This is a genomic window from Sporacetigenium sp. TC11, assembly GCF_058146105.1.
The window spans coordinates 173,015-230,685 of record NZ_JBYVNY010000004.1; the positions used below are offsets into that span (position 1 = coordinate 173,015).

Annotated in this window: 57 protein-coding genes, 1 tRNA gene and 1 riboswitch (2 of these 59 running past the window's edge); of the genes, 12 read left to right on the forward strand and 46 right to left on the reverse strand. The window is 28.6% G+C overall.

Features of this window, described 5'->3' with window-relative positions:
• The 11 genes from trxB to queG all read right to left on the reverse strand — a co-directional run.
• Positions 1-449 carry the 5' end (the start) of a thioredoxin-disulfide reductase gene (trxB, locus tag ACUSRV_RS08620; protein WP_490141601.1) on the reverse strand. It extends 499 nt beyond the left edge of the window, so 449 of the gene's 948 nt are visible here — the first part of the coding sequence; it begins with the start codon at positions 447-449; its stop codon lies beyond the left edge, outside the window.
• Between the two features lie 20 nt (positions 450-469).
• Positions 470-844, reverse strand: coding sequence for a GrdX family protein (locus ACUSRV_RS08625; RefSeq protein WP_490141535.1), 375 nt, complete (start codon positions 842-844; stop codon positions 470-472).
• A 94-nt stretch (positions 845-938) separates the two neighbouring features.
• A riboswitch (glycine riboswitch) is annotated at positions 939-1,040 on the reverse strand.
• A 293-nt stretch (positions 1,041-1,333) separates the two neighbouring features.
• Positions 1,334-2,176, reverse strand: a complete 843-nt coding sequence (locus ACUSRV_RS08630; RefSeq protein WP_490141536.1) for a DegV family protein — start codon at positions 2,174-2,176, stop codon at positions 1,334-1,336.
• A 57-nt stretch (positions 2,177-2,233) separates the two neighbouring features.
• On the reverse strand, positions 2,234-2,704 hold the full coding sequence (gene trmL / locus ACUSRV_RS08635; protein ID WP_490141537.1) for a tRNA (uridine(34)/cytosine(34)/5-carboxymethylaminomethyluridine(34)-2'-O)-methyltransferase TrmL: 471 nt from the start codon (positions 2,702-2,704) through the stop codon (positions 2,234-2,236).
• An 11-nt stretch (positions 2,705-2,715) separates the two neighbouring features.
• Entirely contained in the window at positions 2,716-3,858 is a 1,143-nt protein-coding gene (locus tag ACUSRV_RS08640) for a DUF362 domain-containing protein (protein ID WP_490141538.1), read from the reverse strand.
• A 9-nt stretch (positions 3,859-3,867) separates the two neighbouring features.
• Positions 3,868-4,689 carry a Cof-type HAD-IIB family hydrolase gene (locus ACUSRV_RS08645; RefSeq protein ID WP_490141539.1) on the reverse strand — a complete coding sequence of 274 codons (822 nt, stop codon included), beginning with the start codon at positions 4,687-4,689 and terminating at the stop codon, positions 3,868-3,870.
• 116 nt (positions 4,690-4,805) lie between these two features.
• A complete protein-coding gene (locus ACUSRV_RS08650) occupies positions 4,806-6,119 on the reverse strand; it encodes a VanW family protein (protein WP_490141540.1) in 1,314 nt (437 codons plus the stop codon).
• Complete coding sequence (gene nth, locus ACUSRV_RS08655) at positions 6,116-6,751, reverse strand: endonuclease III (protein ID WP_490141541.1); 636 nt, start codon at positions 6,749-6,751, stop codon at positions 6,116-6,118. Before nth ends, ACUSRV_RS08650 begins: the two co-directional genes overlap by 4 nt.
• An 11-nt stretch (positions 6,752-6,762) precedes the next feature.
• On the reverse strand, positions 6,763-7,044 hold the full coding sequence (locus tag ACUSRV_RS08660) for a DUF503 domain-containing protein (protein WP_490141542.1): 282 nt from the start codon (positions 7,042-7,044) through the stop codon (positions 6,763-6,765).
• 121 nt (positions 7,045-7,165) lie between these two features.
• Positions 7,166-9,388, reverse strand: a complete 2,223-nt coding sequence (locus ACUSRV_RS08665; protein WP_490141543.1) for a Lon protease family protein — start codon at positions 9,386-9,388, stop codon at positions 7,166-7,168.
• A 125-nt stretch (positions 9,389-9,513) separates the two neighbouring features.
• The gene (gene queG / locus ACUSRV_RS08670; RefSeq protein ID WP_490141544.1) at positions 9,514-10,419 is read right to left on the reverse strand and encodes a tRNA epoxyqueuosine(34) reductase QueG; all 906 of its coding nucleotides are present in this window, start codon (positions 10,417-10,419) and stop codon (positions 9,514-9,516) included.
• Positions 10,420-10,483: 64 nt separating this feature from the next.
• Between queG and ACUSRV_RS08675 the strand changes: the two genes are divergently transcribed.
• Entirely contained in the window at positions 10,484-10,891 is a 408-nt protein-coding gene (locus ACUSRV_RS08675; RefSeq protein ID WP_490141545.1) for a RusA family crossover junction endodeoxyribonuclease, read from the forward strand.
• 70 nt (positions 10,892-10,961) lie between these two features.
• Here ACUSRV_RS08675 and ACUSRV_RS08680 read toward each other — a convergent pair whose 3' ends face one another.
• The 10 genes from ACUSRV_RS08680 to ACUSRV_RS08725 all read right to left on the reverse strand — a co-directional run bounded on the left by ACUSRV_RS08680 (position 10,962) and on the right by ACUSRV_RS08725 (position 20,115).
• Positions 10,962-11,954 carry an aldo/keto reductase gene (locus ACUSRV_RS08680; RefSeq protein ID WP_490141546.1) on the reverse strand — a complete coding sequence of 331 codons (993 nt, stop codon included), beginning with the start codon at positions 11,952-11,954 and terminating at the stop codon, positions 10,962-10,964.
• A 50-nt stretch (positions 11,955-12,004) separates the two neighbouring features.
• Positions 12,005-12,838, reverse strand: a complete 834-nt coding sequence (locus ACUSRV_RS08685; RefSeq protein ID WP_490141547.1) for a deoxyribonuclease IV — start codon at positions 12,836-12,838, stop codon at positions 12,005-12,007.
• 91 nt (positions 12,839-12,929) lie between these two features.
• Positions 12,930-13,481 (reverse strand): ArsR/SmtB family transcription factor, encoded by a 552-nt coding sequence (locus tag ACUSRV_RS08690; protein WP_490141548.1) that lies wholly within the window; start codon positions 13,479-13,481, stop codon positions 12,930-12,932.
• Positions 13,482-13,562: 81 nt separating this feature from the next.
• Positions 13,563-14,480, reverse strand: coding sequence for a glutaminase A (glsA, locus tag ACUSRV_RS08695; protein WP_490141549.1), 918 nt, complete (start codon positions 14,478-14,480; stop codon positions 13,563-13,565).
• A 116-nt stretch (positions 14,481-14,596) separates the two neighbouring features.
• Positions 14,597-16,252, reverse strand: coding sequence for a uridine kinase family protein (locus ACUSRV_RS08700; RefSeq protein WP_490141550.1), 1,656 nt, complete (start codon positions 16,250-16,252; stop codon positions 14,597-14,599).
• 99 nt (positions 16,253-16,351) lie between these two features.
• Positions 16,352-17,116, reverse strand: a complete 765-nt coding sequence (locus ACUSRV_RS08705; protein WP_490141551.1) for a sugar phosphate isomerase/epimerase family protein — start codon at positions 17,114-17,116, stop codon at positions 16,352-16,354.
• A gap of 11 nt (positions 17,117-17,127) precedes the next feature.
• Positions 17,128-17,661: a signal peptidase I gene (gene lepB / locus ACUSRV_RS08710; protein ID WP_490141552.1), complete on the reverse strand. Its 534-nt coding sequence runs from the start codon at positions 17,659-17,661 to the stop codon at positions 17,128-17,130.
• Complete coding sequence (locus tag ACUSRV_RS08715) at positions 17,654-18,481, reverse strand: hypothetical protein (protein ID WP_490141553.1); 828 nt, start codon at positions 18,479-18,481, stop codon at positions 17,654-17,656. The genes lepB and ACUSRV_RS08715 overlap by 8 nt, the downstream gene beginning before the upstream one ends.
• A gap of 143 nt (positions 18,482-18,624) precedes the next feature.
• The gene (locus ACUSRV_RS08720) at positions 18,625-19,383 is read right to left on the reverse strand and encodes an inositol monophosphatase family protein (RefSeq protein WP_490141554.1); all 759 of its coding nucleotides are present in this window, start codon (positions 19,381-19,383) and stop codon (positions 18,625-18,627) included.
• 12 nt (positions 19,384-19,395) lie between these two features.
• On the reverse strand, positions 19,396-20,115 hold the full coding sequence (locus ACUSRV_RS08725; RefSeq protein WP_490141555.1) for a PrsW family intramembrane metalloprotease: 720 nt from the start codon (positions 20,113-20,115) through the stop codon (positions 19,396-19,398).
• A 123-nt stretch (positions 20,116-20,238) separates the two neighbouring features.
• On the opposite strand from ACUSRV_RS08725, the gene sleC reads away from it, so the two are divergent.
• Together sleC and ACUSRV_RS08735 are read left to right on the forward strand one after the other, a co-directional pair.
• Entirely contained in the window at positions 20,239-21,510 is a 1,272-nt protein-coding gene (gene sleC, locus ACUSRV_RS08730; protein ID WP_490141556.1) for a spore cortex-lytic germination protein SleC, read from the forward strand.
• A 94-nt stretch (positions 21,511-21,604) separates the two neighbouring features.
• Positions 21,605-22,036, forward strand: a complete 432-nt coding sequence (locus ACUSRV_RS08735) for a DUF3783 domain-containing protein (protein WP_490141557.1) — start codon at positions 21,605-21,607, stop codon at positions 22,034-22,036.
• A 50-nt stretch (positions 22,037-22,086) separates the two neighbouring features.
• Here the strand turns inward: ACUSRV_RS08735 and ACUSRV_RS08740 are convergent, their stop codons facing one another.
• The 7 genes from ACUSRV_RS08740 to ACUSRV_RS08770 all read right to left on the reverse strand — a co-directional run bounded on the left by ACUSRV_RS08740 (position 22,087) and on the right by ACUSRV_RS08770 (position 31,098).
• On the reverse strand, positions 22,087-23,463 hold the full coding sequence (locus ACUSRV_RS08740; protein ID WP_490141558.1) for a DUF3298 and DUF4163 domain-containing protein: 1,377 nt from the start codon (positions 23,461-23,463) through the stop codon (positions 22,087-22,089).
• Positions 23,464-23,525: 62 nt separating this feature from the next.
• Positions 23,526-24,251: a DUF3298 and DUF4163 domain-containing protein gene (locus ACUSRV_RS08745; protein ID WP_490141559.1), complete on the reverse strand. Its 726-nt coding sequence runs from the start codon at positions 24,249-24,251 to the stop codon at positions 23,526-23,528.
• Positions 24,252-24,351: 100 nt separating this feature from the next.
• On the reverse strand, positions 24,352-25,542 hold the full coding sequence (locus tag ACUSRV_RS08750; protein ID WP_490141560.1) for an MFS transporter: 1,191 nt from the start codon (positions 25,540-25,542) through the stop codon (positions 24,352-24,354).
• A 164-nt stretch (positions 25,543-25,706) separates the two neighbouring features.
• Complete coding sequence (aroD, locus tag ACUSRV_RS08755; protein WP_490141561.1) at positions 25,707-26,468, reverse strand: type I 3-dehydroquinate dehydratase; 762 nt, start codon at positions 26,466-26,468, stop codon at positions 25,707-25,709.
• 28 nt (positions 26,469-26,496) lie between these two features.
• On the reverse strand, positions 26,497-27,753 hold the full coding sequence (locus ACUSRV_RS08760) for an MFS transporter (protein WP_490141562.1): 1,257 nt from the start codon (positions 27,751-27,753) through the stop codon (positions 26,497-26,499).
• Positions 27,754-27,781: 28 nt separating this feature from the next.
• On the reverse strand, positions 27,782-28,654 hold the full coding sequence (locus ACUSRV_RS08765) for a shikimate dehydrogenase (protein WP_490141563.1): 873 nt from the start codon (positions 28,652-28,654) through the stop codon (positions 27,782-27,784).
• Positions 28,655-29,076: 422 nt separating this feature from the next.
• Positions 29,077-31,098: an oxidoreductase gene (locus ACUSRV_RS08770; RefSeq protein ID WP_490141564.1), complete on the reverse strand. Its 2,022-nt coding sequence runs from the start codon at positions 31,096-31,098 to the stop codon at positions 29,077-29,079.
• A 264-nt stretch (positions 31,099-31,362) separates the two neighbouring features.
• Here ACUSRV_RS08770 and ACUSRV_RS08775 point away from each other — a divergent pair, with 264 nt between their 5' ends.
• A complete protein-coding gene (locus ACUSRV_RS08775) occupies positions 31,363-32,259 on the forward strand; it encodes a LysR family transcriptional regulator (protein ID WP_490141565.1) in 897 nt (298 codons plus the stop codon).
• Positions 32,260-32,350: 91 nt separating this feature from the next.
• Here ACUSRV_RS08775 and ACUSRV_RS08780 read toward each other — a convergent pair whose 3' ends face one another.
• The gene (locus ACUSRV_RS08780) at positions 32,351-32,830 is read right to left on the reverse strand and encodes a DUF6530 family protein (RefSeq protein ID WP_490141566.1); all 480 of its coding nucleotides are present in this window, start codon (positions 32,828-32,830) and stop codon (positions 32,351-32,353) included.
• Between the two features lie 406 nt (positions 32,831-33,236).
• Positions 33,237-33,821: a hypothetical protein gene (locus ACUSRV_RS08785; RefSeq protein WP_490141567.1), complete on the reverse strand. Its 585-nt coding sequence runs from the start codon at positions 33,819-33,821 to the stop codon at positions 33,237-33,239.
• 214 nt (positions 33,822-34,035) lie between these two features.
• Between ACUSRV_RS08785 and ACUSRV_RS08790 the strand changes: the two genes are divergently transcribed.
• Together ACUSRV_RS08790 and aroE are read left to right on the forward strand one after the other, a co-directional pair.
• Positions 34,036-34,617 carry a hypothetical protein gene (locus ACUSRV_RS08790; protein WP_490141568.1) on the forward strand — a complete coding sequence of 194 codons (582 nt, stop codon included), beginning with the start codon at positions 34,036-34,038 and terminating at the stop codon, positions 34,615-34,617.
• Positions 34,618-34,811: 194 nt separating this feature from the next.
• Entirely contained in the window at positions 34,812-35,681 is an 870-nt protein-coding gene (aroE, locus tag ACUSRV_RS08795; RefSeq protein ID WP_490141569.1) for a shikimate dehydrogenase, read from the forward strand.
• 125 nt (positions 35,682-35,806) lie between these two features.
• Here aroE and sstT read toward each other — a convergent pair whose 3' ends face one another.
• The 7 genes from sstT to ACUSRV_RS08830 all read right to left on the reverse strand — a co-directional run bounded on the left by sstT (position 35,807) and on the right by ACUSRV_RS08830 (position 43,876).
• Positions 35,807-37,042 (reverse strand): serine/threonine transporter SstT, encoded by a 1,236-nt coding sequence (gene sstT, locus ACUSRV_RS08800; protein WP_490141570.1) that lies wholly within the window; start codon positions 37,040-37,042, stop codon positions 35,807-35,809.
• 413 nt (positions 37,043-37,455) lie between these two features.
• On the reverse strand, positions 37,456-37,647 hold the full coding sequence (locus tag ACUSRV_RS08805; protein ID WP_490141571.1) for a YwbE family protein: 192 nt from the start codon (positions 37,645-37,647) through the stop codon (positions 37,456-37,458).
• 167 nt (positions 37,648-37,814) lie between these two features.
• Positions 37,815-40,358 (reverse strand): peptidoglycan-binding protein, encoded by a 2,544-nt coding sequence (locus ACUSRV_RS08810; RefSeq protein WP_490141572.1) that lies wholly within the window; start codon positions 40,356-40,358, stop codon positions 37,815-37,817.
• 314 nt (positions 40,359-40,672) lie between these two features.
• The gene (gene rlmD / locus ACUSRV_RS08815) at positions 40,673-42,028 is read right to left on the reverse strand and encodes a 23S rRNA (uracil(1939)-C(5))-methyltransferase RlmD (RefSeq protein ID WP_490141573.1); all 1,356 of its coding nucleotides are present in this window, start codon (positions 42,026-42,028) and stop codon (positions 40,673-40,675) included.
• Between the two features lie 2 nt (positions 42,029-42,030).
• Positions 42,031-42,780: a phosphatase gene (locus ACUSRV_RS08820; protein WP_490141574.1), complete on the reverse strand. Its 750-nt coding sequence runs from the start codon at positions 42,778-42,780 to the stop codon at positions 42,031-42,033.
• Positions 42,781-42,793: 13 nt separating this feature from the next.
• Complete coding sequence (locus tag ACUSRV_RS08825; RefSeq protein ID WP_490141575.1) at positions 42,794-43,516, reverse strand: pseudouridine synthase; 723 nt, start codon at positions 43,514-43,516, stop codon at positions 42,794-42,796.
• Positions 43,517-43,546: 30 nt separating this feature from the next.
• Positions 43,547-43,876, reverse strand: a complete 330-nt coding sequence (locus tag ACUSRV_RS08830) for a DUF1904 domain-containing protein (RefSeq protein ID WP_490141576.1) — start codon at positions 43,874-43,876, stop codon at positions 43,547-43,549.
• Positions 43,877-44,063: 187 nt separating this feature from the next.
• Here ACUSRV_RS08830 and fba point away from each other — a divergent pair, with 187 nt between their 5' ends.
• Positions 44,064-44,990, forward strand: a complete 927-nt coding sequence (gene fba, locus ACUSRV_RS08835) for a class II fructose-1,6-bisphosphate aldolase (protein WP_490141577.1) — start codon at positions 44,064-44,066, stop codon at positions 44,988-44,990.
• Between the two features lie 38 nt (positions 44,991-45,028).
• Here fba and ACUSRV_RS08840 read toward each other — a convergent pair whose 3' ends face one another.
• The 7 genes from ACUSRV_RS08840 to ACUSRV_RS08870 all read right to left on the reverse strand — a co-directional run bounded on the left by ACUSRV_RS08840 (position 45,029) and on the right by ACUSRV_RS08870 (position 51,369).
• Positions 45,029-45,514: a hypothetical protein gene (locus ACUSRV_RS08840; RefSeq protein WP_490141578.1), complete on the reverse strand. Its 486-nt coding sequence runs from the start codon at positions 45,512-45,514 to the stop codon at positions 45,029-45,031.
• A gap of 22 nt (positions 45,515-45,536) precedes the next feature.
• Positions 45,537-46,100: a 5' nucleotidase, NT5C type gene (locus ACUSRV_RS08845; RefSeq protein WP_490141579.1), complete on the reverse strand. Its 564-nt coding sequence runs from the start codon at positions 46,098-46,100 to the stop codon at positions 45,537-45,539.
• A 133-nt stretch (positions 46,101-46,233) separates the two neighbouring features.
• Positions 46,234-47,031, reverse strand: coding sequence for a hypothetical protein (locus tag ACUSRV_RS08850; protein ID WP_490141580.1), 798 nt, complete (start codon positions 47,029-47,031; stop codon positions 46,234-46,236).
• A 14-nt stretch (positions 47,032-47,045) separates the two neighbouring features.
• The gene (locus ACUSRV_RS08855) at positions 47,046-48,761 is read right to left on the reverse strand and encodes an ABC transporter ATP-binding protein (RefSeq protein WP_490141581.1); all 1,716 of its coding nucleotides are present in this window, start codon (positions 48,759-48,761) and stop codon (positions 47,046-47,048) included.
• Between the two features lie 52 nt (positions 48,762-48,813).
• The gene (locus ACUSRV_RS08860) at positions 48,814-49,506 is read right to left on the reverse strand and encodes a metallophosphoesterase (protein WP_490141582.1); all 693 of its coding nucleotides are present in this window, start codon (positions 49,504-49,506) and stop codon (positions 48,814-48,816) included.
• Between the two features lie 97 nt (positions 49,507-49,603).
• Positions 49,604-50,401, reverse strand: coding sequence for a GTP pyrophosphokinase (locus tag ACUSRV_RS08865; protein WP_490141583.1), 798 nt, complete (start codon positions 50,399-50,401; stop codon positions 49,604-49,606).
• Between the two features lie 239 nt (positions 50,402-50,640).
• A complete protein-coding gene (locus ACUSRV_RS08870) occupies positions 50,641-51,369 on the reverse strand; it encodes a YkgJ family cysteine cluster protein (protein ID WP_490141584.1) in 729 nt (242 codons plus the stop codon).
• Between the two features lie 87 nt (positions 51,370-51,456).
• Here ACUSRV_RS08870 and ACUSRV_RS08875 point away from each other — a divergent pair, with 87 nt between their 5' ends.
• Together ACUSRV_RS08875 and ACUSRV_RS08880 are read left to right on the forward strand one after the other, a co-directional pair.
• Positions 51,457-51,702 carry a hypothetical protein gene (locus tag ACUSRV_RS08875; RefSeq protein ID WP_490141585.1) on the forward strand — a complete coding sequence of 82 codons (246 nt, stop codon included), beginning with the start codon at positions 51,457-51,459 and terminating at the stop codon, positions 51,700-51,702.
• 182 nt (positions 51,703-51,884) lie between these two features.
• Positions 51,885-51,958 (forward strand) — tRNA-Cys (locus tag ACUSRV_RS08880).
• Between the two features lie 49 nt (positions 51,959-52,007).
• Here the strand turns inward: ACUSRV_RS08880 and mnmL are convergent.
• Positions 52,008-52,955: a tRNA modification radical SAM protein MnmL/YtqA gene (mnmL, locus tag ACUSRV_RS08885; RefSeq protein ID WP_490141586.1), complete on the reverse strand. Its 948-nt coding sequence runs from the start codon at positions 52,953-52,955 to the stop codon at positions 52,008-52,010.
• A 207-nt stretch (positions 52,956-53,162) separates the two neighbouring features.
• Here mnmL and ACUSRV_RS08890 point away from each other — a divergent pair, with 207 nt between their 5' ends.
• Both ACUSRV_RS08890 and cdr read left to right on the forward strand, forming a co-directional pair.
• Positions 53,163-53,453, forward strand: a complete 291-nt coding sequence (locus ACUSRV_RS08890) for an ArsR/SmtB family transcription factor (RefSeq protein ID WP_490141587.1) — start codon at positions 53,163-53,165, stop codon at positions 53,451-53,453.
• A gap of 127 nt (positions 53,454-53,580) precedes the next feature.
• The gene (cdr, locus tag ACUSRV_RS08895) at positions 53,581-56,088 is read left to right on the forward strand and encodes a CoA-disulfide reductase (RefSeq protein WP_490141588.1); all 2,508 of its coding nucleotides are present in this window, start codon (positions 53,581-53,583) and stop codon (positions 56,086-56,088) included.
• 239 nt (positions 56,089-56,327) lie between these two features.
• Here the strand turns inward: cdr and ACUSRV_RS08900 are convergent, their stop codons facing one another.
• Entirely contained in the window at positions 56,328-56,924 is a 597-nt protein-coding gene (locus ACUSRV_RS08900; protein WP_490141589.1) for a DUF4230 domain-containing protein, read from the reverse strand.
• 69 nt (positions 56,925-56,993) lie between these two features.
• Here ACUSRV_RS08900 and ACUSRV_RS08905 point away from each other — a divergent pair, with 69 nt between their 5' ends.
• Positions 56,994-57,671, forward strand: partial view of a putative manganese-dependent inorganic diphosphatase gene (locus tag ACUSRV_RS08905; RefSeq protein ID WP_490141590.1) — the beginning only. The gene runs 921 nt beyond the window's last position; only the first 678 of its 1,599 coding nucleotides appear in the window; its start codon is at positions 56,994-56,996; the stop codon falls past the right edge of the window.

Here is a 57,671-nt window from a genome sequence, read left to right on the forward strand (position 1 = left end):
ATAGCAAACACTTCAAAGTCCGTGAAGAAGTCTCCATCACAAGTAGCACAATATGATACTCCCTTACCTGTTAACTCTTTTTCGCCTGGAGCTCCTAATTTTCTTGGACTAGCACCAGTAGCTATTAGTATAGCCTTAGCTTTGTATTCCCCTTTTTCACCTTTTAAAACTTTTATGTCTGATTCTAGGTCTGTGTCTAGTATAGTGTCTTTTACCATATCTGCACCAAATTCTCTACATTGTTCAACCATTCTAGCTATTAAACTTGGCCCTGTAGCATTTGGTATAGATCCAGGGTAGTTTGCAACTTCTTCAGTTGTAACTATTTGACCACCATTTTTGTCTTTCTCTATTATTAGCGTCTTCATTTTAGCTCTTGCTCCATAAAGACCTGCTGATAAACCAGCGGGACCTGCACCTATGATTATTAAATCATATACATTTTCCATATCCATAATACCCCTCCTTTTTATATTACATACTCTATTCTTTCTATTGTATTTTTGAATATATCAAGGTCAACTACCTGGAAGTCTTCTATTATATTTAAAGGCCATTTTGGTGTATCAAAATTTCCTCTAAATTTTGTAGCTGTATTTAAGGCTTCTTCTATCAACATTACAGAATTCATATCTAATTTTTTGTCATATTTTAATATTATAGTTCTATATGGAGTTTCATTTGGTTTAACACTTCCATAAAGCGGATGAGATAGTAATCTATATCCAGAGTGTATATAATCTCTACATTTTTTAAGTATACCAATATAATCTTCATCTAAAAATTCAATGTTTTTATTTAAATTACTATCTCTAACAAGAGGATTGTTTGTTAATATCAGCAATTATAACACTTCACTTTCTCTTAAGTTGTTTTTTGTAATAAAAAACAGGGAAAACAAATACCCCAATTTGTTTTCCCTGTTGATTCCAGGGTTCTGTCCAGATATAGTCTTTTTGCCTGAAAATTTCACTTAATTTCTTGGGAGGAATTAAGTTTGTCCCTTCGGCGGCCTATTGGCTCTCTTCTATATCCTTCTTTCAGACTCTTTATACTTTTCTAAATTTTCTATACCATTATTATACATTCTAGGAAAACGTTATTCAATCCTTTTTTGTTAATTTTTTATTAATTTTTACAATCTAAAGGCTACATTTCATTTTATTATAATTAGTTAACATTTATGACTTAATTTAATTATTTTTCATGTACTAAATATACTTTCTACTTCTATATAAGATATCCTTCTAAAATATTATGACATGTTTTTACATAAAAACACCCTTATAATTATAGGTTATAAGGGTTGATTGTTATAAATTTAGTTTTTTTGTTACTTCATGTAGAATATTCCCATTACTCCAGGGCCTGCGTGAGTTCCTATAGATGTTCCTACATCTAATATAACTATATCTTTCGGATTTATCTCTTTTTGTATCATTTCTTTTAATTTTATCAATTCGTCTTTATTATCTCCATGACCAATGCCTATTGTTTTATCACTGAGGTTTGTTCCACCTCTTTCTTTAACTAACTCAACCATTTTGGATATGACATTCTTTTTTCCCCTAACCTGGGCTATATTTGTAACTAATCCATCTCTTACTTCTAGTATAGGTTTTATGTTAAGCATAGTTCCTATTGCAGCCTTAGTAGAAGATATTCTTCCACCTTTTTGTAGATATTCAAGTGTATCTACGGAAAATATTACATCCATTTTATCTTTCATTATTTGTAGTTGGTTTAATATATCTTCTATATTTTTACCTTCCTTAGCCATTTTAGCAGCTTGAACAACTTGCATACCAGCTCCATAAGAAAAGTTCATAGTATCAAAAGTATATATATCTCCATCTATATCGTTTTTAGCCATAATCCCAGACTGATAAGTTCCAGATGCTGCAGATGATCCTCCAACATATAAGATTGTTTTTCCATCTTTTATGTGTTTATCAAATACCTCTTTAAACTGTATATATGTAGCTTGAGAAGTTTTAGGTACAACTTTTTCAGTTCTAAGTTTTGTATAAAATTCATTTATAGATATATCTATCCCATCTCTGTATTCTTTTCCGTCGATTATAATTGTTAGAGGAACGATATCTATATCATATTCTTCTATTAAAGTTTTCGGTATGTCTGATAGACTATCACATACAACTTTTATATTACTCATTATACAATCTCCCTCTATATATTAAATATATATTCACCACTTAATAATTTTATCCTGTTATCTCATACTAGGATAATCTAGTTGCCTTAATGCTTCATATACTACTATAGCTACTGAGTTAGATAAATTTAGTGATCTTGCTCTCTCTATGTTTAACATAGGTATTCTTATACAGGTATCTAAATTTGCATTTATTAAATCTTCAGGAAGTCCCTTTGTTTCTTTTCCAAATACTAAGAAACAATTATCCTCATACTCCACATCTGAATGAGCTTGTTTTACCTTAGTAGTTCCATAGAAAAACTTGCTATTTGGATTTTTTTGTCTTAATTCATCAAAACTATCATAGTATTGTATGTCTACTAAGTCTAAGTAATCTAAACCAGATCTTTTTAAATATTTATCATCCATAGAAAATCCCAATGGTCTAACTAAATGCAGTTTTGATTTAGTAGCTGCACAAGTTCTTATTATATTCCCCGTATTTTGAGGTATTTCAGGTTCTACAAGCACTATATTTAAAGCCATATTATTCCTCCTTATTTTATGTATCTAAATACAAAAGGTCTTTTTATATCAATTGCTTTTTTAGGACAAAGTTCATGACAACAATAACATCTTATGCACGAATTTAAATTTATATCGGGTCCTTTATCATTCATATCTATAGTTTTGGCAGGACAAACTCTTGCACATTCTCCACATTTAACACAATCCTTATATCTTATGGCAGGTTTTGGAGTAAAAAATAGTGTCACATATTGTTCAAGTATTTTAGGAATTTTACCTTTAAAAAAGTTTATATTTCTATTTTTAGGAATTTTATAATCTTTTATTATTTTATCTTCGAGTTTCTCACCAACTATAATTATATCAGAGAAATCTTCTTTTAAAAGTTTTCTTTCTAAACTTCTTTGTACGGTAGGAACAGTTCTTGGATCCAAATTTATTATTTTACATCCAACTACATCTAAAGCATATGGATTAGACGAACCTATAAGCAACCCTACTTTTCTAGGTATTCCAGCTGACGGCCCTTCGCCTTCCATACCTATTATTCCATCCATTATTGTTAATGTAGGTTTTACATATTCGCATATATCTACCAATGCATCAGTAAAATCCTTTAGATCTGGCATTTTAAAGTGATATTCAGCCTTTGCCATTCCAGGTATTACTCCAAATAAGTTTTTGACTCCGCCAGTGTAGGTAGCCATGACATGTGTTTTAAGTTTACAAAGAGATATAACATGATCTACATCTTCTACAGGTTTTATTACAGTTAGGTATTTTAGTATTTTACCTTCTTTATTTTCAACCTTTGCTTCAGATATATCGTAATTTAACTTAATATTTAATTCGTTTGCTATTTCCTCAATTCCACAAGCTTTATATATTCCATTTAGAATCCTTTCTGTATAAGGCCCTCCAGGACTATCTCCTACTATAACTTCACAATCCAACTTTAAAAGTTCTTCTGCTAACGCTTTTAAAACTAATGGATGTGTAGTCGTAGCTTCTTCAGGTCTTTTTTTCATTAAAAGATTCAATTTTATTAAAACTTTACTTCCTCTTTTTATGTATTTTTCAAGGCCTCCTATATCTTCAATCATTTTATTAAATGAAGTTTTAATATCTTCATATATATAATCACTACATTCTCTTATGGAAACTGTCTTCATTTTATCCCCCTATATATTTAATAATTTATTCAAAGCCCTTGCTACTCCGCTTTCTGTATTTTTATCAGTAATATAGTTTGCCTTTTCTTTTACTAAATTCTCTGCATTTCCCATAGCTACACCCATACCAGCATATTCTATCATACCCAAATCATTATAGTTATCACCAAAAGTTATTATTTCTTCTCTCTTTATTCCTAAAAATTCTGCAAGTCTTTTAACTGCATGTCCTTTGTTTACACCTTTATTCATTATTTCTATATTAGTGTGCCAAGAGCTGCATATTTCTATATTATCAATATGTTTTAGTTCCTCTTTTATTTCTTGCAATAAAGCCATATTTTCATCTTCTATAATTATAACCTTTAATATATCTTTGTCTTTTATAACTTCTTTTATATTGTTATCTATAATTATATTTATTTTCATATCTTCTGACGCAGATTGATTAAACTTATAATATCTTAAAGAAGAGTGAGTTAATTCCTTACAAAACAATGAATCAGCAGTATAAAACTGATAAAACAAATCATACTTATCCAATATATCTATTATTTTTGTGCAAGTATTATATTCTATCTTATCTTCATATATAACATGTCCTGTATGTTCTTCTTTTATAATTGCTCCATTACAAGCTATTATTGGAGTATCTATTCCGAGAAGTTTTGCATAATTTCTAGCTGATGTATATATTCTTCCAGTAGCTATAGCTACTTTTATACCTTTATCTATGGCCTTTTTTAAAGCTTCTTTATTTTCTTCACTTATTTCGTGATGATCGCTAAGTAAAGTTCCATCCATATCTGTAACTATTAATTTATAATCCATATAATACCACCTCATGTTTTCTATACATTTAAATTTCTATTTTAATATAAAATCAAATAAAAAACAATTAATCTCCTATCCTCAAATTTAGAAATAGGAGATTAATTTCTTTAATTTTATTTACCTTTTAGTATTATTTTATCTTTAGGTGGATAATAACTTTCTCCAATAAGCTCTTTTTTAGTTATTTTTCCATTTTCATTATAAATTCTATAAGTGTTTATTCTATATCCTAATCTTCCCTTTTCTTTTATTACTTCTTCTCCTTTAGGAATATTTTCATCAGTTTCAAATACTACTTTGTTAGGTATAGTTTTGGTAATATCCGTAATTATTCTAATATCCATTTTATCATTTAAATTTCCATATATAGTGGATATAACTTTATTTTTTTCTACTATATTTTCTACATACACTGGATGAGTATAATTATTTTTAAACTTTAAATCTATCCTGCCATATACTAAAGTAGCATCTCTTCCTTTTTCAATATAAGCACTAGGTATTGAATGATTTCTAACTTGTGTTATTTGTAATCCTGAATATAATACAGAATTATATAGTGTAGATGATACTTGACAAACTCCACCTGCTATACCATCCTCTAATTCTCCATTTATTATAATGGGAGCTTCCTTAAATCCTTGTTTTTTGCCTCTTTTTCCTGTCAAATTATTAAATGAAAATTCTTCTCCAGGATTTAAAAGTATTCCATTTACCTTGTATGTTCCTAATTTTATATTATAAGATCTACCTTCTACTTTATTATTAAATTTAGTTTCAAATCTGCCTAAAACTGTATTTATTTGAGATAGATAATTGCTAGTTATATTCGGCTTTATTGTATCTACAGGAATTATTATATCTTCATAACTTCTAGAATTTAAGTTATTGACTATTACTTTTTCTAAATCATTTGATTTTATCTCTGTTCCATCAATATGTGGGGTTATATTTATAGCTCCATTTCTAGTTTTTAGTTTTGCATTTACTGAATCTTTATTTATATTTTGTTTTAAATTATCTATATAATTCTTTAATTTATCTTCATCATATTTACTAGTTAAATTTATTACTTCCTTTGACTTTCTATTTAAATCCCAAATCTTCTTTATATTAGCTACATAACTATTATCTCTACCTATGTTATATGCTTTTTCTATATTTTTTTGTATTTCATAGTTATAATTTATATCTTTTGAGTTAAATGTAAATGCCTTATTTTCATATATCAAATTTATTTGTCTATTTTCATTATAATTATCTAATTTTTGTAAAGCCTCATCTTTAGTTAGTCCGCCAACATTTATATTTTCTATATATACATTTTTATATATTTTATCAGTACTGTTATAGCCATAACTATATATATTAAAACTGGATAATAGTATACCAATTGTAAAAACTACTATAATTATTGACTTTTTCATGAAGATCCAGCTCCTTTTTTATAGTAATTGCAATATTCTTTTATAGGACATATACTACACTCTGGATTTCTAGCTTTACATATTTTTCTCCCATGAAATATAAATAAATGATGTGTCCTAGACCACCTGTTTTTAGGTATAGATTTCATAAGTTCAAATTCAGTTTTTTCAGGATTTGTTGTTTTTACAATACCTACTCTATTTGTAACTCTAAATACATGGGTATCTACAGCTATAGCATCTTGACCAAAAGCATTACTTAAAACCACATTAGCTGTTTTTCTTCCTACTCCAGCAAGTTTGGTAAGTTCCTCCATAGTATTAGGAACTTTTCCATTATATTTTTCTAATATAGCTTTAGCCGTGCTTATTATTTTTTGTGATTTACTTTTATATAAGCCACAACTTCTTATCATATTTTCTAATTCTTCTATATCTATATTCGCAAAATCTTTAGGTGTATTGTATTTTTTAAAAAGCTCATTTGTAATCTTATTTACCCTAACATCTGTGCATTGAGCTGATAAAATTGTAGCTATTAATAGTTCAAATGGTGTTTTATAGTTTAATTCGCACTCTGCGTTTGGATAAGTTTCTTCTAATATATCTAGTATATTATTTATATTTTTCATAAGTTTTCCCCCTATAAAGTTTCTCTTACAACATCTATTATTTCAATCCTACTATCATTGTCTATAAAATCTATTATTTTATCTATAGTTTCATTAACTAATTTAGAAGAATTAGACAAAGTACATAATCCTATTATACTTTTTTGCCATTTATCATGCTCTCCTATCTCACAAATAGATATATTAAACCTATTTTTAAGTCTTTCTATTATACTTTTTATAACATGCCTTTTTTCTTTTAGAGAATTTGCATTATATATGATTAGTTCAATTTCGCAGCTTCCTATTATCATATTTATCCTCCAAACGCTTTTGTAAAACATTTTATATTTATAGTATTTAACATAGCCATATAATTTATTTACTTCAAAAAAAGAAAAAATAGCTCATAAGAGCTATTTTTACAAATTTTAATTAAGATTTAGTCATTTCATGGTATTTAACTAATTTTTCTATAACTAATTCCTTTATTTCATTAAATGATTTTCCAGTTAATATTTCTACAGCTTCTTCTATTCTATCTATTGGATATATGTGGAATTTACCACTATCTATAGCTTCTTGAACTTCATCTATTAATACTAAGTTTTGTAAGTTATTTTTTGGAAGTATTACTCCTTGATCTCCAGTTAATCCATTTCGCTTACAAATAGAATAAAATCCTTCTATTTTTTCTGTTACTCCACCGACTACTTGAATATCTCCTTTTTGATTTATAGACCCTGTAGCTGCTATATTTTGTTTTATAGGAACTCCACTTAACGATGAAAGTAGGGCATATAATTCTGCACCTGATGCGCTATCTCCATCTACACCTCCATAATTTTGTTCAAAGCATATATGAGAAGTTAAAGATATAGGGCATTTTTCAGAGAAATTTTCTGATATATATCCTTCAAGTATTAATACTCCTTTGCTGTGTATAGGACCACTCATATCAACTTCTCTTTCAATATTTATTATGCCTGAACTACCAGGACTTGTAGTAACACTTATTACTGATGGTCTACCAAATGAATATTCTCCCATATTTAAAACTGATAATCCGTTTATAACTCCTACCCTTTCACCTTGAGTTGATAATAATATAAACCCTTTTTTAAATGACTCATCTATTCTCTTTTCCCATTTATTAAGTCTATTCCATCTTTCATATATAGCTTCTTTTACATCTTCTTTATCTACAAATTCTCCTTTTCTAATACTTGCAAATGCATTAGCTTCTACTATTATTTCAACTATTTTATTGAATTTTGTAGATAGTTTATTATTATCCCCTAATATTCTAGAACTATATTTTAATAGAGATTCAACAGCATCATATGTGAAGTGTTTTAAATTGTTTTTATTACAATATGACGCTACGAACATTGCTACTCCTAACTTATTATCATCAGTTTTATTCATATCGCTTTCAAAATCTACAAGTATTTTAAAATACTTATTAAATTCACTATCATATCTATAAAGAGAATTATATAGATAGCCATTTCCAATTAGTATAACCTTCATGTCAATAGGTATAGCTTCAGGCTTTACTCCAGTTAGTGTATCTATTGTTATTTTTTTTGATTGAATAGTTCTTTTTAACATATCCCAAGATATAGGATATCTTAAAATTTGATCTGCATATAAAACTAAATACCCTCCATTAGCTTTGTGTACTGCTCCTGGTATTATCTTAGTAAAATCTGTTTTTAGAGATCCATTATATGTGTCATACTCTACCTTGCCAAATAAGTTACTTGGGCTAGGATTTATTTCTACTATTACTGGTGCCGAAGAGCTACTTCTATCTGCTCCATTATCTACAAATAAATTTACTTTATATCTTGTGAAATGGTTTTTATCATATTTATCTTTTAAGTCTTCTTCATCCATATAAAATAAGTATATATACTCTAATACATCATCTCTTAAATAATTTATATATTCCTTAACTCTTGGATCTTCTCCATATTTATTCATCATAGTTTCTATGTGAGGGTCTACTATATACGTCCCTATTTGCTCTTCTAAATCTAATATGGCTTCTTTAGCTTCTTCTTCTAAATCTTTTACTTTATATACTAATTGTATAGATATGTTTTCTAATTCTCTCTTTACTTTATAAAACTCTTCACTTGTAGTATCTATGTCTTCATCTATTGGAGTAAACACCATACCTATTTTACTATTTTTAAGTTTAAACCCTTTTTCTTCTCCATACTTTTTAATTTGCTGAATTAAAGATTCTTTTTCTATTTCATATTCATCTATTATCTGATTTTTTCCTATTTCAAATTCTTCACTTTCAAATGCTGCTCTCAGTTCATCTAACAATGTTTCAATTAATTTTTCCATATCTTTTGTAAATACTTTACCCATACCTTTTTCAAAAGATAAGGCTATAGGTTCTCTTGGACTTTCAAAATTATGCACATAACACCAATCTTTATGATCTTGTTTATCTTCTGCATATTGGTTTAATACACCTAAAGCATAAGTAGTTTTGCCAGTTCCTGATTCTCCAGCTAAGTATATATTATAAGCAGGGTCTTCTATTTTTAAGCCAAATTCCATAGCCTTTGTAGCTTCCTTTTGACCTAATATACCTTCTAATGAAGTTAATTCAGCAGTAGTATTATATTTTTTCATAATATCCCCTCCTTTTTATGATTTATACATACTATGTATGAGGGCATGTCAATGTTAGTAAAAATTTTAAAAATTCACTTTGTTCATGTTATAGGTAGGAAATTTAAAAAAGTCTTCTAATTATATTAATCAGAAGACTTTTTTATAAAATCCATATTTCTAATTATTATTTTTTTCCCTCTCCAGCTAAAAGATCTATCTCCATATTTTCTTTTAAATTCTTTATTTGATATATCCTTTAATTCATTGTAATCTAAATTATATATCAAATTTTCTTTAAACTCGGTTATGTTAGTAATTTTTTTATTCTTATTATGAGGACATACATCTTGACATATATCACATCCAAATACTTTTTCATTATTCTTTAATATATTTATTTCTTCTTCTAGTAAATCTTCTTTTTTTTGAGTTAAAAAGGATATACACCTTTTGGGATTTATTTCAAAATTTCCTAATATTGCGTTTCCTGGGCACATCTTCACACATTTACCGCATTTTATACAAGTTTCATCTAATGGTTTATCATATTCATAGAAATTATGATTACTTATTATATATCCTATGAAAATATAAGATCCGTACTCATCATTTATTATATTATTATTCACTCCAAAATAACCTATTCCAGATAAATAAGCGAGATATCTATCTACCAAAGGACCTGTATCTGTATAGTACATATACTCAAATCCATCTACCTTATTTTCTACAAACTTACATATACTTTCTAGTTTATCTTTTACTACTACATGATAATCCTTTCCATATGTATATTTAGATATATTAGATCTTTCCATGTCTAACGAATAATATGGAAATAAACATACAATAATTGAATTTGCATTGTCCATAGTAATCCTTGGATCTACCCTTTTTTCTATATTTTCTTCTTCAAAACCTGTATAGTATCCATTTCTAATTCTTTCTTTTAAAATCTCCCTTAGTTCATCAAATGGTTCTGCTTTTATTACTCCAACATAATCTATACCTATAGATTTACAATAATCTTTTATTTTATACTTGTCCATAATTTGCCCTTTCTTTAATTTATTTTTAGGTCTATAATATTTAAGGTACAAGGATGGTGATAGTATGGTTAAGATAATAGTACCTGGAAGACCTATTAGTAAGTCAAATTTTAAGCTACACAATATTCATGGTCAATCGTGGATGCCTATGAAAGGTAAACATTCAAAATATATAGCTTATGAAAATATGATAGCCGGGTATATAAATCAGCAATATCAAGGGCCACAAATTGAAGAAAATCTTATAACTATCTTGAAGTTATATTTTCCAAACAAGAAAATGGGGGATTTACATAATTATCCTAAAAGTATATGCGATGGCATAGAAAAAAGCGGAATAATTGTAAATGATAAACAACTAAAACCTGTTTTATTATTTGACTATATAGATAAAGATAACCCTAGAGTTGAAATAGAACTTTACCCAATTTCTAAATACAGTGTTAATTACCAAATTGTTGAAAATAAATAAAAATTCGCGTTGCTCAAGCTTATCAGTTGAACATAATAAAAACAGGGGTATCCCCCTGTTTTTATTATGTTTATTTATCTAAAACTTTAGACACGTCTTTTAACATTTCTCTTATAGGAAGTTGGTATGGACATTTAGTTTCACAGAATCCACATTCTTCACAGTCCTTAGCCTTTTTATCTAATCCTGAATATCTTTCATTAGCCCAATCATGTAGATTATATCTAGTGTAATATCCTTCTATTAAGAAGTTCATAGGTATGTTTATACCTACAGGGCAAGGCATACAATATTCACATCTCCTACAAAATCTATTTCCCAAAGAATCCCTTATTTCATCTATTTTTCTTAGATCTTCATCATTTAAATTTAAATCTTCAAGAACTGATACATTATCCAAAACCTGTTCTACGCTATCCATGCCAGGTATAGCTACATTTATATAATCTTTAGATAAAATATATTTAATAGCTAGTTTCCCATCTCTTATAGCTCCACCAGCTAAAGGCTTCATTACTATTATACCTATATTTTTTTCATGGGCTTTTTTAAAAGTTTCATCAGCCTGATTCTCCACTATATTATATGGAAATTGTATCGTCTCAAATTTATCACTTTCTATTGCTTTTTCTATAACGTCTAAACTATGGCTAGTTATACCTATATGCTTTATTTTTCCGGATTCCTTAGCTTCTAATAAAGCTCTATATGCTCCTTCAAATATATTATCCCACTCTTCTAATTTCAAATTATGTATTTGATATAAATCTATATAATCTCTTTTTAAATTATTTAAGCTAATTTCTATATCAGATTTCATACCATCATATGTTCTGGTCATACTTTTAGTCGCTATTATCCAATTATTTTTATCATTTTTTATTGCATTTCCTATATATTCTTCACTTATAGTATAACCTCTGGCTGTATCTATAAAATTTATATTATTTTTTCTTAATTCATCTATTACCTCATTAGTATCTTCTTGAGATATTCTTTGAATAGGTATACCGCCAAACCCAACTCTACTTATTTTTAAATTTGTATTACCTAAATTTTTCATAAATTCTCCCCCTGTTATTTATTTACAATATAATTATACAATAAAATATATTATTTACAAACTATCTCCCTTAACATCTTAATTTCTTTAGCATGTCCAGCATCATCATAAGGAGTTTCTAGATAAAAGGGTAGATGATTTAGTTTAGGATGGGTCATAAGTCCAATTAACGCATCAAAACCTATTTGACCTTCACCTATTCCAGCATGTCTATCTTTATTATTTCCAAAAGGCATCATACTATCATTAAAATGAATAGCTTTTAATCTATCTAATCCTATTATATTATTAAATTCATCTAATACACCATCTAAGTTGTTTACTATATCGTATCCTGCTGAAAAAATATGGCATGTATCAAAACATATTCCTATTCTATCTTTATGTTCTACTTTATCTATTATTTTGCCTAGTTGTTCAAATTCAAATCCTATTTCAGTTCCTTTTCCAGCCATGGTTTCTAGTAGTATAGTTGTTTTTTCATTTCCTGTTATAGCTTCATTAAGAGCAAAGGCTATTCTTTCTATTCCAAAATCTATTCCTCCTCCCACATGGCTACCTGGATGAAAACACATATATTCTACACCTATTGAGTCCATTCTCTGTATATCTTCTTTAAATACTCTTCTTGCAAATTCATAAACTTCATCCTTTGCTCCACCTAGATTCATTGTGTATGGAGCGTGTGCAAGTAATGGTCCAAAGTTTTCTTCTTTTCTTATTTGTTGAAACTTTTCTATGTCTTTTTCGTTAAATTCTTTGACACTTCCACCTCTTGGGTTCCTAGTAAAAAATTGAAATGTATTTGCTCCTATATCTACAGCGGTTTGAGCAGCCTTTGAGAATCCTTTAGATATTGATATATGCGGGCCTATAACTAACATAATAATTACCTCCTTGAAAAAATGGGACCTTACTCAAAGTATTATATATTAATTATACCCAAAAAAATAAGTATCAACAGTTTGTCGATACCTAATCTTTTGGTAATACCAGCATTGATATGTCATATTTACACTCATATTCCCCGTTAAAATCATATCTATTCTTTATTACCTCTGCTATTTTTTCATTTATAGCTCCCATAATTTCATTAGCTTCTTTTTGAGTTAAACTTATATTATTAAAGTGATTTATATTATTCTGGTCTACAACGTTATTCTCTATTGCATTATAAAAATCATAACTTATTTTTTCAAACAAAGATATGTATTCTTGATTTTTATTTATATCTTCTTCTAATTCAAAACTCAGTATATTCTTTCCAATTACTATTCGCTTTGCTGTTGGTAAATAATATTTTTCAATTATGCCTGACTTTATTTTTTGGCTTACTAAGTCTAATATCCCTGCCTTATGCAAAGTCTTAATATGATAATTAATTTTGGCATGAGGCTCTTTTAATATTTCTGATAGTTGTTTTGCCGATAGCGGTTCCTTATCAAATGACTCTAATATATCGATCCTATAAGGATGCGATATTGCCTTTATCCCCTCTAATTCCCTTAATACCAAGACATCTTTCATGTCCCCACCCCTAATAAAAAATTATATACATTAATCTTATTATATAACAAATTAAAGGTAATTGTCAAAAAATTCTATATTTTAGAAAATATTTAGTTTTAACTCCTTTGATAGATCTTGCAATACTTTAGTTCCAGCTATACTATTTCCCTTTTTATCAAGGGCTGGTCCAAATACCCCTATACCCATTTTTGTTGGAACTGATGCCATTATTCCACCGCCTACCCCTGACTTTGCAGGTACCCCAACTTCTATAGCAAATTCTCCTGATGCATCATACATACCACAGGTAACCATAAATGTTTTTATTATTCTAGAAGTTTCTTCATCTATAATTCTTTCTCCCGTTGTTATATCAACTCCATTAGAAGCTAAATTTACAGCTATTCTAGCCAAATCTACAACGTCTATCTCTATAGAGCACTGCTTAAAGTACAAATCCAATATTGCTTCTACATCCCCTTCTATTATTCCATCGTTCTTCAGAAAGTATGCCATAGCCCTATTTCTATCTCCAGTTAGTTTCTCAGATTTGTACACATCATAATTTATCCTTAAGTTAGTATTTTTAGATAACTTTCTAAAGAAACTCATCATCCTTTGTTCTTTTTCTTCTATACTTTTTCCTTTAATAAGAGATGTTGCAACTATAGCTCCAGCATTTATCATTGGGTTAGATGGCTTTTTAGTATAATTTGTCTCTAGTTTTGTTATAGAATTAAAAGGATCTCCGCTAGGCTCCATTCCTACCTTCGAAAAAACATATTCTTTGTCATTGTCCATTATAGCTAATGCTAACACTATAGGTTTTGATATGCTTTGAATAGTAAATTTTTTATCACAATTTCCTGATATATATACATTATTATTCATATCTATTATACAAGCCCCAAGATCTTCTCTATTAGCATTTTTGAGTTCCGGTATGTAAGTTGCAACTTGTCCGTAATTTGTATATTTTTTATTTCTATTTATTATATCCTTTAATATAACTTCCATAATTATTACCTCCTGAAACTAAATTCTATTTAGTAATTATATACCAAATAAAATATAAAAGTCCTGATATTTTGTCAATATCCAGGACTTTATATTTATTAATATATTCTATATCATCAATGTACTATCCTACTTCCACCTATAAATTCTCTTATTATAGATGTTGGTGGTATGTCGTGCTCATCTTCTAAGCTTACAAAGTACTGTAGAAACTTTAATAACCTATTTGCTTCTCTATATTCCCTAGAATCTACTTCTATTTCTTTCAAGATAGGTTCTGCATATTTTTTAAGAACAGATAATTCATATAATGAGGCTGAATTAAACATAATATCTGCTTCTTCTTGAAAAGGAAATATATTTTTTTCTTCTCCTCGCCTTACAGATGGCCATTGGACTATAGTCCTTTGAGCACTATACCCTCTGAAATTATAATCTCTAACTATTCTTCTAAGTAACCTTAGATCTGTAGTTGGTATTCTATTGTGATCATCTAAATTAATTTGTGTTAATACACTTATATATATTTTGAACTTATTTTCATCAGGTATTGACTGAGTAAGAAGTGGATTTAAACCATGTATCCCTTCTAATATTATAGGTTGTTTTTCATTTACCTTTAGCTTTCTCCCATTATATTCTCTATTTCCTGTTTTAAAGTTAAATGTAGGCAACTCAACCTCTTCACCATTTAATAATTTTTCCAAATCCGCATTAAATAAATCTATATCTATTGCATATATAGATTCAAAGTCGTAGTTTCCTTCATCATCCTTAGGTGTAGATTCTCTATCTACAAAATAGTCATCTAGCGATATTGGTATAGGATGTAGGTTATTAACCTTTAGTTGGACCGATAATCTATGGGCAAAACTAGTTTTTCCAGATGATGATGGAGCAGCTATTAATATTATCCTTTTATTTTCATCGCTAGCTATAATGTCAGCTATTTGAGATATCTTTTTTTCATGTAGAGCTTCTACTGTTCTTATTAACTCTGGATAGTTTTCTTTTAATATGACTTCATTTAGTGCCGTAACTTTGTCTATGTTCATTAGCTTAGACCAGTTTTCGGCTTCTCTGTATACACTTGCAAGCTTTGGTTGAGGTTCAAAGTCTCTAACCTTCGTTGGGTTATATTTTTGAGGTCCCATTATAACTACACCAGGTCTATAATATTGAAGTCTAAATACATTTAGGTATCCTGTAGAAGGAACCATATAACCATAGAAATAACTTTTTAACCAACCACACTCATATATTTTAACACTATCATCTTGCTTATATTTCATAAGTTCAGATTTTGCACATCTTCCAAAATTATTAAATATATCTATAGCTTCTTCTTTGGACACTATTTCCCTTTTTATAGGTTCGTTATTGTATATTATTTCTCTCATTCTATTTTCTATTTTATCTATATCTTCTTCATTTATATCTCTTTCATATTTTATTTCACAATATAATCCATGTGATAATGAATGTTCTATAGTTACATTACATCCTTTTAATATTTCTTCGCAAGCTCTTATAAATACAAAGGACAACCCCCTAAAATAAACTCTCATTCCATCTTCACTAGATGTATCTATAAACTCTATATTACAATCTTTATCTATAGTTTCATTTAATTCCCTTAGTTTATTGTCTACAACCCCTAATGTAATAATGCCCTTATACTCATCCTTGCAAGTTTTACTTATATCCTCTAGTGTAATTCCTTTAGGATATTCTATTACCTTATTATTTATATTAACTTTTATGTTTTCCATTATAACACCCCTTAAATTATATCCTATTGTATTAATTTATATGAAAAAAAAAGAGGTATATACCTCTTTTATATTCTTACCATATTAAATTATTTCTAATTATAATCTTATCATATTTTTTATTAAGTCTCTGCTCTCGCTTACATATTTGTCCTTAACTTCTAATACAATATACTTAATTCCTTTTATATTAATTATATTAGATACCTCATCTATATCTAATATCCCATAGTTTAATCCTATATGTAAATCATTTAAACCATCATTATCACTTAAGTGTATTAGTTTTATTTTATTATATAGATTTCTTGTATATATATCTTTATCTATAAGGTTGTGACCAGTATCATAACAAAAACCTAATTTATCTATATTATTTAACCTATTAAATATATACTCAAAATCATACGAGCAATTGCCTACATTACTAAAATCTCCAACTTTTGAGTATGTATTTTCTATATATATATCTACTTCTTCAGATTTTGAACATATTTTTTTAAAAAAGTCTACAGAATTTTTTAGATATTTAGGTCTATTAGATAAAAGTCTATTAGTCATAACATATCCTAAATGTACGTTAAAATATTTAACGTTTAGTTTGTTGGCATAGTCAAGATTATTATATACAAAATCTACCCATGCATTTCTTATATACTCTATATTTTCACATGTATTTAATTCCATTGGCAAATGTATACCTATGCTTATATCATGTTTTTTTATTTCATTTATATAATCATATAAAATTTCATATTCATCTAAGTTGTCTATACCTAATTCTATATGGTTAAGTCCTTCATTTTTACACATGTATATTTTATCTTTTAGTTCAAAGCTTAAAGAAGATATTCCTAATCTCAATTAAATCACCTTTATTCTACTGATCCTATTTTATTAAATGGATATAATCTCAATACAACCTTGCCCATTATATCATCTATAGAAATTAACCCTACTAGAGGGTCTCTACTATCCATACTATTTTCTCTGTTGTCTCCCATAACAAATATATCTCCATCGGGGATCACTATATCTATATCTCCTGCAGTGTATACTTCTTTGCTTATATAAGATTCTGCTTGAAGTTTATCATTTATATATACTGCATCGTCTTTTATAACAACATGATCTCCTTCAGTAGCTATAACTCTTTTAACTAAATCTTTGCCCTTTCCATTTTCTTGAATTAAATGAGACTTGAATACTATTATATCCCCTCTATTAGGGATATCATTGTTGTAAGCCATTCTACTAATAATTAAATAGTCATTTTCTTCTAAAGTTGGATACATAGAATATCCTCTTACTAATGTAGGTCTTATAAATGTTGTTATTATAAATGCTATTACAAGAGCTACTGCTATTGTTTTTATCCATTCTAGAATTTCTTTACCTACTTTACTCATCAACTACTTCATCTCCTTCATACCTTAAATATTTACCGATAAGCTCTATTATAATATCATTTATTACATCATATTTGTTAGTTTTTATTTCTAAATCTAAAAGTTCACAAATTTTTATAAAGTCCTGTACTACTTCCATAGGCTCTCCGTATATTTGCTCTATATCTTCTTTACTAACTCCTCTAAATCCATGTCCAACAGGACACTCATTTCTAAGATGTATTAACTTTTCAAGCTTATCAGTGTTAAGCATTTCAAGAACCTTTTCCATTCTTTTTGTTTTTCTAACATGCTTATTAACATAATTCGTAACACCATGGATTAAATTACCATTGTATATATTATACTTCTTTTTTAGAGTATTGAGTATACTTCTCTTTGATACCATATTTCCATGCATAGATATTCTGTCTTTTTTATTATCATGTTGACTCTTAACAAATATATATTTAAACAAAGCTTCCTTTAATCTATATAATCTACCTAAAAAATCTATATATTCTTCATTTATTATTTGAATCTTTATGTTTTGTATTATCTCTGAAAGTATAGCTTCTGGCTCTCCATCTATTAATTTTGCTAAATTATTTTTTAGGGCTTTGATTTCTTTTCTATTTAAAACTGGATTACTCAACTTATCTATTTTTTTTATAGCTGTTTTAAAATCAAAATTAACAGCATATTTACATGAACTTATAAAATTATATAAATCTCCATTATCTATACCTACTTCTGATAATATTTCTAATACTCCATCGTAATTATACCTTTTTAAAAATTTAGCTATTACGAATTCTTGTTTTTTATTTATACTGCCCATATAATCCTCCCAAATTTTTAATCAATAGTTAGTCTTATTATTTTAATTATTTACTTATTTGTATATATTACTACATGTAAATTTTATTAGTTTAAAAAAATAAGTGCTGTTAACCAGCACTACTCTAAAGATTTTTATATATTTTACAATTTGGTTAATTTATTTATTATATCATTGTGTAAGTTAGCATTAGAGTAGATATTATTATTTCCTAAGTAAGTTATTTTTCCACCACATTCTCTCAATAATAATTCCCCTGCTAATACATCCCAAGGACTACAAAATGCATAAAATAATGCATCTGTTTTTCCACTTGCTAAAAAACATAAATCTACACTTGCAGCTCCAAAACATCTAGTTCTCATTGTGTTTTCAGAAAGCCTATTTATTATATTTAACATCTCTATATTATCTTGTTTCTTCATCTCATCATCTTTCCCTATATTAAAGTCTCCTATTGATATTAAAGCTTTCTGTAAATCTGATGTATTAGAGACATTTATTTTTATATCATTTAAATAAGCTCCTTTGCTTTTTTCACAATAATAAAGTTCATTTAACATAGGTAAATATATAACTCCAAGTATAGTCTCATCGTTATGTAATAGTGATAATATTATTCCAAATAATGGTATTCCCTTAGCATAATTTATAGTTCCGTCTAAAGGATCTAGTATCCATTTGTACTCTGAATTTTTATCTATAAGACCTTTTTCCTCAGATAATATGCTATGACTTGGAAATCTCCTTTCTATTTCTTTAATTACTATCTCCTCGCATTTGTAATCAACTTCAGTTACTAAATCTTTATATCCTTTTATATCTACTCTTATATTTTTCATGAAATTTTCTTTAAGATATTTCCCTCCTAGTAAAGCGATTTCTTTTGCATTGTTAATCATATAAACTCCCCCTTATTTCAAGTCCTTTCTACGGTACTTTCTAATATATTGATATTTAGAATCCCTAGTATATTCATCCAATTTATCTAAATTTATCTTCCATAAGTATAACACATAAATTATAAATACTATCATAGCCCAGCTTAAGTTACTCATAAGTATAAAGTCAAATAAACCATGTAACAAAATAGGAACATAAAGGGATTTACTTAAGTAGCTCTTACGCCTTACACTATCGTCATTACAATATTTATATAAAGATAGATAATATCCCATGGTAACTCCAAACAACATATGAGCAGGTACAGATATTAAAGCCCTATTAATTCCAATTTGAAAAGCTTCTATGCTCGTATTTAAAAATACATATAATATATTTTCTATAGTGGCAAATCCAAGAGCTGAAAAAACACAATATACTATACCGTCTAGCTTTTCGTTAAAATATTTACTAGAAAAAGCAGATTTTAATACTACTAATCTTTTAAAATACTCCTCTGTAAATCCAGCAATTATAAATGATATATAAGCAACTGATAATAATCCATTAAATATATTAAAATATGTTAATATGTTTTCTACTATTAAGGTTGGGATAGTACATAAACAACCAAATATAAATACCTTAAATAAAAGATAAAGAGGTTCTTTATCATACTTATCTTTTAAATATATCCATAATCCAAATGCTATTCCTGGTGCTATTGATAGTAATAATAATTCTAATTTCATTTTTATCTTCCTCTCTAGATAATATCTAATTATATTATTCCCAAATTACTTAACAATTTGTACACCATTTTCATAATATATAATAGTTAGTTAAAAACATATTAAGAAAGGATGTTGTAAAATATGCCAGATGGACTATTAACCGTATTTGTAGTTGATAGCAGCACCAATAGACCCATTCAAGATGCAACAGTTAACGTATATACTATACCAAGTGAATCATCGGCCTCCACTACAGCTTATCAGAATTTAAAAACTGATATATCAGGTCAGGTCATTGGATTAAATTTACCTGCACCAGATGTAGAGTATTCGCTTACTCCTGGTTCAACTGTAAGACCATATAGTGAATATGTAGTAGAAGTTATAAAAGATGGCTATGAAACTATTGTTATAAATGGAACACAAATATTTGCTACAGTTGAAGCAAGGCAACCTATTGAATTAGTACCAAAACAAAGAAGTCCACTACTTTATTCTCGTCAAAATGAAATAGTATTTACTATAGGAGATATTACGTTATGGGGAAATTATCCACCTAAAATACCTGAAGATGATTTAAAACCGCTTCCTCCCCCAACAGGATTTGTTGTTTTAGATAATCCTGTAGTTCCTGAGTTTATAGTTGTACATGATGGTCTACCTGAGGATAAGTCCGCTCAAAACTACTGGATAACATACAAAGATTATATAAAAAATGTAGCCTCATCTGAAATATACTCTACTTGGCCAACACAAACTATATATGCAAATGTCCTAGCAATAGTATCATTTACTTTAAATAGGGTATTTACAGAATGGTACAGAAATCAAGGATATAACTATACTATAACTTCAACTACAGCATATGATCATAAATTTATCAATAAAAGAAATATATTTAATACAATAAGTGTAGCCGTTGATGAAATATTTAATACCTTTATAAAAAGACCTCCAACTGCTAGACAGCCTCTCTTAGCACAATATTGTGATGGTGAAAAATCTCAGTGTCCAGGTCAAATGACGCAATGGGGAAGTAAAGAATTAGGGGCACAAGGTAAAACTTATGAACAAATTATTAAAAATTTTTATGGAAATGACCTAGTATTTGCACAGGCTCCTATAGTTACCGGTGTGCCAGTTTCTTACCCTGGCCAATCTCTTCAATCTGGATCCACTGGTAGCGATGTACGAACTATACAAAACCAACTAAATGCTATATCTAATGGCTACCCTGCGCTACCAAAAGTTAGAGAAAGTGGAACCTTTGATGCTGCAACCGAAGCATCTGTAAAAGAATTTCAACGCATATTTGGATTGCCTCAATCAGGAGTAGTTGATTTTAAAACATGGTATGAAATATCACGTGTTTATACAGCAGTTACAAAAATAGCAGAATTAAGATATAGATAAATTAAATGGGGTATTATTCAATTGGTGGAATAATATCCTATTTTTGTTTAATATATTTATATGTTGGATATTAATATTATGAGGAGATGATAAAATGAGTTTTCAAAAAATAGATACAGAAAATAATAAGAGAAATTACGATATTCATAAGATACTTATATATGGATATAGTCAAGAAGATAGAAAAATTTTAGGTGATTTTTTACAAAGATCAAATGAAGATGATTATATGATAGTAGAAAAATTTTTATTAGATAATACAGTTGAAGATCTCTTAGGTATTGAATGGACTAAAAAAACTATAGATTATGAGTCTAACAGTACTTATCCTGATGTTAAATTTATGTTGCTTTGTGGATTTTCTCAAAAAGAAATTCATGACTTTTTAGATAAATTTAAACAATATAAAATACAAAGACCTCTTATGGCTACATTAACTCCAACAAATAAAAATTGGCAATTAAAAGACTTAATAAAAGATGTTTATAAAGAACATATGATAATGAGTAAAAAACTCAAAAAATAAAATTCCCGTTGCTCAAGTTTATCAGTTGAATATTATAAAAGTATAAAGAGTTACTTTAATAGTAACTCTTTATACTTTTCATTTAATACGTCTTTCAACTCTTTTAGTGGTATCTCAAATTTAGGTATCCCAGCAGCATAAGGTGCTATTTCATATAATTCAAAATATATAACTAAATTGTTATCCTGAAGGTAAAACTGCTGATTATCCTTTATCCCTTTAAAATCATATATAGGAGTACTTTCTCCATATTCTTTTATTTTTTCGTCTATTTGTTTATTTATTTTTTCGTTTATTATACTTTTATAGTCTATATTTTTCTTAAACAAGTCTTTTAACTCTATTAATTTCCCATCTGATAAATCTATATTATAGGTAATATCATTATTGTATCCGTGAGCTCCTCCACTGTACTGATAGTAAATTGTATATATGCTAATTATATTGTTTTCGTTTTCTTTTACATCAAAAGTTACATTTGCTATAAAAGGATTTATTCCTACTCCTTTGGCATCACTGTAATATTGAGAAGCTTCTTGTTTTACTTTTTCATAAAAGCCCAAAACTTCTTTTCTTAACATCTTATTAATATTGTTTTGTATAGTCTTATTATTAATATTTATTATAGGTATATTTAATATACTATTTATATAAGGCTCTTCTCTTATTATGTTTTCATAATCTATACTTGCACTTATAGGATTCGTTTTTACTTTAGTTATTTTATTTTTAAATATACTATATGGTATTTTAAATTCATAATCTAACTTTTCGTAACTATCCTTATAAGGATTGAAATATACTCCAATTCCATCATCTAATAAATAGTATCCCGTTTCCGAATTTATCATTATTTTGTTTATACTATAAGGTAGATTATTTTTATTTATATAATCAACTATATAATCCCTTATGGTGTTTTTATAATCTGGATTATCTTTTAATAACTCTCCAATTGATATAATTTGACCTGTATTTAAATCAAATACATAGCTATCTTTTATAAAGTAATAATTATCTTTATTTAAAAATATTTTTTTGGTTATTACTATGTTTAATATGTTTTTATCTTCAAATGGTATATAGTAATTTATTTCCACATTCTTTTTATATTTTTCGTTAAGAATCTTTGAGTTTTGAATTTCAGTATTAATAAATTCATTAAATTCTCTATCTATAAGAAGATTTATATTCTGTTGTATATTGGTATCTTTATAATGTATTATAGGCATTTTTCCAGTTATATTTATACTATCTTCTTTCTTTTTTATACTTTGTTCTTTTATTTTTATTGATTTTAGACCTTGTTCCAAAAATGCCTGGGGTATTTGTTTTTTATCTACATTATAATTAAAATCATTTATATACAATATAGTAAACATTAAGATACTTACACACATGACAGATCCGAATTTCCATGTTTTCATTTATCAACCCTCCTAAATATTATTGTTATACAAGTATTCTTAGGAGTTTTTGTAAATTTATTTTAGTTTATTATATATTCATCCTTGAAATTTTCTCCAAATGAACTTACAGGAATTTCAAACCTAGGGTTACCTACACCATTTTGAGCTATTTCCCCAGGTCTAAAATATATAATTAATTTATTTTCCTTTAAGTAATATATTTGATTACTATCTATAGCTTCAAAATTTTTATACAAATTGCTTTCTTTCTTTTTATTAATCGTCTTTTTTATTTCATCACTTATTACTTTTTCATAATTATAATTATTTACAAATAAATCTTTTAAATCTAGTACTTTTCCAGTTCTTAAATCTATATTATAAGCTATGTCATTATGATATTGTATAGAATTATCATCGTATTTATTGTACATAGTATATACACTTAGTATATTTTTATTATTTCTCATTACTTCATAATCTATATCCACTACATAATTATTGTAATCCTCATTATTATTTTTTGCATCTTCATAAAATTTTATAGCTTGAGTTTCAAATATTTCACTTATGTATTTAGATTTGTCATCATTTTTTTCATATTTTATAACGGGTATATTCATATTGGCAACTACATTATTTTCTTTTTCATTTACTGTTTTTTTATTTATAACTACATTTTCTACGTTGTCATATTTTTGTATAGCTTGTGTTTTAAAGTTTTGATTACCATTATCACCTAATACTCCTACACCTAATACTCCACCTACCATTACAGTCATAATTGCATATATAAATTTATTCATATAAATTATTATCCTCCTTATATTTATTGACTGTAATATTTTTACACTTAAACTTACATTATATGCAAAAAAGATTGTTGATTTTAATCAACAATCTTTTTTAGTAGTTCACTCTATCGTATCTTAGTTTTGCAAAACTAGCAGCTATAATCCCAATTATATATATAATTATTAGAAAATAAAAAGCATTTAAAACTCCGTAATATCTTACAATTAAACCCATAAATCCTGGAATAACTGCAGCTGCTAACCCACTTGCTGTAGAAACTAAAGCCATTGTTGCTCCTTTATTTTTCCAGAAAAGCTCACCCATTGTTGTTTGAGCCATTTGCAATACTCCTGCTGTTGATACTCCTATTAGAAAAAATCCTATTGTTGCAACTGTTGGTATTCTTACAAATAATATTAATAGTAATGCAAATAACCCTATTGTGGGATAAACTAATGTAACTAATACAGGTTTTATTGTTTTTTGTAAAAGTTTCGCTAATATAAAAACAGAAAAAATAGCTCCTATACTATAATAGGATATAAATTTCAATGAACTTATTTGATCCATTCCTAATATTTGTTGTGCATAAGTAGGCGTCCATGTTTGGAATGCCATATATACAGCATTAGAAGTAAAGCCTATTATTATAAGTGCTATGCCTTCTTTCTTAAATATAGGTTCTTCCCTAAATTTTTTCTTATATAGTTCTGTATCGTTATTTTTATCGTTTATTTCTTTTATATCTGGAAATTTGCTATAGATTAAGAATAAACCATTTAATACCATTAAAATAGCTATTACAAAAAATGTATATCCATAAAACATATCTCTACCTATAAAAAACGCTATAATAAATGGCAGAATTGAAGCACCCATTGATACAAATGCCTTTATTATAACAGTTGCTGTTCCAGGGTTTTTGGGAAAACATTCAACTAAAGAAGGATAACTTGTAGCATCCATTATAGCATGAGCTACACCTGCAAATGCCGAAAATATCATAGCTAATTGATAATTTGGTGAAAACGGTATTCCGATTAAAAAAACTGACATTATAATTGGCGCTAAACATAAAAATTTCTTTCTTCCGAATTTATCTGATAATCTTCCTACAATATATATTGTTATTGAACGCACTAGACCTTCCATAGAAATTAGAAAACTTATCCCAGCTGCGTCTGTTTGAAGTTGCTTTGTTAAAAATGTCATATGAGATGCAAGTAAAATAATAATCATACCTAACATGCAATAACTTATATATATACCCAAAGCTGTTTTAAAATAAGCATTTTTAAACATGATTTTTCTCCCTTATCCTTTGTCCTTTTATTAACAATATATACTCTCATTATATATTTATAAAAGTAACACATCAAATATATTTTTTTATTAAATTCATAAAAATAATCTATGAATTTAATAAAAAAATCGCAAATAAACTTAGTCTATTTGCGGTATAAATTTTAAATATTATTGTGTAATAATTCAATAGTTTTGCGTAAATCAACTACAGAAATCTGCCCAGGAGCAGAAGCTTTTTTTGCCGCACCAAATGTTAGTGCAGATCCAAATAATTCACCTGCTAATCTACTTATAACCCCTTTACCTGCCATAGACATTGTTATAATAGGACGATTAGCATACTCTTCTTTCATTATTCTTGTTGCATCTAAAAGAGTAATAACATCCGCAGCACTATTAGGCATCACTGCAATTTTTGGAATATCTGCTCCTAAATCTTGCATTTTTCTTAAACGATATATAATATCGTCTTTAGATGGAGTCTTATCAAAGTCATGATTTGAAGCAACAACCTTTACTCCTACATCATGTGCACCTTCAATTATATCTTTTACAATTTCATCTCCTGTAAACGCTTCAACGTCTACCATATCAACCAATCCTGTAGATGCTACAGCTTTATTTAATTCTGCATATGCCTTAGGATTTATTTCTCTTTCTCCGCCTTCTTTTGAGGTACGGAAAGTAAATAATAATGGAGTATTGTTTAAAGCAGGAACTAAATCCTTCAAAACATCTTTAACTTTTTCTATATCTTCTACATCCTCAAACCAATCTACACGCCATTCTACAACATCCACATTTATATTTGCAAGGTTCAATGCTTCTTCTATTATTTCTTTTTTGTTTTTCGCTACAATAGGTACGCATATTTTTGGTATCCCATCTCCTATTACTACATTTTTTATTTTTACAATATTCATGTTGACCTCCTTAAATGATTGAAGAAATTTATTTCAATACTAGTTCAGCATTATTCTCTTTGTTCATAGCCTTAGAGTAGCTCATGTTAACATACAATGCAAGCACTACCCCAATAAATGTAATTCCTATGTTGAGTAACATAACATATTGAGGCCCATTTACACCATATGCTTTAGTAATAGCACTTGCTGATGATAAGACAGCATAATTTGCAATACTTGATGCCATCATAATTACGCTAGTAATTGTTCCTTTGATTGTAGGGAACATATCATTAATTGTAGCCACTGCCATTTGTAATACTCCTCCTGCTGCTGAATATCCAATTACAAAGCCACCAATAATAACAATAGTAGGAGTCTTAACAAAATAAACAATTGTCAACATAATCATAGCTATTAGAGGATAAACAAATAAGATTCTAACAGGCTTTACAGTTTTCTTTACTAATACTGCTGTAATAAGAACAGCAGTAATTGCACCCATAGAATAATAAGATTGAACTTTACTTGGATCACTTAGTCCTGCTAATTTAGCAAATTCCTGATTACAATTTAGCCATAGCTGGAAAGTTGCAGTACAAGTAAATCCAACTATAATCAGTGCAGCGCTTGTAGGTGTAAATTTTATTGATTTAAGTTTTTTAAGTAATGATTCTTCTTTTTCTCCCGTGCTGCTAACAGCCTCATTTTTAGGCATTGGCATAACTGCGACAAGAATACCTATTATGACAAACAATACAGGCATTACAAAGAACAATGTTTTATAAGACATATTATTTGCTGCTATATATCCAATCATCATAGGTAGTGTAAGTTGACCTATTGATATTGCTAACTTTGTTAGAATACTTGCAAGACCAGTAGATTCAACTAATATTTCCATACATGCAGGTATAACTCCGGTATCAATAAATGAGTTTGCGATTCCTCCCATTAATGCACATAAATAAGCGATATTCGCATTTGGAGAAAGGGCAATACCTACAAAGAAAATAATGTAAGATGAAATACCTATTAAAGCAGAAAATCTTCGTCCCATTTTATCTGAAAGTGGGCCAGAAAAAGGCAGAGCAATTAATCGTCCTAATCCCAATGCAGCTATGACCATTAAAACAGAACTCACATCGTAGGTCCCATCAGTTAATAATTTTGCACCCCATTGTTCTGCAAACTGCCCTTTATATTGTGCCAAAATAGAAACTCCGATACCATGAATAAAAAAGTTTAAATAGAGTACAAGTGCCGTTGGGTAGTATTTTTTGTAATTAATTTTATTCTCCATTTTTTATTCTCCCTCTCAATATAAGTTATTAATACTTAATGTCTAAAACTTCTTTGATATGTCCAATTGGCATAGGTTTTCCTGTCCACATTTCAAATGCAGCAGCTCCTTGGAACAACATCATTCCCAATCCATTCACTGTTTTACATCCAATCTCTTTTGCCATCTTAAGCATAGCCGTCTCTTTTGGAGAATAAACAACATCGCTTACAATTAAGTCAGAACGGAAAAAAGATTTATCAGGAATATAAGTTTGTCCCTCAAAAGGTTTCATTCCCATTCCAGTTGCATTGGTAAATAAATAACTACTTTCGATTTCTCTTTTTAATGAATCTAAATCTGCTAAATCATATAATGTAGCTCTACATTTTGTTTTTTCGTTAATATCTTTTACAGTTTTTTCTGCTCTTTCCCAGAATTCATCTTTTATATTGAATATAGATATCTCAGCTACACCATCTAATGCCGCTTGAATTTCAATAGCAGTTGCAGCACCCCCTGCTCCAACGATTGTCATTTTCTTTCCTATTACATCAATGTCTGCATCTTTTAATGCTGCCATATAACCCATCCCATCTGTTATATGTCCAGTTAAAACACCATTGTCATTTACAATTGTATTTACTGCTCCACATAGTTCAGCTGCAGGTGATAATTTATCTAAATACTTATGAACAACTGTCTTATTTGGCATGGATACATTGCTACCTCTAACCTTCATTGCTCTAAAACCTTTTATAGTATCTTCTAATGTACTATTGTCAACTTCAAATGCCAAATACGCATAATCTAATCCTAATTTCGCAAATGCTTCATTGTGCATTTTAGGTGAACTTGAATGTCTAATAGGGTATGCAATTAATCCAATAAGCTCTGTGTGTCCTGTAATACGTTCTGCCATAATAAATCTCTCCTTTTTAAATAAACTCTATAATTTCAATTTTAAAAGCATAATTTTTGTAAAGTTAATTACTTAACAATTCAGCTTATACTTTTATTATATAGGCAAATTTTATATTAATCCAATTGATTTTACATGGCTAATTAATAGATTTTCTTTATAGAATTATATAAAAAATCTACAAATTTCCTTATAAAACAAAAATAAATCATTCTGTATTAAATGAGTAACATTTTTTTACTAATTTAAGTTTATAAATCAATAAAATTTTTTTATTAAACAATTTTTCATGAATCAATAAGTTTTTTTTATTAATTCAAAGCTCTATTAATTATATAACTGTTAAAAATAGAGCTAGTATTATTAATGGACTAGCTCTATTAAATATTATTAATCATAACTTCAAAATCAAAAATTTATATTTAGTTTACATAAATTTTTTCGAGATTCTCTATTTTTTCAAGTATAGCAATTACATCTCGTCCTTCTCTAACTCCATCAATTATTTTTCTAGTTCTTGAGCTATCACCTATATTGACTATTTTAATATTTTCTTGACCAAAATGTTCTTGTAAATCATTTAAAATTGCATTTTCTGATCTCATTCCAAGACATACAAAGCCATAATCAAAACCTAAGTTTACCTCATTGTCGTCTTTTTTCACTTTAAAATGATCTGATGCTACTTCAACAAGAGCTGTATTTGTATGAACATTTACATTATATTTTTTTATAACATCCATCATTGAAAGTTTAGTAATTACATCTAAATCTTTCCCCAGTAGAGGTTGCATTTCAACTATTGAAACGTTTGCATTTTTTTGCGCAAAAAATTCTACAACATCAAGGCCTACAGCTCCACCACCTATAACCACTACATTTTTACCTTCAAGATCATTAATATTATCAAATTCATCTATATTGTTTAAAAGTCCAAGTATTGAATATAGTTTTTCATCTTCTTTATCAATACGTTCTAATAACCCCTTTATAGGTGGCAATAATGGCTTAGATCCAGTTGCATTTACTATAACATCTGGCTCAAGGTTTTCTATAGCTTTTATATCTGCTTTTGTATTAATAAATATAGTTAAATTATTTAAATTTTCAGCTCTCTTAACTAAGTAATCAGGAAAATGTGAAATTCTATTTTTATCTGGTAGTTTTGAAATTTCTCTTGCAAGCCCACCTAGATAAGGTTTTTCTTCAAATAAGAATGTCACACATCCTAATTCTGCTGCTGTACAAGCTGCTTCAAGTCCAGCAGTTCCTCCACCTATAACTACTACATTTTTTTCCATTTTAATTTTTTTGTTTTTATAGGCTTCTCCATTTATTGTATCTGGGTTAATTGTACATCTAATAGGTCTGTTTAACGCTATTCTATGACCTGCACAACCAATGTTACATGAAATACATTTTCTTATAGTATCTTCCTCATTATTTCTAACCTTTAATACCCAATTAGGATCAGCTATTAATCCACGTCCTATACCTATTAAATCAGCTTTCCCCTCTGCTAAAATACTTTCAGCTACCTCTGGATTTCTTATATTCCCTGTTGTTATTACAGGTTTATTAAATTTATCTTTTACGGCTTTTGCCATATATGATCTCCAACCATCTTCAAGGTTCATGTTATCTATTTGATATTGCAATGAGTCATTTAAGGCTGCAGATACATTGAATATATCAACCTCATCATTTAAATATTCTAAAAGTTCAAGTGTATCTTCTAAAGTGTTTCCACCCTCTAGAAGTTCATCTGCACTAATTCTTAACATAATAGGAAAATGAGGACCAACTACTTCTCTTATTTTATTAATTATCATTCTTGCAAATCTTGTTCTATTTTCAGCGCAACCACCAAATTCATCTGTACGCTTGTTATATATAGGTGATAAGAATTGACTAATTAAATATGAATGTCCTGCATGGATTTCAACTGCATCGAATCCTGCTGTTTGAACTCTTCTTGCTGCCTTTCCGTATTTCTCAACTATTTCTAATATTTCATTCTTATCTAATGGTCTAGGAGTCGCTCCTCCAGTTTTAGAAGGAATATTAGAAGATGAAACAGGAACTTGACAATCTATTCTTTCTGGAACTGCAGATGCTCCAGAATGATTTATTTGCATCGCTACACATGTACCATATTTGTGTAATCTTTCAGTTAATTTGTATAGAGCTGGTATAAAGCTATCATGATCTATTCTAAGTTGTGTTGTTCCATTAGATCCTAAAGGGAATTCTACACATGCATTTTCTACTATTATTAATCCTGTTTCACCTTTAGCTCTTTGTTCATAGTATTTTATATGATCTTCATTAATCTCACCATTTTGACTTGCATAGTTTGTGCCCATTGGTGGCATAATGATTCTATTTTTTATTATCATATTTTTTACTTTTAATGAATTAAATATGTTATTATATCTTGTCACTTTTATTCCCCCATATTTATATTTATAATAAAACTTCTTGTGTTCCATTAAAATCTTTTTTGCGTTGTTAAATGCTTAACTTATAATGGCACACTATATTTTATTGACTCTAATTTTCTTATAAATTTATTATAATATAAATAATTAATTAAATTTATTGATAGCTGTGTCTTTATTTATAGAATTTTTTTATATATTTTGGTATACTATTTTGTATATAGTATAAATTAATAATAACTATCAGTATGAAAGGACTAAGGCTAAATGAATTTAAAACACCTTGAATATTTTAGAGTATTAGCTAAGATGGAACACTACACACAAGCTGCTGAACAGTTATCTATTACCCAGCCGAGCTTGACTTATGCTATTTCAGAGTTAGAGAAAGAATTAGGGACTTACTTATTCGAAAAACAAGGACGGAATGTTCGTTTAACTAAATACGGGAATTTTTTTCTTAGATATGTTGATAATGCTTTGAACGAATTAGAAAAGGGTGAAAAAGAATTAAGAGAATTGACAAGTCCATCTCACGGGAAGATTGATTTAGCATTTATTTATACCTTAGGTTCAAATTTCGTACCAAATATGATTCAAAGTTTTTTCAGTAATGAATCTAATAAGAATATTTCATTCTCATTTAACCAAAGAACTACAAAAAACATTATTCAAGGGCTTAAAGAGGAAAAATTTGACTTGGGATTTTGCTCTTTTGCTGAAAATGAATTTGATATAGATTTTACACCTATATTAAAACAAGAGCTAGTACTTATTGTTCCAAACCATCATCCACTTGCTACTTATGATAAAATTGATTTAAAAGATACTTCACCGTATCCGTTTATTTTCTTTAGCAAAGAAAGTGGTTTACGTTCATTTATCGATAACTTATTTGCAAAGGTTGATGTTGCTCCTAAAATTGTATGTGAAGTAGAAGAAGATAGTGCTGTCGCTGGTTTAGTTTCTATTAATTATGGCATTGCAGTTATTCCTCGTATCTGGTTATTAGACCAATTCGATATTAAAATTTTACAAATAGAAAATCCACCGCATGAACGATTTATCTACCTTGCCTCTGTGAAGAATAGATATTTGAGCCCTGCAGTACACAACTTCCGTAATTTTGCACTAAATTATAGTAAGAAGCATTTTTTAGACTAAATATATACTGTAGTATTACAGATGCACTTGTCTAAGAATATAAGATTTAATGCGCGCCTGTAATACTTTTTTTATTTCTTATAAAATCCTACTAATACCCCATCTCCTTCAATATCCTTGATAAAGTACGTAAACGCTCACCGATAAGTTCATCATCATTGCTAAGAGCTTGGCTAAAAAGTTTAATATCTTCATTAATCTTTTCATTGTCAGTACATACGGCTACTGTCATTGCGTCTCCCTGTAATCCTACCCTATCTATAATAGGATTTTCTGTATTATATAAGTTCTCATATCTATAAGCTTCTCTAAAGTGATGTTTTGCACTACAAACTAAAATTGCAAGATCAAGTACTCGATGGAATGGTAGCTCTTCAGACTGTCTAGACCATTTTTCTCCTGTGTGTCTCCATACTTTAGCTGAGATATCTACCTTACCTCTATCATTCCATTGAGCTAATCCTAATGAAAGGCCCTTTGCATCTGTATTATAAGCAGATCTCCCATCAATATTTTCATAGTTTTCACATACTACAACCGGTTTATGTTTTAAAGTAGTTGGTATTTTCATTTTTTACCTCCATTTATACTTAGTAAATTAGTAATTTACTTATTTTATTAATTTAATTATAATTCTATTAATATGTCCATGTCAACGTACAAAAAAAATGTAGTTTTTGAGTATATAGAAATTTTATCCAATACTAAAAACTACATTCATTATTATGTTGCATTTCCAAAACTTTTAATTTTATATATCTACGATACTACCCTAGTTTAATTTTTTCTACAACTTTTATTATCCTTAAATTCTCTAACTATCCCTATTTTAATCAATAATACTTTGGTAATATACTAAGTATAGGCTCAAAAGTATCTACTGTATTAATAATCACAGAAATATTGAATATTTTTACTTTTCTTATTGATTTAAAATATACAGGCCCTACAATTGAAATTTTTAATATATTTGCTTCTTAACCAATACTTAATTCTCTAACTTCTATTTCTCTTGAGTCATAATTTTTATTTTGATATTTTAAATCTTTAAGATTACCTCTATAAATTATATCACCATCTAAATTCAGAAAGTTTTGAGGCCTAACAAGATTTCTTGATATATTAAAATCTACAATACCACTTTCTTTTAAGATATAATATACAAATTCTGAACACAGAAATCTATAATCATAACACGATTCCTTATTAAGCACGCCGTCTAATAGCCCCTTATAATTATATTTATACAGGTTACTATTATCTATAAAGTGATTTAATAAACCTTTAGCAGCTTTGTATTGCTGTCTAGATACTTCAATCTCTATTATTGTACCGTGTAATGATCTCTGCAATTTATACAATCCTTTATTAATTTCCTCTTTCCTAAATACTCCGATGAAAGGATTATAAGTATGTTTTCTACTAAAGCTATACATATAATTAAGTTCTTTATCTAATGATATCGCCGCATGAGTAAATTCATCATCTTTAATTAATTGGATAAGTCTAGATACTATTGTATTTGTCCTTGTGAGAACTACATATAGGTGATATCTTTCCATTAATAATTACCGTCCTTTTTTATTTTATCTACTTATTATACAATATATAATTAAAAAAATAAATTCATATTAGCGATAAATAATATCAATGGTAAGAAAAATTACTTTTTATCATTCTGAAAACTTTATTTTATCAAAATATGGGTTTACTTTTATGATTTTTAGCAATAATAAATAAGTAAGAAATACTTTAAAAATAAAGGAGGATTTAAAAATGAAAGGAAAAGCATTATTATTAACATTAGCTCTATCAACAGCTGTATTTGTTGGATGTGCTAAGCAAGAACCTGCCGAAGACCAACAAGAACAAACTCAACAAGAAACTCCAGCCCCAGCTCCAGAAGCTACTCCAGATGTTGTAACAACAGCATCAATAGTAGATACTAATGAAGCTTTTGAAAAAGCAATAAGCAACGAAGGTACATGGATAATAGCTACATTAAAAGATTTAAAATTCGACAAAGACTTAGTTCTTGATGGAGAGTTTAAAAACGGTAAAAAAGATGATGCAGGTAAAGATGTTGTACAACGTAAAATAGCTCTTTATACTCAAGATGAAGAGCGTAATGTAACTGCTAGATTTACTTTAACTGCTCCAAAATTAACTATAAATAGTCCAAATGCTAGCATACAACACGGAACTTTCGTAGGTGATTTATATGTTTCATCTGAAAACTTCGAGTTAGTTGATAACAAAGTTGAAGGAAATATATATTTTACTACTCAAGAAGCTAAGGATACATTCAAAATGGATGACAAAAGCTCTGTAACTGGAAAACAAGAATTAAAAAAATAGTCTACATAAAGAATTAACCAATTGAAAATCAATTGGTTAATTTTTTTATTTCTAAACAAGATTAATAAGCAAAATCTTTGAGTTCGTTTTTGCATTGTACTATCAATTTGATTTAAATAGATTCCTATAATATAATGAATTTGTAAAATAAAAGAATTTTATTTAGAGATTTACTAATTTCAGGAGGTATTTCGATGGAAAGCCGTATTTCAGGGACAACCCGTTTATTAGGCGTTATTGGTACACCAGTACGTCATTCAAAATCTCCCCTAATGTATAACCATAGTTTTCAAAAATTAGGGCTAGATTATGCATATTTAGCTTTTGATACTCCCATTGAAAAAGTATCTGACGTAATAGAGTCTATAAAGACTTTAAATATGAGAGGAGTAAATGTTACAATGCCATGTAAAAGCGAGGTTCTTAAATACATGGACATATTATCTCCAGCTGCTCGTATCATCGGTGCCGTTAATACAATTATAAATAATGACGGGATATTAACAGGCCATATAACAGATGGCGTTGGTTTTGTCCGTAATTTAAAAGAACATGGTGTAGAAGTTAAAGATAAAAAGATCACTATAATTGGTGCTGGGGGTGCTGCAACAGCTATCGAAGTTCAATGTGCTTTAGATGGCGCTAAAGAAATATCTATTTTTAACGTAAAAGATGACTTTTATTTAAAGGCTGAAAAAACAATTGAAAACATAAAAAAAGAAGTCCCAAAATGTATTGTGAATATATACGATTTAGAAGATCAACAAAAGCTTAAAGAAGAAATTGCATCTAGTGAAATATTAGTAAATGCGACGCTTATAGGGATGCATCCTTATGAAGACAAAACAACTATTGAAGACCAAAGCATCTTTAGAAAGGACTTAATTGTCGCCGATGTTATCTATGATCCTAAAAAAACAAAGTTCTTAGAAGATGCTGAGACTGCTGGTTGTAAAACCATAGGTGGCATAGGAATGCTTTTATGGCAGGGAGCCGAATCCTTTAAGTTATATACCGGATTGGAAATGCCAGTAACAGAAGTTGAAGAATTACTTTTTAAATAAATTTGTAATTACGATTATTAGACATAAAGTGGTACTAAATTTATTGTTAATAACAAAAAACAAGAGCTCTATTGCAGTTAATAACTACAATAGAGCTCTTTATTAGGTGTCTAAACACCATATAATTAGTTTTTAGGAACAACGATTGCTTTTCCTGCTTTTTTCCACTCTGCAAATTCAGCAGTAGCAGTGAAAAGTACGTCTGTTGAAGAGTTAAGTGCAGTTTCACAAGAGTCTTGAATAACTCCTATTATAAATCCAACACCAACTACTTGCATTGCTATATCATTTGGGATACCAAGTAAGCTACATGCAAGAGGAATAAGTAGTAATGAACCACCAGCTACTCCAGAAGCTCCACAAGCACTTACAGTTGAAACTATACTTAATATTAATGCTGTACCAATATCTATTTTAATACCTAGTGTATGAGCTGCTGCAAGTGATAATACAGATATTGTAATAGCTGCACCAGCCATGTTTATAGTAGCACCAAGTGGAATTGATACTGTGTAAGTATCCTTATCTAACTTTAACTTTTCACATAATGTTAAATTTACTGGGATATTAGCAGCTGAACTACGTGTAAAGAATGCTGTAATACCACTTTCTCTTAAACACTTTAATACAAGTGGATATGGATTTTGACGAATAAAAACAAATGTGATAATTGGATTTACAATAAGTGCCACAGCTAGCATAGCGCCAACTAATACAAGAAGTAATCTTCCGTAGTTTAGTAAAGATCCAATACCACTTGTAGCAATTGTGTCAAATACTAGACCCATAATACCAAGTGGTGCAAAGTTAATTACCCATTTTACTATTGTCGCTAATGCATCTGAAAGATTAACAAGTGCTGTTTTTGTACTATCAGCTGCATTTTTTAATGCTAGACCAATAAGTAAGGCCCAAGCTAAAATACCAATGTAGTTAGCATCAGCAAGTGCAGTTACTGGATTAGAAACTATACTCATTAATAATGCTTTTAGTACTTCACCAACTCCTCCTGGAGGCGCTGCATTCTCAACCCCTGCTACAAGTGTTAATGTTGTTGGGAACATAAAACTCGCCACAACACCAACAACCGCTGCTGCAAATGTTCCGAAAACGTAAAGAACTATAACTGATTTCATATTAGTTTTTTGACCACTCTTATGTTGAGCGATAGCAGATGCTACTAAGAATAATACCAATATTGGTGCAACCGCTTTCAAAGAACCTACGAATAATGAACCAAAAATTCCGATTGGTTTTGCTGTTTCAGGAGCTATAGTAGCTAAAATAATACCGACGATTAAACCTATGATAATTCGCTTAACCAAACTCAATTGATTCCATTTGCTTAAAAAATTTCCCATTTTGAATTTTCCTCCTCTGATATTTTTTTGTTGAATATAAAAGTACTAGACTTTCAGAAAACAGTTTGCAATAAAGTTAAACGATTTCCTTTTTGTCGAACTGAATACTTTTAAAATTCATTCAATACTGAAAGTTTACCATAAATTTTATTTAATTACAAGGGGTTTTAGTTATCATATCGATAAATAAAATAATTTGTCGTTTCGGACTCCGTCATTTGCAATAACATTCAGATTATATCCGCTTTTAGGAATTTTATACACCTTATTTTAATATCTGATTTAAAATTTACTTTAATTTTATTTTCCTATATTTTATTTATTATAGATATTATGCCTTATTCCTTGTAATTACCTTAGAATTATAATAGAAGCATCTATGTACAGTCAGATGCTTCTATTAATAGTATTTGTTATCCTATTTCTTTAACTCTTCCCACAATTCCATTCTCAAGCATAACTTTTATACCATGATGATGCATATCTGAATTTGTAAGAATTCTTTTGACTATACCTTCAGTCAATTTTCCAGTACGTTGATCCTGTTTTTGTACTACCTTTACTCTTATACCCGGCTTTATATCTTTTCTCATTGTTCCATCCATGATATTCATCCTTTTTTATCTATGATTTACTATTACCCATATTTATATGCTAATGCTTATTTAGCTTTAATATAATCTTAGTGTATTTGTAGTCAAGCAACCCCTATGCTGAGAGAATAAGAAAAAACACTACATATGCAATGTATATGTAGTGTTTAATAACTTAATTAGTTAGTTTTTAGTTCTTGAGCGCCTGATACAGAACTAGTAGCATCCTTTGTAAATGTATCTTTAGCTTCTTGTGTAGTGAAGTATATGTTTCCTTCAACTTTAGCGTCTATTAATTTAAAGTTTGGAGCTGAAACATAAACATCACCTACAAATGTTCCTTTTGATATATTAGCGTCTGGGCTATTAATAATTAATTTTGGTGCTGTTAATGTAAATTTACGAGTTGTAACTTTAGCAGCATCTTGTGAATAAAGAGCTATTTTACGCATTTGTACAGGTGGAGTTTTTGTATTTGTAAAAGTTCCGTCTAACACAAGTTCTTTTGTAGTAGTTATATCATTTAATATACCTATTATCCACTTTCCATTTGCGCTCATTGCAGATTCTAAAGCAGAATCAGTTCTTACTAATGAAGCAGTTGCTACAGCATCTATTTGAGTTAATATTTTGCTTCCAGTTATAGTACCAGTTGCTTGTACGAATGTATCTTTAGCAGCTTGAGTTGTAAAGTATACATTTCCTTCAATTTTTGCATCTCCAGCTAATTTGAAGTTTGGTTGATTAACATAAACATCTCCCTTAACTGTAGTTCCTGATAATAAGAAGTTATCTCTATCAACATGAACATCACCTATGAATGTTCCATTTTGAATTCTAGCATTTGCACTCTTTATAGTTATTTTTGGTGCTGTTAATGTAAATTCACCTGTTACATTTTTAGCATCATCTTGAGTATATAAAGCTATTTTACGTTGTATAGCCTTTGTTCCATCTGTATTTAACTTACCGTTTTCAAAATCTCCATCTAATACAAGTTCTTTAGTACTAACTAAATCTTTAGTAGTAGCTATTATCCATTTACCTTCTGTTCCTATTGATTTTTCAAAAACTTCTATTTTATCTACATTTGTTGAAGCAGCTGTAACAACATCAGGTGTAACTACTATTTGCTCACCTGTTATAGTACCAGTCGCTGGTATAAATGTATCTTTAATTGCTTGAGTTGCGAAGTATACATTTCCTTCAATTTTAGCATCTCCTGCTAATTTGAAGTTTGGTTGATTAACATAAACGTTTCCTTTAACTGTAGTTCCTGATAATAGGAAGTTGTCTCTCTCAACATAAACATCTCCTATAAATGTTCCATTTTGAATTCTAGCATTTGCACTCTTTATAGTTATTTTTGGTGCTGTTAATGTAAATTCACCTGTTACATTTTTAGCATCATCTTGAGTATATAAAGCTATTTTACGTTGTATAGCTTTCGTACCATCTGCATTTAACTTACCGTTTTCAAAATCTCCTTCTAATACAAGGTTATTAGTACTAACTAAATCTTTAGTAGTAGCTATTATCCATTTACCTTCTGTACCTATAGATTTTTCAAAAACTTTTACATCATCTACTATTGAAGCAGCTGTAACAACATCTGGATCTGGATTTTCTGAAGGTCCTGTAGTATCATCTGGATCTTCTACTGGTGTTGTTGGTAGGTTTCCAGTTACAGAGCTTTTAGAATCCATTTTGAATGTAGACTTAGCTTTTTCAGTAGTGAAATACACATCTCCATCTATTTTAGCGCCTACTAAGCTAAAGTTTTCTGCTGAAACATAAAGATCTCCTTTGAATGTTCCATTTGTAATTCTAGCATTTGGACTCTTTATAGTTAGTTTTGGTGCTGTTAATGAATATCTAGCTGTTACTTTTCCAGCAGCATCTTGATTGTAAAGAGCTATGTTACGCTCAGTTTTACCATTGTGTTTAAAAGTTCCATCTAAAACAAGTGCTTTAGTAGTAGATAAGTTTTTGCTAGTAGCTATTATCCATTTACCATCTTTGCTCATTGATTTTTCTAAAACAGCTATACTACTTACATTTGTTGAAGCAGCTGAAACTGCATCAGTTTTTGGTGGTGTTGATGGTTTTGCATGTAATTTAGCATGAGTAGCTTTTCCAACTATACCATCAGCCTTAAGACCATTTTTAACTTGGAAGCTTTTTACTGCAGTTAACGTTTTCTGACCGAATACACCATCTATTTTATAAAGATCTGTATATCCTTTTTTGTAAAGTTCAAATTGTACAAGTTGTACTTGGCCACCTTTAGAACCTAATTTAACAGTTTCTTTAACTGGATTTATCATTGCACGAGTTATTGGATTTGCTATACCATTAGCAGTAAGACCCTTCTTAGCTTGATACTTCTTTACTTCAGCTTGTGTTTTACTTCCATATATTCCATCTACAGTAAGCTTCGCACCGTTATTGTTAAGCATAATTTGTAAAGATCTTACATCGTTACCTCTTGATCCTATTGTAAGTGAACTGCTTTTAGGTGCAGTTGATTTGCTTGATGACTTGCTTGATGACTTACCACTTGATGGCTTACTTGGTGTTGGCTTAGGTGCTGGTGTTGATGTACTGCCTGAAGCTGCAGAAACTACATCTGCCCCAAATGATCCTTCTAAATTACTTACTGGCATTGAGAATGTCAACGTTGCAGCTAAAACAAAACCTGCTATCATCGTTCTTTTTTTCACAGAAATTCCCCCTTTATTATACTTTTTTAAAATATTTTTAAAATATTTTGCAAATAAAAACAATCATACCGAAATAATTTAATGAATTATTTTGTTACTTTAACCATGATCTTAAGATATATTGTTCTCATTTGTAAAACGTTTCACAATGTAAGTATATCAATTAGATATTTAAAAGTAAATAGCTTCTTCACATAATCTTCACATAACCTTCACATATTTTTCGACAAAAAATCCCCCAAACTTATTAGTTTGAGGGAACATAAAATATACTTAAACTTCACTTAAAATCCTTGTAAGCCTTTGATATAAGGCTATTTCTTTTGTAGCTTTACTATAGTCTCTACGTGAGGAGTATTTGGGAACATATCCATACATCTAACTTTTTCTATATCATATCCGTAATTTTTAAACTCAACTAAATCTTTAACTAATGTCTTAGGATTACATGATATATATATTATTTCTTTTGCATTAAAGTTAACAATATCCTTTATTGCATCTTTGTGAACTCCAGGTCTTGGAGGATCTACTATTATTAAATCCGGTTTTGCTTTTATAGTCTTGACCTTTTGTCCAACATCTCCAGCTATAAACTCGCAATTGTTTAAATTATTTAACTTAGCATTTTGTTTAGCTGCATCTACTGCTTCTTCTACTATTTCTATACCAATTACTTTTTTTGCTCTTTGAGCCATAACTTGTGCTATTGTTCCTGTTCCACTGTATAAATCAAATATAACTTTGTTTTCGTATTCTCCTATAAACTCTCTTGCTATATTATATAAGACTTCTGCACCTTTAGTATTAGTTTGGAAGAAGGAAAAAGGTGATATTTTAAATTTAAGACCTAGTAATTCTTCATATATATAATCTCTTCCATGTAATACTCTAAGCTCATCACAATATACAGCATCAGATAATCTATCGTTTACAGTGTGTAATATACTTACTAAGTTTGCTTCTAAGTTCAAGTCTAATAATATATTCTTATATTCAGTCATATCAAAATCCAGCTGAGATGATGTAACTATATTTACCATTATCTCATTTGTGTTTATACCTTTTCTCACAACTAAGTTTCTTAAATAACCTTCATGGCTTAAAGTTCTATAATAAGGTATTTCCTTTGAACCAAAATATTCTACCGTAGATTTTAATACTTGTAGAAAATCATCATCTATTAAGAAACATCCATCTACAGTTAATATATCCATGTTTTTACCTTTTTTATGAAGGCCTAATGTCAAGGGGCCTCCCTTTATTTCATCTCCAAAAGTATACTCCATTTTATTTCTATATTTTCTCTCTCCCGGACTAGAAGTTATATCTTGAAACTGAAATCCAAATAAATTTTCATTTAAAAATAAATCCATAACTTGCTTTTCTTTTATTTCTAATTGTTTATCATAAGGAACAGATAAAATTGTACATCCACCACATGCATCAAAGTGTTTACATGGATCTTGAGTTTCTAGAGGAGATCTTTCTAACACCTCTAGTAATTTTACTTCTGCTTTGTCTTTTCTAACTTTCTTTACAAGGGCTTTAACCTTTTGACCAGTTATTCCGCCCTTCATCTCAACCTTTTTATCATCTATATAAGTTACACTATTTCCTCCAAATGCCATCTTATCCACGTTAATTTCAATTATCTCTCTTTTTTTCACTTTTATTCCTCCATTAAAGCTCTTATTTCATTTATATTTTTCTTTCCTTTAGATTCTAAATAATCTATTATTTTATTAATAGAAGTATTCATAATAAGTTCCTCAGGCATATTTATATCCTTAAATACTTCTAAAACTGAATCAAACTTACCTATATCAAAAGCTATATGAGTATCACTTCCTGCAACTACTTTTACCTTTAATTTTCTACACAATTTTACTATTTCTATACATCTTTCTTTACTTCCAACCCTACTCTTTCCAAAAGAACTATTATTTATTTCTATTAATACATTATTTTCTTTGGCAGCTTTTACAAATCTTTCAATATCTATATCAAAGTAAGGATTACCTGGATGGCATATTACATCTACATATGGATTTTTCATAGCACTTATAATGGCATTAGTATGTTGCTCTTTGGTTCCTTGAGGTATACATACGTCATGTAAGCTAGCTAATACTATGTCTAATTCTTTTAATGTTTTTTCACCTACATCTATATTACCATCATAATCTATTATGTTTGCTTCAACGCCTCTTAAAACGTATATGCCGTCTATAATTCTAGGTATAATTCTTTGATTGTTTATATGAAATATATGAGGCCCTCCAGGCATATAAGGTCCATGATCTGTAAGGGCAAACATCTTTATTTCATTATTCTTAGCTTCTCTTACTAAATCATGTAAAGTAGAATAAGCATGTCCACTAGCTAGTGTATGACAATGAGTATCTAAAACCATTTTCATTTATTTCACCTTCTTATCTTTGTTCAAGAAGCACTAATTCTTCATCACTTAATTCTCTATATTCTCCTAAAGCTAATTTTTCATCTAATTTCAATCCGCCCATAGATATTCTTTTTAGATATATAACTTTTTTACCTACACTTTCAAACATTCTTTTAACTTGATGAAACTTCCCTTCGTGTATAGTTAATTCTATTTCCGATATGTTATCAGACTTTATTATATTAAGGTTCGAACTCATAGTTACATACCCATCATCAAGTTCTACTCCTTTTTCAAAAGCTTCAATGTCATCCTCTGTAACAATACCTTCTACTTTTGCATAATAAGTTTTTGGTACATGTTTCTTAGGAGATAAAACCCTATGGGATAACTGACCATCATTTGTAAGTACTAATAAACCCTCAGTATCTTTGTCTAATCTACCAACTGGAAATGGTTCAAATACAAGGTACGTAGGATCTATTAAATCAAGTACCGTTTTATCGTGTTTATCAAAGGTTGCAGATACACATCCGGCTGGCTTATTTAACAATATATATATATATTCTCTGTAATCTACTTTTTCTCCATCAAATACTATACTATCATTCTCTGGATCTACTTGCATTGCTGAATTTTTAGCTGTTTCTCCATTTACAGTAACTATACCGTATTTGCAGTATTTTTTTATTTCCGCTCTACTTCCATATCCTAAATTAGATAATACTTTTTCTAATCGCTGTTTTTTACCCATTTTATCCTCCAACTTCTATGTACTGAGTTTTTAGAAATGTTCTCCATTTTCATAGTATTTCTCTTTTTCAAAAACTGTAAATGCTAAATCCATACTTTCTATATTTAAATTATTTCTCATATTATCTGTAATTATTTTTGCTACCTTATCTTGTATTTCTTGACCTCTATCGAACCAAGATACCTCTACAAATGGGTATACGTCTGATATTTGTCCATTTCTTATAGCTAAAGATTGTATGCATTCTATTTCAAAATAATCCCTTGGACATTTTACTGCTTCAACTAATTCATCTATCATATTTTCACTTATTTTACATATTTCTTCTGCCTTTACACCTCTTATTTTTATTTGTGGCATACTACACCTCCTAATTTCACTATTATAAGTATTATTATACATGAATATTATTATACTTTTTAATTTTGGTTATTACAATTTTATCTATACATTTTTTAATTTTTATGGGTATAATATATTTGGTAAAGAAATACAATAATGTATTCATAATAACTTATTATTTTACATATCAAAGGGAGGATTAACGATGGCATTAATTAGTACTAAAGAAATGTTTAAAAAAGCTTATGAAGGTGGATATGCTATAGGCGCTTTCAATATAAGTAACTTAGAGCAAGTACAAGGAGTATTAAAAGCTGCTAAAGCTAAAAATTCATCTGTTATGTTACAAGCTTCATCTTCAGCTATAAAGTATACTGGACCTAAGACATTAGTAAATATGGTTGAAACTGCATCTAATGAACTAGGATTAGATGTTGCCCTACACTTAGATCATGGATCAAATCTAGATGCGGTTAAAATGTGTATAGATGCAGGATTTACATCCGTTATGATAGATGGTTCTCACCACGAATACGAGGAAAACGTTAGAATAACTAAAGAAGTAGTAGATTACGCTCATGAACGTGGAGTTGTAGTTGAAGCTGAACTTGGCGTATTAGCAGGTATTGAAGATGATGTAGTAGCAGCGCATCACGTATATACTGACCCAGATCAAGCAGTAGACTTTGTAGAAAGAACTGGTGTTGATTCATTAGCAATAGCTATAGGAACTTCTCACGGAGCATTTAAATTTAAGGGTGAAGCTAAATTAAGATTCGATATATTAGAAGAAATTCAAAATAAATTACCAGGATTCCCAATAGTTCTTCATGGTGCTTCTTCTGTTGATCCTGAAGTTATTGAAACTTGTAATAAGTACGGAGGAAATATAGCTGGTGCTAAGGGTATACCTATAGATATGTTAAGAAAAGCTACTTCTATGGCTGTATGTAAAATAAATATGGATACAGACTTAAGATTAGCTATGACTGCAGCTGTAAGAAAATTCTTAGTTGAAAACCCAAAAGAATTTGACCCAAGAAAATATATAGGTGCTGGTCGAGATGCTATACAATCAGTTGTAGAAGATAAAATAGAAAACGTTTTAGGTTCTATTGATTCAGCTAAATAGTTACTAAAAAGGATGAGATACTAATATCTCATCCTTTTTTAATTATAAAATTTTGATTCGCCTTGCAATAACCTTTTCGATATTATTTTTGTCAAATTCATAAGAGATGCTATTTTAATGTTTGCAAATGATATAACAAATACAAACTTAACATCTGTAAAAGTATCATCTATGTCGTATATTTCAAAGTAACATCTTAAATTATCATATATATATTCCTCTTGTAAATCAGCTTCAATTTCATCACAAGCATCTTTCAAATAAGCTCTTATATCTTCAAATAATACTTGAAAATAAGATTCATCTACGTCTTCTCCAAGTTCCTCCATTAAATCGTCTAGGTCTTCATATCTAAATACAGATTTATCTAGTTTACAGTCAAATGCCATTATGTTTTTCTGATTTATAGTATTAGAGATATCTTCTACATATTCAAAGTCCGGGCGTAATCTCAATGATTCTATTACATCTTCGCTTTTAAGTTTTAACTTTCCTCTTTTATTTTGGAAATTAACTTCTATCATATTTAACCTCCCCCAAGCCATATTATAAGGATAAACCTTTTATTATATCGCTTATTTCATACCAATTTTTGACTCTTATTATATTTTCGTGACTTATATCTTTATTATAATTAGTTTCTATAAGAAGCACCTTTATACCTTCATGTGCCAAATCTAGGGCATTATCAGGATTATCTTCTATAAAAATATCACAGTTTAACTCTTTTGCTTTATCTACCTTATAGTAGCTTCCTAATAAGTGAACGTCTATTTTGGGGAATTCTTTCTCCATTAGCCATTCCAATGTATATTGTTCCAATACATTACTTCTAGCTGTTACAAAGTATACATTGTGTTCATTATATAATTTAGTTATTATATTATGGGAACCTTCAACTATATCTGCTTCTTTATAACAATAACTATATTCATTATGAAACTTTTCTAATATATCTTCTAAGGATTTATTATATAAAACTTCTAGCTTATGAGTATAACAATCTTCAGCTTTTATATTTTCATCATATATCTCATTCATATAAGGTATAAAATGATATGGGTCTGTTATAGTTCCATCTATATCTATACAAATATTTAAATTTTTCATATATGTCCTCCAGGTATAAGTATGACTTTACAAGTTAACTATTATAACATAGTCTATGTTTTAATGCAAAATTCTACTTATTTATATAATTCTAAAAAGCCTACTTTTGCAAGCAAGCTTTTTAGAATTATATTTAATTTTTTATTTCGGCTTCAACTATCTTTACTTTTTCTACGAAATTTTTTATATATTCATCAGATAGTTCCATATACTCTTTTACTTCTCCCAAATATTTAGGGTTTTTTGTATTTATAAAACTCACTCCAGATTCCATTGCCTTACTTCTTAGTATATAAGCTTTTTGAACATCGATTTTTGCATTATATAGTTCTTTTTCATATTTTTCTCTAGCCAAGTCTGGAACCTCTAATGCCTCATATGTCTCAACAACTTCTTCGCATTTTTGTTGTGCATCTACTACTTCTTTCTTTATTTGCTTTAAGTTTGATGCATCTTCTAAAAATACCTTTGCATTTGGTATACATTCTCTCATAGGAATTAATGCTATCTTTTCTATATCATAAACTTCACTTTTAAATTCAAATACTAAATCAGAATCTTTTACTTCTTCTTTATTATTTTCTACATTTAAAGTAGATTTAGGTTCTTCTCCTATATTTTCTTCACTTTCATCATTTATAACAATCTCTTTTTCTTTATTTGGACTTTGCTTTTTAATACCCACTGATTTTGTGTCTTTAGATACACTTTCCTTTTCTAGTTCTACTTCATCTGCTGCATAAGAATTATAATAAATCATATCCCTTATACTATTTACTTTACTTATATATATGTTACTTATAAGTATAAGACTAGATAATACGGTATATATACTAGCATATGTGCAAGCTCTTTTAAGGTTCTTATTGTTTCTAAACAAAATTACTAAAGGTATTAAATACAAGAGCAAGATCACCAAAATCCACCTCATAGATCACGACTCCTTTATACTTTAAATTGAGATTGATATAAACTTGCATATATTCCTTTTTTGTCGATAAGCTCCTCGTGTTTTCCAATCTCTGATATTTTATCTTTATCTAAAACCACTATTCTATCTGCATTTTTTATTGTTGCTAATCTATGTGCTATTACTAGAGTTGTTCTATCCTTACTTAAATCATATAGAGCTTTTTGTATTATTTGCTCGGTTTTATTATCAAGTGCTGAAGTAGCTTCATCTAATATTAATATCTTTGGATTTCTCAAGAACATCCTTGCGATTGCTATTCTTTGTTTTTGTCCACCTGATAACTTTACACCTCTTTCTCCTATATAACTATCATATCCATTTTCTAGAGAAATTATAAATTCATGGGCATTTGCACTTTTAGCTGCTTTTATTATTTCGTCATCACTTGCCCCTATATTTCCATAAGCTATATTTTCTTTTATAGTTCCATAAAATAAAAAAACATCTTGTTGAACTATTCCTATATTATTTCTTAATGACCTTAAAAATATATCTTTAATATCTATATTATCTATTTTTATACTACCACTTCTCACACCATAGAATCTAGGAATTAAACTACATAAAGTTGTTTTACCAACTCCTGATGCACCTACAAATGCAACTGTTTCGTTTGGTCTTATATGTAGACTTATATCATTTAATATATCTTTTTTATCTTCATATGAAAAATGGACATTCTCGAATTTTATATCCCCTTTTACATTTTCTATATTTATAGCACTTTTTGAATCTTTTATACTTGGATTAATATTCATTATTTCCATAAATCTTGAAAAACTTGCCATTCCCTTTTGATAGCTTTCTATTAGATTAGATATTTTTCTTATAGGCTGTAAAAACAATGATATATAAAGCAAAAAACCTACTAAGTCTCCTATAGTAAGATCATGCGTAGTTATTAGATATCCACCGTATATTAAAATAATGAGATTTATAAAATTTGAAAAAAATGTAATTCCGGAAAAAAATTCTGCCATTGCTTTATAAGAATCTTCTTTTGCTTTTCTAAAATTTAAATTACCAATTCTAAACTTCTTTTCTTCATATTGTTCATTATTAAAAGCTTTAACAACTCTAATTCCACTTATACTATCCTCAGCTTGAGAATTTATATCCCCAAGCTTTGATCTTAACTCTCGGAATGACTTTCTCATAGACTTATTTTTATTTATACCAAAATACAATATGAATGGTATTATAATCAATACAGCTACTGCAAGCTTTACGTTTAACACCATCATCATAATAGATGAACCTATTAATGTTATAGTAGCTATAAACAAATCTTCAGGCCCATGATGTGCAAGTTCTGAAATTTCATTTAAATCATTAACTAGCCTGGACATTATTTGGCCTGTTTTATTGTTATCAAAATAGGAGAATGATAGTTTATTTATATGAGAAAATAAATCTTCTCTCATATCATATTCCATTCTTACCCCTAACATATGACCCCAATAATCTACTATATATTGAAGCGCACTTCTTAATACATATATAACTAGAAGTATTATGCCTATTGTTATTAATAGCTTTAGGTTCTTAGATGGTATTATATTATCTATAATATTTTTAGCAACTATAGGAGATATTAAATCTATTATAGATATTAAAAAGGCACATGAAAAATCTAATAAAAACAATCCTTTATGTGGTTTATAATATTGAACAAACTTTCTTACCATGTGTTTTCCCCCCTTACCCACCACTTTTATATTATTTACCAATTAACGTATATTATTCCATTACTTTTATAAGTTTAAATTCTGTATAATCACATGAAGCTAATAAATATTCAACTCCATTGTAAACTTCCTTTAATCCCATATTAAAAGATTCTTTTCCGTGAAGATGTCCATATATAACTTTTTCAACATTATACTCTTTGTATAGTTTAGTAAATTCTGATTCTTCTAGTTTATCATTAGTAGGAGGATAATGAGTTATTACTATTATTTTTTCATGTCCGTCCTTTTTTGCAGCATCTAGAGATAACTTTATTCTATGTACTTCCCGAGGATATATTTTTTTATCATTTTCATCAAATTTTACTTCATTAGGACATATCCATCCTCTTCCTCCACATACAGCGTATTCCTCGTACATATAATAATTATTTTGTAAAAACTTCATATTATCAAATAATTTATTTAACTTTCCTACAGTAGTCCACCAATAATCATGATTTCCTTTAACAAATATTTTATTTCCTGGAAGTTTGTCTATGATATCTAAATCAGGCATTGCCTCTTGCATATTTATTCCCCAAGAAGTATCTCCTAACACTAATACAGTATCATTATCATCTACATTATTTATCCAATCTTTTATTATTTTTTCCTCATGATTTTTCCAGTTGTCTCCGAAAATATTCATAGGTTTATTTACAGCTTCTGAAAAGTGTAAATCTCCTATTGCATACAAAGCCATATTATCACTTCCTTCTTTAAATAATTATATCCTAACTATATATTCTTTATAATTTTATACAATAAATAATAAGCATACAAAAATAAAAGAAGTGAAATTACTTCACCTCTTTTTTATATTGCTCTAATATCTCGTCTATTTCATTTTTTAAAATTATAATCTCACTTATATCTCTTTCATTATCTATTCTATCTAGTCTTCTTTGAAACATTATAGCCTTATGAGTTTCTCCTATATTGTAAAGTTCTTGTATTCTATTTAATACATCCCTTATAGTTATAGATTTCACTTGATACATTACTTGAGCTTTCATTATTTCTTCTCTTATTTCGCTCATTTCTTGATCTAGTAAAAAAGCTGCATCAGCTGCTCGTCTCAATCTAACTTCTATATCTTCAGGTATATAATGTTCGTATTTATATTTTAATGAATGTTCTATTGTAGCCCAGAAATTCATAGCTAAAGTTCTTATTTGTATTTCAGCTAATATTTCCTTAAATCCTAAAATTGTATTTATAGGATACTTTATTATTACATGATAACTTCTATAACCGCTGTCCTTAAAATTTTCTATATAATCTTTTTCATATACTATAGCCATATCATTTCTATTTTTTATAATATCTACTATAGTATGTATATCCTCAACAAATTGGCACATTATCCTTATTCCAGCAATGTCCTCCATTGTATCTACCTCATCTAAAGGTATACCTAACCTCTTAGATTTAGATATTATAGATGCTATTTTTTTTACTCTTCCTGTAACAAATTCTACAGGAGAGTATTCCCCCTTATTTAAAAACTCTTTTCTTATATTTTTAAACTTTACTTTTAGTTCTTCTATTCCATGTTCATAAGGTACTAATATATCATCCCACTTTTCATATTCCATATTACTCACCCTTTATATCGTTTTTAACTCTATATATTTTACCATAAATTATCGATTTTTTGTACAATAATGCGAATTTTCATTATAAGGTTCGTAGTACAATAAGATAAATTATACATAGAATATACAGTATGTCCTTTTAAGTCTGCAATATTAAACAGCCCTATTTTATTATATGAGTTATATTTAGTTTATCCACTCTATATTTTAATTTATCATATAAAAATTATTTGGTTAACCTATATAAATAATTTTTTTAATTTATTAAGAGTCTTATTTCTTATATTATTGTCTTTTGTTATTTTAATCTTTATATTACTAGATATCCTTTCATTAAACATAGATTCTATGAAATATTCTACTATACCTCTATCCTTAAAATTTATGTTGATTATTCCTTTAGAATATAATTTAGAATCTAATGTAACTATTTTATCAGACAAATTCAAACGATTATCTTTACTCATATAATCTTCATAAGGCTTAAAGTCTTCACAATAAGAAATCTTATAGTTTATTACGTTATCACTTATGTTTAAATCATATGTCTTTCTCATATATTTAGCAAATTCTACATTTTGTTTTTTTACTTTATTTAAATTACTATTGTAATCCTCTTTTATCCAATGTCCGTATATTCTACAATTAAGTGGCCTTACTTCATATATAGAACACCTATTATTTTCATCTTTAAATGGACATGGTAGTTTTTCTACATACTCTAAAAAATAATAATCAAAAATATTATTCATACTATTCGATTTTAATTTATTGCTTTTTTGTAAATAATTATATATGTTTAGAAATTCAACTAAATTTATTCCAACAGACTCCATGCAACAGTTTCCGCATCCTTTGCAGTTGCCTTTTGGAACAGAATCATATACTTTATTTAGTTCTGAGAAAATATTATTTTCTTCACAATACTTTATGCTCTTTAATATAGTTTCCTTTTTTATACTAGGCATTATAACATCTCCTTGTTATAATATATTAGGTTAACACAAAAGAATATTATACCATAATTTATACATATTAGTAGGAGGTAATTTTTTATGAATAGATATGCCAAGGTAATATCTCCAATGGGAATATACTTTACAAAAGACTTTGAAAAAAAGAAAAAAGATTTAATTAAAGTTAGAGAAGTAAAAGAAGATACCGTAAAAAAGTTTTTCTTAGCAGCTGATTGCGAAGTTTTAGTAATATTTGAGGAAAGTGGCAAAGAAATATTAATAGACCCTTTTTCTTCAGAAGAAGATATAAAAAAGTATTTAGGTCCAAAATTTATAAAAAGATAAAATTTTTTCAAAAAATGTATAACAAATTAAAAACTTGTACATATTATAATTGTACGAACAAAGATTTAACTCAATCTCCCCCTTTGAGAACTTCCATGCTCCCCCAAGGAAGTTCTCTTTTTTTTAAAAAAATTTGGTAATATTTTCACTATATGAGAATATACTATACTATAAAGATGCAAGGCGGCATAGCCAAGTGGTAAGGCAGAGGACTGCAACTCCTTTATCCTCGGTTCAAATCCGGGTGCCGCCTCCATTATTAATAAGGGTAGACTTAAATATATTTAAGTCTACCCTTGTTAGATTTATAAGAACTTTTTAACTGCTTTTCCGTTTAAATAATCACACTTATCTCCTTGATATATATTGTTTGTCTCCATATATTCATCTATCATATCTTTTATCTTCCACCAAGAAGTATTCCAATTACAGAATAGTGTATTTTCTTCAGGGGCTCTTCCTATTAATCTGTGAATTACTATGTCTTTAGACAAATATTGTAAAAATATAGATACTCTTTTTACATACTCATTTAAATCTATCATACTTATTTCATTGTTAATATACTGTTGTGCCATATCTGTTTCTTTTGCTATATATAAAGAATGTAGTTTTACTCCATCTATTCCTAATGCCGATAATATCTTTGCATTTTCTATTACATCATCCATATTATCTCCTGGCAAATTTAGTATAAGATGAGCACAAACTTCAAAACCGTATTTTTTAATTCTAAATACAGCATCTATAAACTCAGCTAAGCTATGTCCCCTATTAATTTTATTTAAAGTATGATAATTAACTGTTTGAAGCCCCATCTCTATAGATATATTTATATTATTTTTTTCACTTATATTCTTTAGTATTTTAAGATATTCGTCATTTATAGAGTCTGGTCTTGTAGATATATCTATCTCAACTATATCATCCATAATAGCTTCATTTATATACTCTTCAAATTTTTTTAAAGGCATATAGGTATTCGTATAGTTTTGAAAATAAGCTATAAACTTATTTGCTTTATACTTTTTTCTTATATAATCCATATTTTTAATAAGTTGGTCTTTTACAGATAAGGTATTTTCTAGACTTTCAAATCCTGCGCCTACATCTGCACAAAATGTACAACCTCCTTTGCTTATCTCTCCATCTCTATTTGGACAAGTTATAGGCAAGTTTAAAGGTAATTTATAAACCTTCTCTCCGTATTTTTCTTTAAGATAATTAGAATATATTTTATATCTATTATTCATTTTGCCCTCCTGATAAATATTTGTTCTTAACTACTATGTAATACTTAGTCACTTAATATTTTTAATACTATATACATTAATATATACTAATTTACTTATACTATAGATGTAAATAATATATATTTAAAAATTTATTATTTAAAGTTTATTGACAAGTCATCAACTATATCGTAATATATGAATATAGCATTTTTGGAGGGGATAAACATGGAAACATTCTTAAATAACCCTAAATTATTCGAGGAAAGTGCTGAAATATTAAAAGCATTGTCTCACCCAGTTAGATTATGTATAACAAAAGGCCTATTAGATGCAGGTAGCAGCAACGTTACTAACATGCAAATATGTTTAGACATGCCTCAATCTACTATTTCTCAACATGTTGCAAAATTAAAATCTTCAGGTATAATTACCGGCGAGAGAAATGGTCTTGAAATAATATACAGAGTTTCTAATGAAAAGGTTGCAAGAGTAATAAAAGCTTTATTTGAAGAATAATTAATAACTTAGAAAAAATATAAAAGAAGTCAATTTATATTATTATATATGACTTCTTTTGAAAATTAAATCATATTATTATAATATAAGGATTATTAGATTAATATAATGAAAGGGGATTTTAAAAATGTCTAAAAAAGTAATTATAGTAGGTGGAGTTGCTGGCGGTGCTTCTACCGCAGCTAGACTTAGAAGAGTTGATGAAAACTGCCAAATTATAATGTTCGAGAAAGGAGAGTATATTTCATTTGCTAACTGTGGTCTTCCTTATCATATAGGAGAAACTATAGCTGATAGAAGTAATCTTCTTGTTCAAACTGTAGAAGGAATGTCTTCTAGATTTAATATGGATATAAGAAACTTAAGTGAAGTTATTAAAATAAATAAAGATAATAAAACTGTTACTGTAAAAAATCATAAAACTAATGAAACATACGAAGAATCTTATGATGTTTTAGTACTATCTCCAGGAGCTAACCCAATTAAGCCTCCAATTCCTGGAATAGATAAAGCTAATAATTTATTTACACTAAGAAATATACCTGATACAGATGTAATAAAAGCATTTGTAGATATTCGAAAGCCTAAACGTGCTGTTGTTATTGGTGGTGGATTTATAGGCCTTGAAATGGCTGAAAATCTTCATGATAGAAATGTTCATGTAACACTTGTTGAGATGTCTAACCAAGTAATGGCTCCAATTGATTACGAAATGGCTTGTATAGTGCACGATCATTTATTTGATAAAGGTGTCGATTTAATACTTGAAGATGGAGTTAAGTCTTTTGAAAATAATGGTACAAAAGTTATATTAAATAGCGGCAGAGAAATAGAAACTGATATGATAATACTTTCTATAGGAGTTAAACCAGAAAGTACAATAGCTAAAGATGCTGGTCTTAATCTCAATGAAAGAGGAGCAATCGTAGTAGATGACCATATGAAAACATCTGATCCTAATATATATGCTCTAGGAGATGCTGTTGAAGTAACAGATTATATAAATGGAAAACCTACTATGATACCTTTAGCTTGGCCTGCAAATAGACAAGGAAGGATAGTCGCTGATAATATCTCTGGTAGAGATATTAAATATCCAGGTACATTAGGCTCTTCTGTGGCTAAGGTGTTCGATTTAACAGTTGCTTCAACTGGGAATAACGAAAAGTTATTAAAAAGACTTAGTATAGACTATAAAGCATTACACATACATCCAGGGTCTCATGCTGGTTATTATCCTGGTGCATTCCCTATATCACTTAAACTAATATTTGATCCTAAAGATGGAAAAATATTCGGTGCACAAGGTGTTGGTCTTGATGGAGTCGAAAAGCGTATAGACGTTATAGCTACTGCTATAAAAGGTAACCTTACTGTATTTGATTTACCAGATTTAGAATTATGTTATGCTCCACCTTATTCTTCAGCAAAAGACCCTGTTAATATGGCTGGTTACGTTGCGTCAAATATAATAGACGGTCTTGTTGATATAGTTCAGTGGAATGAAATAGATAATATAGTTAAAAATGGCGGTCTATTAATAGATGTTAGAGAGTCTGAAGAAAGAGATATGGGATATATAGAAGGCTCAATAAATATACCTTTAGGTGAACTTAGAAATAGAATGAAAGAGATACCAAAGGATAAGGAAGTATATTTAACTTGTCAAGTTGGTTTAAGAGGATATATCGGAGCTAGAATTCTTTCTCAATATGGATATACAGTTAAGAACTTAGATGGTGGATATAAGACTTATGCTTTAGTTAAAGGTATAAATGGTGACCAAGGAAAAAAGTATGATGCTCCAGTTGATGATTCTGGAGTTATAAAAGGTGGATCTCGCTTGGATAATGAAGAATTAAAAGATATAAATGCACATGTAACACTTAATGCATGTGGCCTTCAATGCCCTGGTCCAATAAGAAGAGTTTTTGAAGAAGTTAATAAAATGAATGAGGAAGAAATTTTAGAAGTTAAAGCTACTGATCCAGGATTTGCTAAGGACATATCTACTTGGTGTGAAAGAACGGGAAATACTTTAATAAGGTCTGAGTTTGATAAAGGTGAAAAGGCATTTAAAGCATTTATCCTAAAAGGAAATAAACAATTAAATAACTCTGATGCCTCTTGTACTGTAGGATCAGCTGCTATATCTAATCAGTCTAAAGATGGCGCTACAATGGTTGTATTCAGCGGTGAGTTAGATAAAGCAATAGCATCATTTATAATAGCAACTGGTGCGGCTTCAATGGGTAAAAAGGTGACTATGTTCTTTACATTCTGGGGATTGAATATATTAAAGATAAAAGACAAACCATCAGTTAAGAAAGATTCAATGGAAAAGATGTTTGATATGATGCTTCCAAAACATACTGGCCAGCTTCCACTATCGAAAATGAATATGGGTGGTATGGGACCTAAAATGATAAGTCATATAATGAAGAAAAATAATGTAGATGATTTAGATACCTTAATAAAGAATGCTATAGATATGGGTGTTAATGTTGTAGCATGTGCTATGTCCATGGATTTAATGGGAATAAAGAAGGAAGAACTTATAGATGGAGTTGAAATAGCTGGAGTTGCTTCATATCTTGGTGCGGCTGATGAATCTGGATTAAACTTATTCATATAAAAAATATCTCAATACAAAAATAAACCTTTTTTGACAATAATATTTATTTTAAAATGTCGAAATATGTTTCTTTCAAAAAAAATAAGGGGGCCTTAATAGGCCCCTTTATTTAATAAGTTTTTAATTTTATATATTTATTATATTAACATATGATTTAAAAGTCAATAATTAATTGATATATTTTTCAGAAAATTTTTAATTGTTTTCATTTACTTATAAATCTAATTATATAAACAAATCTACTCTATAAATGAAATATTTACTTCTTTATATCCTATATTTTTTAATGTTGTTTTCAACGAACTTTCTGTATTATTTTTTACTTCCTCTACAAATCCCTCTGACATTATCTTTTTCTCATATTCATCCTTGTATTTATTAAGTTCCTCGAAAACCTCATTTATGGTTACTTTATTAAATATAGAGTTTTTTATATCATAAACATAGACATTTTGTTGATCTATATAATGGTCTAATATTACACATTTTTTAATTTGGATATTTATAATCTCTCCCGTATTTTTTGTAACTTTTATATCATCGCCATTTATTCCTGCTTTAATAACTCCATTGTACTTTACTATAAAGGATTTTTCTGTAAAAGGTATTTTTACATTATTTACAGTTTTATCTTTTTTAAAAGTCACTATATTTGTGTAATTATATTTAGTAGTTGTAATTTCTAAAACTTTATATATAGTATCCATTATTGCACTCGTATTTTTTTTAGTATGTTCAGATAAAATATACTTATAACTAAATATCGAAACAAACACGCATACTAATGTTATAAAAATTATTGACATTTTTTTAGTTTTTTTTACTTTTTGTACCAAAATTCTACCCCCTTTGATATAATATAAATATTGCAATATAACAATTTCTTAAGTGAAAGGAGCATTACAATGCCTGCATTAGTATTCGGACATAAAAACCCTGATACAGACTCAGTATGTTCTGCTATAGCTTTAGCTAAGTTAAAAAACATGCTAGGATATAAAGCTACACCTTATATATTAGGTGAAGTAAGAAAAGAAGCTCAGTACATCTTAAATCACTTTAATGTAGAATATCCTGAAATTTTAAAAAATGTTAAAATACAGGTTAAGGATTTACAGTATGACAAAGTAATTCCTATGGATCCATACGAATCTGTATTAGAAGCATATAAGACTATGGATAAAAACAATATAAGAACTTTGCCTATAGTAGATGAAAATGGAATTTTCATAGGACTTATAACTATGAAAGATATAGCTACAGGATTGCTTTTAAATAATCATAGAACTATAAACACTTCTATATCAAATATATGCAAAGACTTAAATGGTTCAGTACTAGTAAATTGTAATCCAACTATAAATGGTAGAGTTATAACTTTATCCTTTGGTTATGAAACTATAAAAGAAGTAGTAACTCAAGGAGATATAGTAATAGTTGGAGATAGATACGACACTATTGGCTATGCTATAGAAACTAAGGTGCAGTTAATAGTAGTTACTGGAGACCAAGAAGTTCCAGGAAACTTATTGCAACTTGCTAAAGACAACTCTGTTTCTATAATATCTGTTCCACTCGATACT

Bases quoted from the DNA above. Each gene is read 5' to 3' on its own strand.
- ACUSRV_RS08630 (WP_490141536.1), bottom strand. From the start codon at position 2,176: ATGAGTAATATAAAAGTTGTATGTGATAGTCTATCAGACATACCGAAA.
- trmL (WP_490141537.1), bottom strand. From the start codon at position 2,704: ATGGCTTTAAATATAGTGCTTGTAGAACCTGAAATACCTCAAAATACG.
- ACUSRV_RS08640 (WP_490141538.1), bottom strand. From the start codon at position 3,858: ATGAAGACAGTTTCCATAAGAGAATGTAGTGATTATATATATGAAGAT.
- ACUSRV_RS08645 (WP_490141539.1), bottom strand. From the start codon at position 4,689: ATGGATTATAAATTAATAGTTACAGATATGGATGGAACTTTACTTAGC.
- ACUSRV_RS08650 (WP_490141540.1), bottom strand. From the start codon at position 6,119: ATGAAAAAGTCAATAATTATAGTAGTTTTTACAATTGGTATACTATTA.
- nth (WP_490141541.1), bottom strand. From the start codon at position 6,751: ATGAAAAATATAAATAATATACTAGATATATTAGAAGAAACTTATCCA.
- ACUSRV_RS08660 (WP_490141542.1), bottom strand. From the start codon at position 7,044: ATGATAATAGGAAGCTGCGAAATTGAACTAATCATATATAATGCAAAT.
- ACUSRV_RS08665 (WP_490141543.1), bottom strand. From the start codon at position 9,388: ATGAAAAAATATAATACTACTGCTGAATTAACTTCATTAGAAGGTATA.
- queG (WP_490141544.1), bottom strand. From the start codon at position 10,419: ATGGACAAGTATAAAATAAAAGATTATTGTAAATCTATAGGTATAGAT.
- ACUSRV_RS08675 (WP_490141545.1), top strand. From the start codon at position 10,484: ATGGTTAAGATAATAGTACCTGGAAGACCTATTAGTAAGTCAAATTTT.
- ACUSRV_RS08680 (WP_490141546.1), bottom strand. From the start codon at position 11,954: ATGAAAAATTTAGGTAATACAAATTTAAAAATAAGTAGAGTTGGGTTT.
- ACUSRV_RS08685 (WP_490141547.1), bottom strand. From the start codon at position 12,838: ATGTTAGTTATAGGCCCGCATATATCAATATCTAAAGGATTCTCAAAG.
- ACUSRV_RS08690 (WP_490141548.1), bottom strand. From the start codon at position 13,481: ATGAAAGATGTCTTGGTATTAAGGGAATTAGAGGGGATAAAGGCAATA.
- glsA (WP_490141549.1), bottom strand. From the start codon at position 14,480: ATGGAAGTTATATTAAAGGATATAATAAATAGAAATAAAAAATATACA.
- ACUSRV_RS08700 (WP_490141550.1), bottom strand. From the start codon at position 16,252: ATGGAAAACATAAAAGTTAATATAAATAATAAGGTAATAGAATATCCT.
- lepB (WP_490141552.1), bottom strand. From the start codon at position 17,661: ATGAGTAAAGTAGGTAAAGAAATTCTAGAATGGATAAAAACAATAGCA.
- ACUSRV_RS08715 (WP_490141553.1), bottom strand. From the start codon at position 18,481: ATGGGCAGTATAAATAAAAAACAAGAATTCGTAATAGCTAAATTTTTA.
- ACUSRV_RS08720 (WP_490141554.1), bottom strand. From the start codon at position 19,383: ATGATTAACAATGCAAAAGAAATCGCTTTACTAGGAGGGAAATATCTT.
- ACUSRV_RS08725 (WP_490141555.1), bottom strand. From the start codon at position 20,115: ATGAAATTAGAATTATTATTACTATCAATAGCACCAGGAATAGCATTT.
- sleC (WP_490141556.1), top strand. From the start codon at position 20,239: ATGCCAGATGGACTATTAACCGTATTTGTAGTTGATAGCAGCACCAAT.
- ACUSRV_RS08735 (WP_490141557.1), top strand. From the start codon at position 21,605: ATGAGTTTTCAAAAAATAGATACAGAAAATAATAAGAGAAATTACGAT.
- ACUSRV_RS08740 (WP_490141558.1), bottom strand. From the start codon at position 23,463: ATGAAAACATGGAAATTCGGATCTGTCATGTGTGTAAGTATCTTAATG.
- ACUSRV_RS08745 (WP_490141559.1), bottom strand. From the start codon at position 24,251: ATGAATAAATTTATATATGCAATTATGACTGTAATGGTAGGTGGAGTA.
- ACUSRV_RS08750 (WP_490141560.1), bottom strand. From the start codon at position 25,542: ATGTTTAAAAATGCTTATTTTAAAACAGCTTTGGGTATATATATAAGT.
- aroD (WP_490141561.1), bottom strand. From the start codon at position 26,468: ATGAATATTGTAAAAATAAAAAATGTAGTAATAGGAGATGGGATACCA.
- ACUSRV_RS08760 (WP_490141562.1), bottom strand. From the start codon at position 27,753: ATGGAGAATAAAATTAATTACAAAAAATACTACCCAACGGCACTTGTA.
- ACUSRV_RS08765 (WP_490141563.1), bottom strand. From the start codon at position 28,654: ATGGCAGAACGTATTACAGGACACACAGAGCTTATTGGATTAATTGCA.
- ACUSRV_RS08775 (WP_490141565.1), top strand. From the start codon at position 31,363: ATGAATTTAAAACACCTTGAATATTTTAGAGTATTAGCTAAGATGGAA.
- ACUSRV_RS08780 (WP_490141566.1), bottom strand. From the start codon at position 32,830: ATGAAAATACCAACTACTTTAAAACATAAACCGGTTGTAGTATGTGAA.
- ACUSRV_RS08785 (WP_490141567.1), bottom strand. From the start codon at position 33,821: ATGGAAAGATATCACCTATATGTAGTTCTCACAAGGACAAATACAATA.
- ACUSRV_RS08790 (WP_490141568.1), top strand. From the start codon at position 34,036: ATGAAAGGAAAAGCATTATTATTAACATTAGCTCTATCAACAGCTGTA.
- aroE (WP_490141569.1), top strand. From the start codon at position 34,812: ATGGAAAGCCGTATTTCAGGGACAACCCGTTTATTAGGCGTTATTGGT.
- sstT (WP_490141570.1), bottom strand. From the start codon at position 37,042: ATGGGAAATTTTTTAAGCAAATGGAATCAATTGAGTTTGGTTAAGCGA.
- ACUSRV_RS08805 (WP_490141571.1), bottom strand. From the start codon at position 37,647: ATGGATGGAACAATGAGAAAAGATATAAAGCCGGGTATAAGAGTAAAG.
- ACUSRV_RS08820 (WP_490141574.1), bottom strand. From the start codon at position 42,780: ATGAAAATGGTTTTAGATACTCATTGTCATACACTAGCTAGTGGACAT.
- ACUSRV_RS08825 (WP_490141575.1), bottom strand. From the start codon at position 43,516: ATGGGTAAAAAACAGCGATTAGAAAAAGTATTATCTAATTTAGGATAT.
- ACUSRV_RS08830 (WP_490141576.1), bottom strand. From the start codon at position 43,876: ATGCCACAAATAAAAATAAGAGGTGTAAAGGCAGAAGAAATATGTAAA.
- fba (WP_490141577.1), top strand. From the start codon at position 44,064: ATGGCATTAATTAGTACTAAAGAAATGTTTAAAAAAGCTTATGAAGGT.
- ACUSRV_RS08840 (WP_490141578.1), bottom strand. From the start codon at position 45,514: ATGATAGAAGTTAATTTCCAAAATAAAAGAGGAAAGTTAAAACTTAAA.
- ACUSRV_RS08845 (WP_490141579.1), bottom strand. From the start codon at position 46,100: ATGAAAAATTTAAATATTTGTATAGATATAGATGGAACTATAACAGAC.
- ACUSRV_RS08850 (WP_490141580.1), bottom strand. From the start codon at position 47,031: ATGAGGTGGATTTTGGTGATCTTGCTCTTGTATTTAATACCTTTAGTA.
- ACUSRV_RS08855 (WP_490141581.1), bottom strand. From the start codon at position 48,761: ATGGTAAGAAAGTTTGTTCAATATTATAAACCACATAAAGGATTGTTT.
- ACUSRV_RS08860 (WP_490141582.1), bottom strand. From the start codon at position 49,506: ATGGCTTTGTATGCAATAGGAGATTTACACTTTTCAGAAGCTGTAAAT.
- ACUSRV_RS08865 (WP_490141583.1), bottom strand. From the start codon at position 50,401: ATGGAATATGAAAAGTGGGATGATATATTAGTACCTTATGAACATGGA.
- ACUSRV_RS08870 (WP_490141584.1), bottom strand. From the start codon at position 51,369: ATGCCTAGTATAAAAAAGGAAACTATATTAAAGAGCATAAAGTATTGT.
- ACUSRV_RS08875 (WP_490141585.1), top strand. From the start codon at position 51,457: ATGAATAGATATGCCAAGGTAATATCTCCAATGGGAATATACTTTACA.
- mnmL (WP_490141586.1), bottom strand. From the start codon at position 52,955: ATGAATAATAGATATAAAATATATTCTAATTATCTTAAAGAAAAATAC.
- ACUSRV_RS08890 (WP_490141587.1), top strand. From the start codon at position 53,163: ATGGAAACATTCTTAAATAACCCTAAATTATTCGAGGAAAGTGCTGAA.
- cdr (WP_490141588.1), top strand. From the start codon at position 53,581: ATGTCTAAAAAAGTAATTATAGTAGGTGGAGTTGCTGGCGGTGCTTCT.